The sequence below is a fragment of the Leucobacter sp. Ag1 genome (genome assembly GCF_000980875.1).
Lineage (GTDB): Bacteria > Actinomycetota > Actinomycetes > Actinomycetales > Microbacteriaceae > Leucobacter > Leucobacter iarius.
In genome coordinates this window covers 167,741-209,906 of the sequence record NZ_LAYO01000111.1, presented here as the reverse complement: position 1 = coordinate 209,906, position 42,166 = coordinate 167,741, and the positions used below count along the sequence as shown (strand labels likewise).

Below are 42,166 nucleotides of genomic sequence, written 5' to 3'. Positions count from 1 at the left end.
GGGGAGACGCCGTGCGCCGAGAACCCGACGTTCGCGCCCTCGGGCACCTCGTCGACCTCCTCGACGAAGATCGCCCCCATCTGCTCGAGCGTGCGCACCACGTGGACGTTGTGCACGATCTGCTTGCGCACGTAGACGGGAGCGCCGAATCGATCGAGCGCCTTCTCGACCGCGACCACCGCGCCTCACGCCCGGCCGTCCGTGTGTTCATCTTCCTGGTTCAGGGCAGACAGCGTGATTTAACGCGGGAACGGCGGCCTTTCAACCGTCCTTCTCGAATTCTCTGGTGAACCAGCCCACCCATCGGGTAAGCCGGATTAGACAGGTCGGGTTTATCGGAGCCTGACGGTGACCCGTACATTTCGACGTCCGTCCCTACCTCCTGATCTCCCCGGCGCACCTGAACTTCGCAAGGGTCACCGGCGCATGCCTCTGACCTCCGAACGGGAGGAGCGCAGAATCATGACAAGACAAATAAACAGACCGGAGCTTCGTGCTGCGCGGGAAGCGCAGGTTGAGGAGCTGCAGGAGACGCTGACCTCGTCGGTAGAGGCGTTGGTCACGGGCGAGGACTGGAAGCGGGCGCTCACGTTCGTGGCACAGTTCCGCAAGCGCAGCGTGAACAACGTGCTGCTGATCTTCGCTCAGCACGAGGCCGCGTTCGCTGCCGGTCTGGTCGCCGATCCGTATCCGACGTATGTGGCTGGGATGAAGCAGTGGCAGTCTCTCGGGCGTGAGGTGGTCGACGGGCAGAAGCCGTATGGCATCCTCGCGCCGTTCAAGGCGCGGTTCGCGTCGGCGACGCCGGGCAACCCGGATTCGTGGCGCAGGCTCAAGCCGCGCGAGCGGCCGAGGCCGGGCGAGTCGGTGCGGGAGCGGATGATCGGCGTCACGCCGGCCCGAGTGTTCGACATCTCCCAGACTAAGGGTGCGGAAGTGCCGCTCCCGCCGCGCCCGAAGCTCCTGGAAGGCGAGGCACCTGCCGGGCTGCGCGAGGGCCTGATCGCGCAAATCGTTGCGGCGGGATACGAGTTCCGGCCGGTGCCGCATGAGCGAGAGATTCGCGGCGCGAACGGGCTTACGCACTGGAACGAGAAGTGGGTGGCGGTGCGCACGAACATGGACGATGCCGCGCAGGTGAAGACCCTGGCGCACGAGCTCGCCCATATCCGCCTGCATGACCCCGAGGATGAGGACGCGACCCGGCATCGCGGGATCGCGGAGGTCGAGGCGGAGTCGGTGGCGCTGATGATCGGTGCCGCGCACGGCATGGACACCGCCGCCTACACGATCCCGTATGTGTCGGGGTGGGCGGCGACGGTGGACGGGAAGGATCCGGTGGCGGTCGTGAAGCACACCGCCGAGCGGGTGCGGCAGATCGCCGTCTCGATCCTCGGCCAGCTCGACACCGTGCAGCTTGGCACTGGGGAGCCTCCCGGTCTTGTCCGCGAGCCTCCTGCTCGTGCTGCGTCGAAGCAGCCGACACGCACCGGACGCACCTCCACCCCGAGGTCGCGCCCCGCACGGGCTGCAGAACCGGCGCACAAGGCAGTCGAAGCACGGGGCCTGTCATGAGCGCCGGCCAGCTCCTCGCCCCGGTCGCGGGCATGACGCTCGCGGACGCCGCCCAGCACTATGCGAGCCAGGGCGTGCCGGTGTTCCCGTGCGTGCCTGGCGAGAAGCGGCCGCTTGTCGCGCATGGCTTCTATGATGCGACCGCCGACCCCGGGCAGGTTGCGGCGTGGTGGCAGAAGTGGCCGGAGGCGAATATCGGCATCCCGACCGGTCCCGCGTCGGGGCTCGAGGTCGTCGATGTCGACGTGAAAGGCGATCCGCCGCGCGGCCCGGAGTCCTGGCAGCGCGCCACCCGCGCCGGCCTTCTCGATGGCTGGGTCGCTCACGTCGTCACTCCGTCGGGTGGGTTGCACGCCTACTATCCGGTGGCGGAGGCTGAGCAGCGGTCGTGGGCGTCCGGCACCGCGCAGCTCGATTTCCGGGGTACCGCCGGCTACATCGTCGCCCCGCCCTCCCGCACGCTCGTCGGTGGCGAAGTGGCGGCGTATCGGCTTCTCGAACTCTCGCCTGATCCCGCGAAGCCGGTGGATGCTGCCGCGTTGCGGGAGTTCCTCGACCCGCGCCCGCCGCGCGCGTCGTGGCAGTCGCGCCCGTTCCGCGGGAGCCTTGAAGAGCGCACCGCGCATATCGCGGCATGGCTGAGCGGGCGGAGCGAGGACCGGAACGTCGGCCTGTACTGGGCGTCCTGCCGCCTCGCCGAGAACGGTGCCACGCTCTCGGAGGCGTTCGATGCGCTCGGGCCGGTCGCGGAGGACATCGGCCTGCCACCGCGGGAGATCGAGCGGACGATCCGCTCCGCCTACCGCGGCCCCGCACAGCCACCCCCGGCGCAGAGCGATGCGCGGCAGTCACAGGTGCGACGTGAACCGGCGAGCCGAGGGCGGGTGCTCGCATGACTACGACGGCGGTTCGCGGAGGTGGCCGGCTTGCGGTCGTGACGGCGGTGGCGGGCACGGTGCTGATCGCGGCGGGAGCGTTCTGGTTGAGCTTCACGGCGCTCGCGGACTTGGCGCGCCGTTCGGGGATCGATGCGGGGCAGGCTTGGGCGTGGCCGTTGATCGTGGACGGGATCATCGTCGTCGCAACGGTCTCGGTCGTCGCGCTCGCGGGCACCCGGCAGGCGTGGTATCCGTGGCTGCTGCTGATCTGCGGGGCCGGCCTGTCGGTCACGGCGAACTCCATTCACGCGCTCGTCGCCGCCGATGCCGATGTGCCCGGCGTGCTCGCCGCATCGGTCGCAGCGGTGCCGCCGGTGGTGTTGCTCGCGATCACGCACCTCACCGTCATCCTCACCCGCCACCACGCCGTCCAGGCACCCCCGGACGAGAACGTGGAGATCACCGAGGAGCGGGCGCTGCCGGTGTCGTCGGCGGTGACATCGGGGACGTTCCCGCTGCCCTCGATCATCGAGGCCCGCCCGACTGCACCGGGGCCTCCCCGAGCCGTGCCGGGGGGTCGGGGTGTGGCGGAGGCATTGCGCGCGGAGGGGTGGTCGAACAAGAAGATCGCCCGGCATCTCGGCGTCCATGCCTCGACCGTCGGCCGCTGGTTCGCCCCCGATCAGCACGCCCCCGCCAGCCAGGTGCCTGAGCTGGTCGGAGACGATCTCGAACCTGAGCTTGACCCTGAATCCGATGTTGACGAGGAGGAGGAACCCTCATGAATCCCGATGACCAGGCCCCGGAGCTGGGGCCGCCGGAGTCCGCGCACTCGCGGCTGCACCCGGCACTTGCGGCGGCGATGGCCGCCGAACGCGCACGACCGGCCGAGGAAGCCTCGGCGGAACGGTCGATGCTCGCCACGCACCGCGACCCCACCCTCACCCAGCCGGACGCCACCACGACGCGCACCGAAACCCCGGATGCTGAGACCCCGGAGGCGGAGGGGTGGCGGCGCACGCAGGTGCGGTGGGTGCGCCCGACCGAGCTGATCGCCGGCGGCAGCGCACGGGCTACCGGCTGGGGCGTGGACCTGCGAGCCGAGCTGCTGCGTCGCGCCCGCGAATCCGTGCACGAGCGCCGTGCTGTCCGGGCGGAGCGTCCTGAGCAGAGCGAGCGGGTGAGACGGCTGCCTGATCTGTCGATCGGCGGGCGCCGGAGAACCCCCGCCCGCCGCGAGGTCGAGCGTGCGGGGATGGGGCTGAGGTGAGCTGCCATGTCCGCACGCATCGACTTGCTCGCGCAGGACCTTCCCGGCCCCATGCAGCCCGGGAGCACCACTCCGATAGGAGGTGCCATTACCATGACCAGCAAACACACGAAGAGAACCCCCGCGACCGCGCCCAGAACCTCGGGCGGGGCGCGGGGGTTCGAGCATCCCGAAGGACTCCGCGCCCTGCTGATCCGCCTGCACGAGCAAGGCCAGTGGGCGTGGCAGCACGACTCCGAAGTCGCGGAGCTTATGCGGCATGCCGCCGACCGCTACGCTGCGCTTGCCCGTCGGCACGGCCTCGACCCGTGGGAGGCCGCCGCTGCCGCGTTTGATGCGATGCGGACGGGGGCGGTGCGCCGAGCCGACGATCCCTGGGCGGTCGTCACCCGCGCCGTGCAGGTGACCTGCATCGCCGAGGAGCGCGCGAACGGGCTCTTGTGTTCGGTGCATCAGGCGCGCCGGCCGAAGTTCTCCGTCCACCACGACGCCGAACGGTTCTCCGACCGGGAGAACCCGCTCACCGACTACCATCCCAGCTTCCGCGCCCCCGACCCCTTCACCGACGCCACCGAAGCGGAGGCGGATGAGGCCGCCGGGCGGGTGGGTCCGGCGATCGAGGATTGCGTCGCTTTGTTCTACTTCCTCGGCTGGCCAGAAGAGGCGGCCTGTTCCGGGATCGAGTACATCGTGACCCGGCTCGCCGAGTGCCCGTCGCGTGCTTCGGCGTTCGAGTCGCTGCGCCGCGACTACCACGCCCGCGCACTCCTGGACCTCCCGGCCGGGTCGTGGCTGTCGATGCTGCGGGTCGTGCTCGGCAACCCCGACCCGATTCATGCGCACACGAGGGTCGCGCGCGGGGTGCTGCACCGGCTCGTAAACGAGGAACCCCTCCGCTCCCTCCTCACGGATGAGGCCGTGCTGTCGGAGGTGGTGCTCGCAGCGCCGGGAGGGGGTGGGTGTCGTGGCTGCGAGTAGTCCCGGGCATATCGAGCTGGAACGCGCCCTCGACTCCATCGTCGTCGGTACCCGGCATCGCACCGATCTCGGCGACATCGACGCCCTCGTGGAGTCGATCAGCCGTGTCGGCTTGTTGCAGCCGATCACGCTCACCCCGGACGGGGTGCTCGTGTGCGGGTGGCGCCGCTACCATGCGCTGCGCCGGCTCGGGTATCGCACGACGAACGTGTGGATCAGGTCGGGCCTCACGGACCGGCTCAGCCAGCTCCTCGCCGAGCAGGACGACAGCGCCATGCACAAGCCGCTGTCGCTGATCGAGGCGGAGTCGCTGTACCGGGAACTGAAAGCCGTGATGGCCGAGGACGCGGCGCGCCGGCAGGAGGCATCCCGCTTCGGCAGCACCACCCGAGAAGATGACGATGCTGCGGAAGCCGGCGATATTGCGGGAGCCTCCGGTGCCGTCGAATCGACGGCACCGCGCTCCGCCGGGGAAGCCAGGGTGCAGGCGGCACGCGTGGTGACCGGGCGCGGATCGCAGACGATGCTCGAACAGATCGGCCGTCTCAAGGACCTCGCGAACGACGACACCCGCCCCGAGCACATCCGCGCCCAAGCCGTCGAGGAGCTGGCGCGGATCGAGGCCGGCGGGAAGGTGCATGGCTCGCACCTCCGCATGAACGCGGCCCTCTCGCTCGATGAACTCGACCGCCTCGCCACCGATCCTGGCACGCCGGAGATGGTGCGGGCGCAGGCCGCGACCTCCGCGGCCGAGGTTCGGGCCGCAGGGCAGGAGGCGCGCACGGCGGAGCTTGCGCAGCTCGCCGCCGACGCGGTTGCCCGGATCACCGCAGCGAAGCGCGCCGGAAAGAACAAGGGGAAGCCCGAGGCGCGGCCGCGGCTGGCGCTGGTGATGCTGCCGCCGCGGGCGTTCCTCGCATTGTGGGCGGACCTGGACGGATGGACGACCCGGTACGACGCTGCCGAGATCGCACAGGCGCTCACTGCCGCGGAGTGGGAGCGGGTCGAGCGGGTGTTCGCCGAGACCGTCGCCTTCCTCGCGATCATCCGCGACCTCCGCACCGGCTCTGCCGGCACGGCGGATGCTGAGCCGCGGCGGGCAGGGGTGCGGGCGGGCTGACGCTCCCAGGCAACACTGCCGGGCGCGGGATGCGCACCTCCTGAGCATCGACTTCCAGGAGGCTTCGCATGGACCCGAACGCTGACCGCCCGCCCCGCAGGCTCTTCATCGCCGCCGCAGCCGGCGCGACCGTGCTCCTGCTGCTGATCGGCGTCGGCGTCTACGGCCTCCTCCGCGGCCCCGCCAGCGCAGACACCCCGCACACGCCCGCCTCGCCGACAAGCCCCGCCGAGGAGACGCGACAGCCGAGCTTCACGCCCCGCGCGGTGACTGAGACTGCGGAGGCGGAGGCGTTTGCGCGGTCGGTGGCGGAGCGGCTGTTCGGCTGGGATACCGGCCTCGAGTACGGGCCGGCCGACTACATGCAGCGCCTCGTCGATGTCGCCGACCCCGCAGAAGCCCCGGGCCTGGCCGCGGATGTGCGCGGCTACTTCCCGGAGGCGCGCGCCTGGGGTGAGCTGCGGCAGTACCAGACGAGGCAGTGGATCGAGATCGACAGCATCGTCGTGCCTTCGGATTGGGCAGCCGCGAAGGCGCAGGCCGGTGCCGGGCAGCTCCCGCCCGGCGCGATCGCCTACACGATCACCGGCACCCGCCACCGCACCGGCATGTGGGATGGGCGGGAGACCTCGGATGCGTGCCCGATCTCGTTCACGATCTTCGCCGCCTGCACCAGCGGCGATGGGTGCCGGCTGCTCCGGCTCTCCGCCGTCAACCAGCCCCTGAACTGAACTCGGGCCTCTGATGGTGAAGAAGCTGCTGATCCTCGGCCTGGTGCTCTTCTGCCTGGGCCCGTCGGTTGCGATCGTGAGCGTCGGCGCGCTCCTCGGCCCCGTGCTGTGCATCACGGGATCGCTCACGGTCGGGCCGATCCCGGATTCCCTCACCGCGACCACCGCCGACGGCACCCAGGTCACGCTCGACCGCAAGCAGCTCACCCATGCTGCGACGGTGATCACGACCGGGGCGGGCATTCCTGGCGTCGGCCAGCCCGGCGTGCGTGTCGCGCTCACGGCGGGGCTCACGGAGTCGCGGTTGCGGATGCTCGCCAACACCGGCGCCTACCCCGAGTCGGGGTCGTTCCCGAACGATGGCGACGCCTCCGATCACGACTCCCTCGGCATCTTCCAGATGCGCCCGCAAGCCGGATGGGGCACGGTCGCGGAACTGATGGACCCGGTGTATCAGTCCCGAGCGTTCTACGGTGGCCCCGACGGACCCAACTTCCCGACACCGCGCGGTCTGCTCGATATTCCCGGCTGGCAGCAGATGGACCCAGGAGCCGCGGCGCAGGCGGTCGAAGTGTCCGCGTACCCGGATAGGTACCGGAACTGGCTGCCTGTCGCCGATGCAATCCTCACCGCCCTCACCACTCCCGCCAGTAGCGGCGGAGGGAGCACGAACGGCCCAGGCCCGGTGCCGGAGACTTCGCGCATCGTGTTCCCGCTGCCGGAGGGCACCTACACCAGCACCGACTCCTTCGGATGGCGCACTGACCCCTTCACCGGGGAGCGCGAGTTCCATTCCGGCAGCGACCTCGCCGCCGCCGATGGCACCCCCATCTCGGCGATCGCCGACGGCCGCGTGACGGTCGCCGAGTTCTCCGCCGGGTGGGGCGGGCTCATCATCGTGGAGCACACCATCGGAAACGAACGGGTGGCGTCGTACTACGCGCATATGTGGCAGGACGGCATCTACGTCACCGCCGGCGAGACGGTCAGCGCGGGGCAGCACATCGGAGATGTCGGCTCGTCCGGCCGCTCCACCGGCGCGCACTTGCATATCGAGATCCGGCCGGGCGGGCAAGGACAGCCGCCCGTGGACGCGGTCGACTGGCTCGCACAGCACGGAGCCGTCGCCACCGGCCCCGGCACGCCCCGGCAGGGCGGCTGCCAGATCGGGGCCGGATCATGAACGTGTTTCCCGACTTCGGCGCGGTCACCGGCGCAGACGGGCTGACCGAAGCGATCGGGGCCATGTTCACGATCGTGCTCATCGCCGCCGTGCTGACGCTCCTGATCTCTGCGATTGCGTGGGCGATCTCCTCCTCGACCGGGAACCCCTACACCGCGCAGAAGGCCCGCATAGGGGTGTTCGTCGCGCTCGGCACGGCGGCGCTTGCTGGGGCCGCCGTCGCGTGGACGAACTTCCTGATCGCCGTCGGCGACACCCTCTGACTCCGCCCTGACCTTCCCGCGTTTCGCCGGATCGCTGGGGCGCACCTGCCTGCTGGGGACGAGTCGCGTCCCCGCATCGACAGGAGGACCACCCGTGATTGACATCAACCCGAACAGCGACGGGCTCCCCGGCATCGCGCAGCTGCGCGAGATCGTGGGCGCGGTCATGACGGCGGGATTGATCCTCGCCGTGCTGGCATTGATCGTCTCGGCGATCATCTGGGGTTTCGGTGCGAACAGCAGCAACCCGCACCTGGCATCCAGGGGAAAGACGGGCGTGCTCGTCTCCTGCGGGGCCGCGATCCTGTGCGGTGCGGCGGTCACGCTGATCAACTTCTTCTGGACTGTCGGCCAGGCCGTCAACTGACCAGGGCTGGTGAGTCACGGTGAGCATCTGCGACGCCCCGATCATTTCCACCGTCTGCACCGCCGTCGGCGAGGGCCCCGCCGGGGTCTTCTTCCGCTGGGTCGCCGACGCGATGGGGCTGGCCGTCTCGACACTGTTCCAGGGCATGTGGGAGGTGTTCTCCACCACGACCGCCGTGGACATCACCTCCGACGGGTACCTCCGGGTCTACAACATCCTCTTCGGCATCGCCGTCGTCGTGACCTTGCTTCTCTTCTGCTTCCAGCTCATCGCGGGGCTCGCCCGCCGCGACCCCTCCGCCTTGACCCGCGCCGGCATCGGGGTCGCCAAGAGCGTGCTCGGGTCGTTCGTGCTCATCACCTGCACCGCCCTGCTCCTGCAAGTGACTGATCTGCTGTCGGTCGGGATCATGCAGGCCGCCGGCGAAACCATCGAGAGCATGGGCGGCCGGCTCGCCCTCCTCATCGCTGGCCTCACCGTCGTCGGGGCTACCAGCGGGGCCGGGGCGCTGCTGATGATCTTCCTCGCCGGCCTCATGATCGCGGCGATCTTCATCCTGTGGTTCTCGCTCCTGATCCGCAAAGCCCTGCTGCTGGTCGCGATCGTGCTCGGCCCCATCGCCCTCGCCGGCCTCACCTGGGAAGCCTCCCGCGGATGGTTCAGCAAGTGGGCGACCTTCGTAGTCGCCCTGATCGCCTCGAAATTGGTCGTGACCGTCATATTCCTCGTGGCACTCACCCAGGTGGCGACCCCGCTCACCCTGGATCTCGCCGTCCTGTCGGAGCCCATCGCCGGGATAGTTCTGCTGTTCATCGCCAGTTTCGCGCCCTACATGGTCTACAAGTTCCTGGCGTTCGTAGGTTTCGACATGTATCAGGCCGCGTCGATGGAGCAGGAAGCGAAGTCGGCCCTCAACCGCCCCATCCCCATCCCGTCCAAGCCGAACGCGGGCAATGTGAAGCAGGTGCTCGACGGTGGTGGCGACGCGAAGGGCACACCGTCCGCACCCGAGTCCGCACCGGCACCTGCCCCGGCGGAAACCCCCACGGCCAGCGCACCCGCTGCGGAAGGCGCTGCCGCCGGAGGAACCGCCGAGGGCACGACCGCCGCAGCATCGAGCGGTGGTGCAGCGGTTCCAGTCGTCGGCGGAGCGCTGCTCGTCGCCGAGGTGGTCGAAGAAGCCGCAACTGCTGGCCCCGCGCTGGGCGGTGCTGTCGGCGAGGTCGCGGAAGGGCACGCGGCCGCGGCGGGCGAGAATGCAGCCCCGCCCGCGACTGCGCGGGCGCAGCAGCCGCCCGCGGTGCTCCCGCCACCGAGTTCGCGGCCATCCGATGCCGGTACGGAGGGGTGAGCGGTCATGTCCAGCACCAGCACCCCGTTCGAGCTGCAGACGATCCAGTTCTCACGGCTCACCCGCCGGGGCATCCTGCTCGGGCTGTCGCTGTCGCAGTTGATCGTGGTCGCCTGCGCGCTCCTCATCGTCGTCGTCGCGCTGTATACGAGCGGCGGTGCGGGGCTTGCCTGGTCGTCGCCAGCGTGGCTGACGCTCGCGGCGATCGCGTGGGTGCCCGTCTCGGGGCGCAAGCTTATCGAGTGGGCGCCGATCATCACCCGCTGGCTGATGCGCACCCGAACGAGGCAGACCCGCTACCGTCGCCGCATGATCCGGCCCCGCCCGGCCGGCACCCTCGCCCTCCCCGGCGACCTCGCAGCCCTGCGCGAGTGGCACGATCCCGAGACGGGGGCGGCGATGATTCACGACCCGCACGCGCAGACGTTGACGGTGGTGCTGCGGGTGCAGCATCCGGCGTTTGTGCTCCTCGACCCGGCCGAGCAGCAGCGCCGGGTCACCGGCTGGGGCCGGGTACTTGCCGCCGCGTGCCGGTCCGGCAGGATCGCCCGCATCCAGGTCATGGAGCGCACGCTGCCCGATTCGGGGTCGGGGCTTGCCGAGTGGTGGCGGCAGCACGGCACCGACGATGGCTCCTGGGCGGCCACCACCTACCGGGAGCTCATCGAGCGCGCCGGCCCCGCCGGCGAACGCCACCAGACGACCATCTCCCTCGCACTCGACCTGCGGGCCGCCACCCGGCAGATTCGCTCCGCAGGAGGAGGCATGGCAGGGGCGGCGGCGGTGCTCAGGCAGGAGATGCAGTCGCTGCAGACCGCGCTGCGCAGCGCGGAACTCGCGTTCGCGGGCTGGCTCACCCCGGGCGATGTCGCCCTGATCCTCCGCACCGCCTACGACCCCGCCGCAGGGCCCGCCCTCGAACGCCACGGAGCCCTCGGCCGCCACCTTGCCACCGCCGGCCCGGTCGCGGTGAACGAGGCGTGGGACCGGCTGCGCTCCGACAGCGCCCACCACGCGGTGCTGTGGATCAGCGAATGGCCCAGGGCGCAAACCTTCCCCGGATTCCTCGCCCCCTTGGTCCTCAACGGCGGGGTACTCCGTTCCCTGTCGCTCCACTATCTCCCGGTCAGGGCTGACCAGGCGGCGCGGGATCTCAGGAAGAAGAAGACCGAAATGATCGCAGACGCAGCCCAGCGTCGGAAGATCGGGCAAGTCGAAGACACCCAGGCCTCGGCGGAGTTCCAGGACGTGCTCCAGCAGGAGTCGGAGCTGACCGGGGGGCACGGCATCCTCCGCGTGATCGGCCTCGTCTCCGTCTCCGCACCCACCCCGGGAGAGCTCGATGCGGCGGTCGCTCAGATCGAGCAAGCCGCGATCCAGTCCTCCTGCGAAACAAGGAGGCTCGTCGGCCAGCAAGCGCAAGCGTTCACGGCGGCCGCTCTCCCGCTCTGCCGCAGCATCTGATCCTGCAAGGGAAACATCCCGGTGCACCTGGCACAGCTGGCGCACCTGGGAGAAGACCCCGTTCTCTGAAAGGAGCCGATCATGCCCACCCTCCTCGAAGATGCGCAGGATGTTTCTGCTGCGGTGCGGAACTTCGCCGCTTCGCTTCGCGACGCCGCAGAGCCCCGCGATATCTACCCGATGCTCGGGGAACTCCTCGGCACCTCCCGATCTCTCACCGCGGTCTTTGGCAGCATCTCGGCCGCACTCACGGACCATCACCCGCAAGCAGCCGACGACCAAGGCAACCCGGAAGCCGGGGCGAATGCCGTGCAGCAGACGCTTGACCGGTTACGGGAAGCGAGAAGCCTCGCCGTCCAGATGGAAGCCGCACTCGACCAGGCCCTGCAATCGGCAGGCACCATCGCCTTGCGCGCCCCAGCACCAGCCCCCGCCCCGGCCCCGGCCCCGGCACCCCAATCTCCCCGCTACGTCAACATCGTGTTTCTCCAAGGCGAGGACGCCGACCGGATCATCGAGACGATCACCCTGCACGACCCGAATGCAGCGTTCACAGAACTCGCCGGATACGACTGCGGCGACGAGACCGTAGAGGCGGCGCTCGAGAACGGGTACGTCTACGACAGGCCCCCGATCGGGCAGCTCGACCAGACCCTGACCCGCGACGTGTACACGATGGTCTACAACCCCTTCATGGGGCACGTCGGCCTCTACCGGGAACACGACGCCCTCCCCGATCCCGCACTCCTCGGCATCGAAGGTCCACCCTCGCACGCCGCACCCGCCCCGGCTGGTGCAGTGCCAGAGTGTGAGGTGTCACGGGCGGATCGTCTCGGCACCCCGCGAGTGAACCGGGCGACCTATCCGACGCGGGCGAGCCTGCGGGGGCTGGGCGCGTGACCGGCCGCCACGCCAGCCCCCACCCGTTTGATGAGGGGCAGCTGCATACCTCGGTACTCGTCGGGCCGGAAGGCGAACGTCGCGCCCAACGCCATGCGCGTCGGCAGGCCGCCGCCAGGTTGCGCGCCGAAGCCCGCACGGCCCAGGCGGCAGCGGCACGAGCCGAGCGAGAAGCAGCGAAGAAGGAGTGGCGTGCGACCAGCTATCTACCCCGAGCCGGTGAGTCCGGGGCTGCGGCACTTCGCACGCCGGGCAGGTTCAGGCTACCGAGACATCAGGACACCTCGGCGACGCTCGCCGGGCACTACCCGTTCCTCGCCGAGGGCGGCCTCGGCTCAGCCGGCACCTTCGTCGGGCAAGACCTCTACTCCGGCGGCTCCTTCGTCTACGACCCCTGGGAGCTATACCGGCAGGGCGTCATCACCGCCCCGAACATGATCCTCGCCGGCATCGTCGGCTCCGGGAAGAGCTCGCTCGCGAAGGCGCTGTACACGCGGGGGCTGCCGTTTGGGCGGCGCGTTTACGTCCCCGGGGACCCGAAAGGCGAACACACCGCCGTCGCTCGCGCCGTCGGAGGGCGAGCGATCCTCCTCGGCCCTTCTCTGCCTGCACGTTTGAACCCCCTCGATGCCGGGTACCGGGCTGCGGGGATCGCGGATGAGGACTGGAAAGCGCAGGTCGCAGCACGCCGCCGAGACCTGATCGGAGCACTATCGGAGACGGTGCTCGATCGCCGTCTCTCGCCGGTCGAGCACACCGCGATCGACGTGGCACTCGCCGACGCGGTACGCTCCGCAGAGGTGCCGATCCTGCCGATGGTCGTCGACCGCATTCTTGAGCCCTCACCCGACGACGACCCCGACGGCAGGCTCGCGGAAGATGGCCGCATGGTCGGGCACGCACTCCGCCGCCTCGTCGCAGGCGACTTGTCCGGCATGTTCGACGGGCCATCCACGGAGACCTTCGACCCGACGTTGCCGATGCTCTCCCTCGACCTCTCCCGCGTCGCCGAGAACTCCGCACTGCTCGCAGTGCTCATGACGTGCAGCTCGGCCTGGATGGAGGCCGCCCTCCAAGACCCGAACGGCGGCCGGCGTCTCGTCGTCTACGACGAGGCCTGGCGGCTCATGTCCTACCCAAGCCTGTTGGCCCGGATGGATGCGCAGTGCCGGCTGGCCCGGCATTTCGGGATCAGCAACCAGTTGATCTTTCACAAACTGACCGACTTGGAGAACGTGGGCGATAGCGGGTCGCGGATGCGCGCCCTCGCCTCCTCGCTGCTCGCGAATGCGGAAGTGCGGGTGGTGTATCGGCAGGCGAGCGACCAGCTCGAGGCGACCGCGGAAACCCTCGGCCTCACCGGCACCGAACGATCCCTCCTCCCGACCCTCGGCATCGGGCAGGGCTTGTGGAAGATCAAGGACAGGAGCTTCGTCGTGCAGCACCAGCTCCACCCGGCCGAGCTCGAGCTCTTCGACACTCGCGGCCGGATGCTCTAGAACGTGCTCATGTTCGGTCGGGATTCCTGAACAAACCACCGGATTCCCGAACGAATCGTCGCCCTGAGTGACGGTTCGTCAGCCTCAGTGAACGGTTGCGGGTCCGGGTTCGAGGGGTCAGGCATCTTTCGGCACGACCAGGACTTGGGTGGAGCGGTGCAGTACGAGCGCGGACCAGCCTTGCGGGGAGCTGCACGCGAACTCGAAGTACCCGGCCTTGCTGCCCGGATCGGTGAGCTGATACTCGATCGTCACCGGCCGTTTCCTCCCTGGCGGGATCACTCGCATCCCGACCACGAGTTCGTCGGCGAACGCATGGCCGGGCAGGCGCCGAAGCCCGTCTCCGCTGGTGAATGACTCCCGCACAATCCCGGATTCCTCCCTCGCCTCGCTCGCGGCTGTGACTTCTCAGCCTGGCTCGGGAAGACGAGAAGCAGACGAGAACTTGGCACACGGGGTGGGTCGGTGGCGTACCTGACTGTTGGCCGTCGTCATCCCTAGCGGCGGCGCTCGTTCCAGTCAGGAGTTCACTATGTCGCATACCGCTCTCGTGCCACCCGATACCGCACCGCCACCGGGCCGGGCCATCGCCCGCATGGCGGCGATCCTCACCGTGCTGTTGATGCTCTTCGGCGGCCTGTTCTTCACCCCGGCACCCGCGCAGGCGGCCACCCTCGGGGTCGGGTACGGCAACGAGGACCTGTGGCTCGGCAGCTTCTCAAGCCACGGCCGGCAGGCGTACTGCATGGACCTGGACGCGCTGCCCCCATACGGCACGACCGAGCATCCCGAGCTCAAGACCACGCTCGATGAACTCAGCGACACGCAGCTCGCCCGGCTGAACTACGTCATGGGCCGCTGGGGTGAGTCGCAAGACCCGAACATCACGAGCGCGGTGCAGCTCTATGTCTGGGATGTCGCCGACCACGGCAACTACACGAGTCGGGGCGGCGACGGGCACTTCATCACCCGCGTGCCCGCGAACGCGCAGGCCACGGTGCTCGCGAACCTCGCCGCGATGCGCGATGCGGCGGCGGCCAACGCGGTGCTGAATCCGTCGGTGTCGATGTCGATTCAGATGGACGACCAGTACCACGGGCAGCTCACCATCAGCACGAACCCCGCCACCGCGACCGGCACGGTCACCCTCACCGGCGGCACCTTCGCGAACGGTTCCGCGACGGCGACGCTCGGCGCGGGCACGCATCAGATCGTCGGCACCCCCGCTGAGGGGGCGCCCGAGTACCGGGTCGAGGCGAGGATGTCGGCTCCTGCGGTTGGGTACGGTGCCGGTGTCGACCTGTTCTACACGCCGGGTGAGCAGCGGATCCTTGGCGCCGCGTCCTTCGAGCCGTTGACGGCTTCGGCGCAGTCTCCGGTGATTCCGCTGGACTTCCAGCCGGTCATCGAAACGCAGGTGTCTTCGAAGTTCGTGCAGGCTGGCGATCCGATGCTGGACGACCTCACCGTGTCGGTGACCAAGCACTCCTGGATCGAGGTGGGCGGCCAGCCGGTTCCGGTGGTCGCGGAGGGTCGCCTCTATGGCCCGTTCGACGCGCAGCCGGCCGAAGCGAACGCACCCCCTGCCGGTGCGCCGCTCGCCGGCACGGAAGAGCTCACGCTCACCCATGCCGGTCACTACACGTCGCCGGGCACGATCATCGCGCCCGAGTCGGGGTTCTACACGTGGGTGTGGTCGATCGATAAGACCGCGCAGGGCGGCTGGGGGAAGTACCTCACCGATTCCTTCACCGACAGGTTCGGCCGGGTCGCAGAGACCAGCGTGGTGCCGTTTCAGCCGGAGGCGGTGTCGCAGGCAAATGGGCGTCTCGTGAAGCCCGGTGATGAGGTGACCGACACCATCACCGTCGCATCCACGAACGGGGTATGGCTGAAGCAGAACGGCGAACCGATCCCCGTGATCTTCGAGGGCACCGCCTACCAGGTGCCCGGCACCCTGCCCCCGGCACAAGGTACGGGGATCCCCGCGGATGCGGTGCCGCTCGGTACCGTCACAGTGACCGCGACCGGGCCGGGCACCTACACCTCGCCGAAGGTGACCCTGCCGGATGCCGGGTTCGTGACCTGGGTGTGGGAGGTGAAGAAGAGCAGCCAGTCGGAGTGGGTGCGCCCGTTCATCGCCTCGGATTGGCGCGACGACTACGGCATCAACGTCGAAACACACAGTGTCCGCTGGCCGCTCACCATCACCTCGGAAGTCCGCGAATACAACGTCCACAAGGGCGGGCGGGCGTTCGACCGGATCACTGTCAGCGGGTTCCCCGAGAACCATCCCGAGTTCGAGGGCGATGGCTACTGGCAGCCCGACGCGAAGGAGCTCACGCACACCGTCTACGGCCCCTTCGCCACCGATGCGGAACTGACCGAGGACATGGAACTGGACGATGCGCCGGTGCTGACCCGGATCACGACCCCGGCGAAGAACGGGGTCTACGACATCGGCTACACGGACGAGGATCGGGTTCAGCCGACGGAGCCCGGCTACTACGTCGTGGTGACCCGTTTCGAGGGCGACGACCGGGTGCAGCCGTTCACGTCGTCTCCGGCTGACATCTGGGAGCGGTTCTTCGTGCCCGGTCCTGAGCAGTCGCTGTCGGTGGTGACGCAGGCGCAGGCGTCGGCGTTCGTCGGCGACCCGTTCGAGGACACCGCACTCGTGCAAGGCTCCGCAATCCCCGAGGGCGCGTATCTGGTGTTCCGGGCGTATGGGCCGCAGCCCGCGGGCGAGGACCCGGTCTGCGAGGTGCCGTTCTTCACCTCGGAGCAGATCACGGTGACCGAGGCCGGGCACTACCGTTCCGGCACGACGAGCACCGATGAGGCCGGGCATGTGTACTGGGTCGAGACCTTGTACGGGAAGGACGGGAAGGTGCTCGCCGAGGGCCGCTGCGGTGCGCCGGGCGAGACGACCGTCGTGAGCGTGCGGCCGCCGGGTACCCCGGAGACGCCGGCGCCGGAGCAGCCGGAACTGCCTGAGGTGCCGCCGGAGCTCGCACTCACCGGCGGCACCGCCTTGGGTGCCTGGGCTGGCGGCGTAGCCGCCGTGCTGCTCCTGGCTGCTGGGGCGACGCTCTGGTTCGGCCGGAAGCTCGCGCTTCACCGGGAGCGCATGCAGGACGAGGGCGAGGAGGTGACGATCGAAGAACTCATGAACCAGTAACGCACCCCCAGGACGGGCGGAACCCGCAGACCCCTTCACCCCCAGGTCTGCCGGCTCCGCCCGTTCCCGTGTCGCCTCTGACGCACCTCACTCCCGTAGACGACCACACGCAAACGAGAGGAAGGGGCCGACGATGGCGACGTTTTCGGAGGACGTGCTCACCCGGATGGAGCTTGCGGCGCTCGCCGAGCCCGGCAACCCGGTCACGGGGCAGCTCGTGCGCGCGATCGGCCTGACCGAGACGCTCGCCCTGATCCGCGACCCCGGCGCGGCGATCCCCGCTGCGGTCGATCCGCTCCAAGGGGTCAGGTGGCGGCAAGCCGCCGCAGCCCGGCAGGCCGACACGCTCCGGGATCAGATCGCCGAGCTCACCGACCGTCACGAGTTCCGGGTGCTCACCCCGGGCGGGGCGGGGTGGCCGGTCGCGCTGAACGATCTCGGAGATCGGGCACCGCTCATGCTGTGGGCGCGCGGGAACCCCGAACTGCTCACCGCCTCCGTCTCCTCGCGGGTGACGATCACCGGAGCCCGAGCCGCGACCGCCTACGGCGTGCAGGTCACGCAAGAACTCGCTTCGCAACTCGCCGCCTCGCCACGCATCATCGTCTCGGGCGGCGCCTACGGCATCGACGCCGAAGCACACCGTGCCGCGCTCACCACCCGCCCCGGCTCCACGGTCGCAATGCTCGCCGGAGGCGTCGATCGCCCCTCTCCGCGTGCGAACGCGCCCCTATTCGAGCGCATTGCAGAAAGCGGCGGCCTGCTCGTCTCCGAGGCCCCGCCCGGCAGTGCGCCGACACGTGCCAGGTTCATCGCCCGCGCCCGACTCATGGCCGCACTCTCCGGAGCAACAGTGGTCCCGGAAGCGGGGTCGAGATCGGGAAGCCTCCGGATCGCGGTCACCGCATACGATCTCGGCCGCCGAGCGGGCGCCGTGCCGGGACCGATCACCTCCGCTGCGTCGGCCGGCTGCAACCTGCTGCTCGCCGAAGGCTTCGCCGAGGTCGTCATCGGCGCCGCCGATGTCGAAACAATGCTCGACCCGGCCTCGGAGGCGTTCCGGCTCCCGCCCGCCTATCAGCAGGCCGCCCTCCGCGCCGCACCCGATCACAGCCGCGCCGCACGCCGCCTCGCACTCTGACCCACCCCTCAGCCGCCCATGCCCTCGGGCGGCTGTTCCTTCATCCACTCGATAGGAGAACTGTGCCGATGTCGAAGCGTGCCCGCTCGAAGGCCGACCCAACTGCGGTAGTGATGGTGCGCATCGTCGTCGCAAGCGACGGCACCTTGTCGGTGACCGTGGACGGGGCACCGTATCTGCCGCCGGAGTTCTCGCCGCCGTGGCGGCGCTCCGCCTACCCGCACATCGTGGACGCCATCAGCCAGCACACTCGCCGCACGCTCCGTATCGATGTCATCGAGACCGACGGACGAGTCATCACCGACTACCGCACCCCGCCCAAACCCAGACCTGTGAGTCCCGAGCCCGCCGCGGCTCCGGTCATCACGGCCACGCAGTCGGCAGCACCGCCCGCGCCCATGCAGGTGGTGCCGCGGTTCGCGCAGCTCGCTGGCAGCGGCTTCGTGCCCGGTGAGGATGTCGCGGTCGCGGTCATCATCTCCCACACCGAGACCGCACCCGACGGGATCGCCCGCGCCTTCATCGACTCCCGGTATCTTGCGGCGTGCCCTCCGGGTGAGGCGATCCTCGTGGGTCGCATCTCCGGCACCCTCGTACTCGGGCGGCCCGAGTGAACGGCCAGCTCCGCCCGACCGGGTCGATGGGCGACGAGCTCACGAACGCCGCGCTCGTCTCCCTCGCGGCACTCGGCGTGGCCGCAGTGCTGCTTCGCATTGCGGGCAGCATTGCCGCGTTCCTCACCGGCACCCCGCAACCAGAGGCGGGGATCGGAGCCGGGGCGGCTGTGCTCCTGAATCCTGGCGATCCCGCCGCCGCACTCGACGCGCCAGGCCTCAACATGATCGTCTACTGGATCGTAGCGGGGCTCCTCATCGCAGGCTGCGCGGCCGGGGGCTGGTGGGTGTGGTCGGCGATCCGGCACCACACCCGACAGCAGGCGCTCGACCCAGACCGGATCGTAGGTGTCGCGACTCGCCGCGAGGTCGCACGCGCCGGCTCCATCAAGGCGCTCCTCGCAAGAGCCGGGAACCTGCGCCCCTCTCTCGAACATCCCGAACCTGCGGAGATCGGCTACCGGATCGGCAGCTCGCGGGGCGTCGAGGTGTGGGCGTCGGTCGAGGACTCGCTGCTGCTCATCGGGCCGCCCCGCTCCGGCAAGGGCGTGCACATCGTGATCAATTCCATCCTCGACGCGCCCGGCGCGGTCATCACGACGAGCACCCGCCCCGACAACGTGACCGCCACGATCACAGCCCGGCAACGTGTCGGTCCGGTCGCGGTGTTCGACCCGCAGCACCTCGCCGACGGCATCCCGGCAGGCCTGCGCTGGTCACCCGTGCGCGGCTGCACTGACCCGCTGACCGCGATGATCCGCGCCGCAGGTCTTGCCTTCGCGACGGGGCTCGGGAAGGGCGGGGTCGAGGGCGGTGACTTCTGGGAAGCGAAGACCAGGGTCGCGCTGCAATGCCTCCTCCACGCCGCAGCCCTCGACGGGAGGCAGCCTGCCGATCTGTTCCGGTGGACGCTCGACCCCGCCGCGGCTGGGGATGCCGTGTCGATCCTCGCCGCACACCCGCGCGCGGCCGGCGGCTGGGCGGAAGCGCTGCAGGCGATGCTCGAATCCGACCCACGCACGATGGACTCGATCTGGCAGGGCGTCTCCCTCGCCCTCGCCGCGCTCGCCGACCCGCGCGTGCTCGACTCCGTAAGCCCCAGCCCCGACGAAGTCTTCGACCCCGAGACGTTCCTCACGCAGAAGGGCACCCTCTACCTGCTCGCGACCGCCGCCGGAGCGAACAACAGCGCGCCCTTGGTTGCGGCGCTCATCGAGGACGTGGTCGAGGCTGCCCGCCGCCTCGCCGCTCGCAGCCCGGGCGCACGGCTCGACCCGCCCCTGCTGCTCGCGCTCGATGAGGTGGCGAACCTGTCGCCGTTGCCGTCCTTGCCGACGCTCATGGCCGAGGGTGGGGGGTCGGGGATCACGACCATGCCCGTTCTGCAATCGCTCGCGCAGGCGCGGGAGAAGTGGTCGGAGAATGCGGCGTCGGCGATCTGGGATGCCGCGATCGTGAAGATCATCCTCGGCGGAGCCTCGAACTCGAAAGACCTCCAAGACCTGAGCACCCTGATCGGGGAACGCGACGAGATCACCGACTCCACCACCGTCGGCGATCACGGCTCACGCTCCGCGCAACGCTCGATCCGCCGGGTGCCCGTCATGCCGCCCGACGTGATCCGCCGCTTCCCATTCGGGACCGGCCTCGTCCTGCTGCGCTCCGCACCTCCGATCGTCGCGCGTCTCCGCCGATGGACCGAACGCGCTGACGCGAAGCAGCTCACCGCTGACCGGGCAGCAGTCGAAGCCCAGCTCCACCACCGTAAGACCCCAGGCTCGGCGGGAGCACCTGCCGAGTAGAGCCGCGAGACACGCGGCCGTCTGGCAGAAGGAGCGATCCGTGTCCTTTCCTATCAAGGCGTCGTTCTCGGGATTCATCGCAACAGAACCGCGCCCGTCGAAGACGAAGAGCGGGGTACCGCGCATGTTCGCTCGCGCAGGCAAGCCGCGCTACCGGAAAGAAGAGGACGGTTCCTTCACCGAGCTCGATCCGACCTTCCATGACCTCGTCGCGTTCGGTGAGAACCCGGTGCGGGCGCTGTCGAAGTTCAGTAAGGGTGACAACTTCGTCGCCGAAGGCCACCTTCACCGTCGAACCGTCGTTCGAGAAGGCCAGACGTTCGAGATCGAGCAGTTCATCATGTCGAAGATCGGGCACGATTCCGCACGCACGAGTTACAGCGTCGACCGCAGCCAGCGCGCCAATCGCACGGCAGAGCGCGGCACGGCAAGGCAGGTGACGTCGGCTGGAAAGGAGCCCGCGTTCGCACGAGCCATCGGAGCGTGAGGAATCCTGATGACCGAGCAAGATACGTCCGCGGATGGAACGGACTTCACACCCGAGGAACTGGACGACGACTACGACGGTACAGACCCGCTTGAGTCAATGTCGCTGCCCGTCGTGCCGAAGCCGATCAACTGGCACATCCTCCGCTCTCACGAGGCCGAGGAGGAGTGGATGGACCTCAACCAGTGGGTGAACCAGCTTCGCGAAACCTACGGGCTGCCGGCATCGGTGGTTCCACCGTTCTGGTACCGGCACCCTGAGCTCGTCTGGGAGCTCTCGGCCTTGCACACTCATTGGCTGTGCAGCTTCGACCCTGAGCAAGACGGTTCCGGGCCTATCGCCTGGCACACCGACTTCGCTGCCGCACGCGATCGTCTCCGTGAATGGGTCGCGACCTGCGGTACCCGGCTCGACCGCGACCGCCCGACACGGCAGACCACTTGGCCGGGAGAGACGGCGCAAGGGCCGATCGAAGACGAAGTGATCGCGGATCGGGAAGCAGACTTCATCGAGTTCGTCGCTGCCGATGCCGAGCGACGACTCCGCATCGAGGATGAAACGCTCGCCGCCGCAGTCAATCGGAAGCGGGCGCGGTGATGGTTAGGAACTACCGGCGCAAGACGGATCATCGCAAGTACGAGGATCGCGCGTTCTCCGTTCGTGCTGTGCACCGTGACCCGGTGGACCTGCACTTGCTCGCGCAAGTCCTCATCCGTCATACCTTCCAGCAGGACGGTGAGAGCAGAGCGGCACGGCGAGCGATTGAGGTGCCAGAGACGTATCGCCGTCAAACCCAGCTCACCGATTCCGTGGCCTGATCTGGCCTTGGACGGTAGAATCGCTGTTGTACCCGCCTCGCGGCAACGTGGGGCGCTGTAGTCCTATCCCCGCCAAATGGCGGGCAATGTCTCAACGCTGCTGAGCGTTTCTCGGCTTCGCCTCACTTCCCGACTCCGGGTAGCTTTTCTCCTTCAGTGCCCTGCTGCATCTTCTGGTGCAGTTGCCGCGCGGTTCTATCCCGCGTGAGAGAAGCACCCCATGTCCGGCATTTCCGGTACCCCAGGCTCGGCGTTCGTTCCCAGCCGCCCAGAACCAGCCCCAGGGCTCGCACTGGCGGTTTCCTACCTTCGCGTCTCAACGAAGGAGCAGGCGGAGAAGGGAGGTACTGACGAGGGGTTCTCCATCCCCGCGCAACGTGAGGCGAATCTACGGAAGGCCGACCAGCTCTCCGCGACCATCGTTGAAGAGTTCGTGGATGCCGGGGAGTCGGCGCGGAAGGCCGACCGGCCCGAGCTGATGCGGATGATCCAGTACGTCAAGACGCACAAGATCACCTATTGCATTGTTCACAAGGTCGATCGGCTCGCGAGGAACCGTGCCGACGACGTGACGATCCATATGGCGTTGCAGGAGGCCGGCGTGATGCTTGTCTCGGCAACGGAGAACATTGATGAGACGCCGTCCGGGATGCTTCTGCATGGCATCATGTCCACGATCGCGGAGTTCTATTCCCGAAACCTCGCCACCGAGGTCGTGAAGGGTATGAGCCAGAAGGCCGCGAACGGCGGCACCGTCGGTAAGGCTCCGATGGGGTACCTCAACATCCTCACCCGCGACGAGCTCGGCCGTGAGATGCGCACCGTCGAAATCGACCCCATGCGCGCGCCGCTGGTCGAGTGGGCGTTCAAGGCGTATGCGTCCGGCAGCTGGACGCTCTCGCAGCTCCACGAAGAACTCGAGAACCGTGGCCTCGTCACCGTGCCCTCACCACGTCGGCCGGCGAAGCCGCCCGTGCTGTCGGCGATCCATCGGATGCTGACCAACCCGTACTACAAGGGCGATGTGATCTATCGCGGCGTGCAGTACAAGGGCGCGCATGAACCGCTCGTTCCCGCCGAAGTCTGGTACCAGGTGCAGTCGGTGCTCATCGCGAACCGGAACTCCGGCGAAGCGACCCAGACGCACAGCCACTACCTGAAAGGCACGATCTACTGCGGGGAATGCGGATCACGCCTCATCGTGAACAACGCGAAGAACCGCTACAACGACGTGTACCCCTACTTCGTGTGCGCAGGCCGGCACTCGAAGCGCACCGACTGCACGAGACAGGCGATCCTCATCGAAGACGTGGAACGAATGATCGAGGACTACTACGAGCGAGTGCAGATCACCCCTGCGCACCGCGATACCCTCGCCGGGATGCTGCACCACGAACTCGACCTCATGATGGCCGGTGAAGCACACGAGCTCGACCAGCTCACAAAAAACCGGGATCGGATCATCGCGCACCAGGACAAGCTCTTGCAGGCGTTCTACGCCGACGCGATCACCCTTGCGCAACTCAAGCGCGAGCAGCAGTCTCTCAGCAGTGAGCTGTACCAGGTCGAGCAGCGTCTGAACTCGCACCACGGCGAGTACAGCGAAGCCCGAGAGAACCTGGACGACTCGCTCGATCTCTTGGAGAACTGCGCAGAAATCTACCGGCGCTGCGACGACGCGAACCGGCGTCTGTGCAACCAGGCGTTCTTCACCAAGATTTTCATTGACGAGGACAACACCCTGCACGTCGAGAACGAGCGACCCTACGAAGTGCTCCTCGATCCCGAGGTCAGCGCGAACGCCCTGAACTGGGCTGCCGGGGCGGGCGAGGCTCGAACAGTGCCCTTTGTTGAGATGGGGCAAAGTTCGAACCTCGCCACTTGGGTGCCCCAGAGAGGAATCGAATCGATACCCCCTGAACAGCAGGGGTGAGGCGGCTGTCTCTACGCCGCCGTTTGGCCCTTATTGCCCCCGGTCGCCCCCTGCTGCCCTCGCTCGACTGTGGGCAAAATGTGGGCACGTCGGGCAGCATCCATCGCGTCGCCCACGAGGTCGAGATCGTCGTCGAACAGATCGGCGTAGACGTCGAGCGTCATCGCGGCGGTGGCATGCCCGAGCATGCGCTGCACGACCTTGACGTTGGCTCCCGAGCTCACCGCGAGAGAGGCCGCGGTGTGCCTCAGATCGTGAGGGGTGATCGTGGGGAAGGTGGAGTCCACCTTCTGACAACGCTTCACCGCGCCCTCGAACCAGCTCCGCTTCGAAGAAGGGGCCTTGAGGTAGTCGGCGCCGTCTCCGAGTAGCGGCTTCTCGAGTGCTCGCCCGTCCGCTGCATCCGCGAGCGCGGTGACCAAGAACGCTGGCACCGGCACGGTGCGCATTCTGTGCGTCTTCGGGGGGCCGAGCTTGATCTTTCCCCCCACGGTCACGGCGTTCTGTGCAACGCGCAGCCGGCGGCGGCCGACGTTGAGGTCCATCACGCGGAAACCAGTGGCCTCACCCCACCTGACTCCGGTGTACGCGAGTACGTTGACGAGGTCGCCGTGCCGACCGGATTCGCGCACCAGGTGGGCGACCTGCGAATGCGTGAGGTAGGGGTGCGGCTTCACTCCCTTCTTTGGCAGCACGACGCCTCGGGCCGGGTTCGAAGGGATCATCCTGTCACGCGCGGCAGCGTCGAGAAGCGCGACGAGGACTCCGTGCGCACGCTGCACCGTCGTGGCAGATTTCGGCTTCCGGATCCACTCGCCTTCCTTCTTCCCGGGGATCCCCGAGGTGAGGCCGGCGACCCACTGCTGCACGCTCGTGAAGTCGACGGAGGATACCTGCCACGACCCCCATGCTGGCTGGACGTGAGTGCGCCAAGACGATCGCAGGGCGGCGGCGGTCGACGGCTTCCGCAGCTCGACCCCCACGATCCATTTCTCGGCGACGAAGTCGATCGTCAGGCGCCCCGCCCGCGGGTCGATGAACTGGCCCGCGGCTTTGGAGACGGTGATCGTCGCTGCCCAGAGCTCGGCCTCCTTCTTCGTCTTGAAGCCGCGTTTGTCGGTCTGGGTCTTGTCTGGCTTCCGATACCGCACGCGATATCGCTTCCCGGCCGCGGTCTGGTACGCGGTGATCGTGGCCATGTCGGCCTCCTTCGTCAGGGTATGCGGCAGCTCACCCGGGGTGCCGGGCGCTGAGGTGTTGGGGATCGGGCTAGGCGACTTCCAGGCAGGCGCGCCACTGCCCCGCGCCCATTCGGGCTCCGATATAGACGCGGTCACCGACCCGAGTGAGCGTGTCCTCGTAAGCGATGACGATCCGCTTCAGCACGCCGAGCTCCTGGGCGATCCAGTCGAGCTCGCGTCCGTACTTCGCCGCGGCGGCGGCGTAGAGGGTCGGGTCGATGAGGAAGTGTGCTGCCCACGCATCCGCTCGCCTTTCCTGGCGTGCGTCTACGTGCGGCAAGATGCTGGGCACGTCACGGAAGGTCGCATGTCCGAGCTCATGCCCGAAGGCCGAGATCGTCTTCGGAAGTGCCATGCCGTCGAGCACGTCGATGTGCCGGCGGGCGTCGTAGTAGCGCCCCGGGTGGTGGGGGCTCAGGTCGTCCACGAAGGCCCAGGTCACGCCGATGTGCTCGGCATACTCGATCAGTCGTTCCACCAGGTCTTCCTCTCTATTCGTCCATCAGTTCGCCGGTCTCGTCGGTGTAGGGGTGAGAGACGAGGTCGTAGTCGCTTTGGTGCCGCGGATCCGCATCTTCGGTCACGCCACCGACATTCGGGGCCGGGCGGTAGACGGGCACACCCTGCACGTCGTGCTGCTCGAGAGCGGCGCCGAGCGCGTCCACATAGACCTGCGGATCGACGTCGCTCGGTGCTGCGCCTGGCCGGATGTGCTTCAACGCATCGAGGCCAAGCCCAGCAACCGCGGGCCGACCACCGCCAAGTTGCTCGAGCCACGAGATGTAGTCCCCCATGACGTCGACACGAGATCGGAGCTCGTTCAGGAGTTGAACCGTGCTGAACGACTCCAGGTCATGCGGCGCGACCGGGGTGCCCAGCTCCTCAAGGTCGCCTGTCGAGAGGTATCCCGCCGCGATGAGACCCGTGAGCGCGTTCGAGCTGTAGAGGCGCGCGATCTCGACGACCTGAGCAGGCTTCGGATGCCCCGTGCCTGCCCGCCAGCGAGTGAAGGTCGACTGCGAGACGCCGAGCTTTGCAGCCGTGTTCGCATCGTTGTCTGCACCTCTGACTGATTCAAGGTAGGCGATCCATCTGTTCGGTTCCACGGATGTAAACCTACAACAAGCCTTGCAGGTCTGCAAGGAGTTTTCGAGAATCGAAGCGCAGAATCGTGCGGAAGTTGGGGAATCAAGCAAGCCTCATGTCGGGAAGTGGCTTGCAGAAATGGAAGTCCGGGTCTAGCGTTTCTGGACATGGAAGCCACTACCAAGAATCGAAGCCGAGGCCGTGCCTCTCTGCTGCTCGACACCGCCAAGCTCTACGAGCTGCGCCGCGCAAACGGCATCGCGACGGACGCGGAGTTCGCTCGACGCATCGGCGTCGACCCCGCCTCGCTCTACCGCTATACGACCAAGGGCGCACGCCCATCGAACGAGGTCCTCGCCCGCATCAAGGCAGCCTTCCCGCTCGTCGCGCTCGACGACCTGGTGAAGCTCGAGATCACGGTGCCCTGATGTCCGCTGTCGTCTCGACTCTCCGCCCCACGAAGCCCGCACCCGCCGCGCCGGTGTACCTCTCCCCCGCCGAGGTGTGCGACATCATCCCCGGCATGACCGAGAAGATCCTCGAGAACCTCCGCGGCGCCGGTCGCGGGCCGCGGTACTCGAAGCCGTCACAGAAGACGGTCGTCTACGAGCGCGGCGACGTGCTCGCCTACCTCACCGCTACACGCGTCGAGACCCGGCACTAGCCGAAGCTCTCCGCGCTCTCGCCCCGGTCGACCTGACCGGAGGGCGATTCAGTGCACCCAATTTCGGCCCGAGATGCGCTCGCAGATCGGTTTCGGGCCACTGCCGGAAGGCGCCGCCGCGAGGCAGGCACCGCTCCTTGACAACTCCACAGTGATTCAGATTTCAGGCCTGGGGCCTGTGTCGGCAGAGGCCGCGAGCTCACCCGCCAGCGCACGCATCGTCGTGTGCCGCGTGACCAGCAGCGGATGCTCCCCGACCGACAGAACCCCAGACCGATTCACCAGTTGGCCTCGCGATCGCGGGGAACCGGAGGCGTTGGGGTGATGACGCGTGGCCGCTCGTGGTGGGGCGGAACCGGCACGGGGTGAAGTGCGGCCCGCGCGTGCGCTCGCAGATCGGCGTGCGGGCACGAGACATACCGCTCTCACGGAAGGAAACCCACCCATGGATCTCATCATCCCCATCTTCGTCGGCTTCGTCAGTTTCGCCGCGGGCGGCGTGCTGGTGCTGCACGCCAACCGGCGCGACCGAATCAGTACCGCTCGACTCGCAGAGGCCACGGCCGCCCGAGCGGAGGCATCGAGCATCCTCGCGGAGGCCGAGACGATCGCCCAGGAAGCACTCACGAGCGAGATGCTGGTCCTCCTCGACCGCCTCGACATGCCGACGCCGGGCTGCAAATGCGAGGTCTGCGTAGCGCGCCGAGCAGCGGCGAGCGGGAAGTGACCGCGCATGGACCGCTGGGACCTCGCGTGGCGGGTCCTGTGCCTGCTCGCCTTCGTCTCGGCCGTGGTGGCGCTCGTGGCCTCGGATCTCCGAGTGCTGGAGCTGCTGCCGTGGTGGGCTCTCGTCGCGATCTTCGCGCCGCTCGCCGTGTTCGCTATCTGCGTCGCGGTGGCTGGCTGCTCGACATCGTCCGAGCCGTCTGCGCGGCGGTGATCCGATGAGCACGGAGATCACCGTGGACGACGCGGCGCACGCGCTCTGGTCGGTCGGCGATGGGCGCGGGCGGCAGCCGGGCAGCTTCACCTCGGCGCTGCTGACCGCGATCGGCCATGCCGACCTCGGGAACCGGGCGCGCCTGTTCGAGGCGTTCCCGGGCCTGTTGCAGGCCGTGATGCTCGCGCAGTCCGTGAACGGGCGCGAAGAGCTCGCTCGACTCCTGGCCGCCTGATGTTCGAGCCCCGCGTCGCGTTCGTCGTCGGCGGCGAACCGATCCCGAAGGGACGACCTCGGGCGAAGGCCGGACAGCGGGCCTTCACCCCGAAGCGCACGGCTGACGCCGAGAAGCGGGTCGCGGCTGCGTTCCGGGCAACGTATCCGGGCTTCGCGCCGCTGACCGGCCGGCTGATGGTCGTCGCCACGTTCTACCGCTCCACCCGGCATCGGGTGGACACCGACAACCTCACGAAGCTCCCGACGGACGCCCTGAACGGGCTGGCATACGTCGATGACGAGCAGATCGAGGAGATCCACGCCAAGCGCATCTACGGCGCTGGCGACCGCGCTCGAACGATCATCCGGATCTTCGAGCGACCAGACCCCGCCGCCAGCGAGGCGACGGAACCCGAGAAGGAATGAGAAGGAAATGGTACTCAAGTACGCAGCAAAGCGGCCGGGCGATGACCTCGACGGTTTGCAGGATCTCGAGGAGCACTTCGTCGAGGTGAGCCCCGAGGACGTCTACGCGGTCGTCCTGATCGGCGCGCACACGATCGTCGAGGACGGCAACGACGGGAGCCGGCAGGCGTCGGTGCGGATCAAGCGCATCGAGCCGGTCTCGGGCGCGGATGCCGAGACCGTGCGGAAGCTGCTCGACAGCCACTACGCGAAGCGGACCGGCAACACGCAGCTCGAACTCGAGGAGCCCGGCACAGCCGAAGCCTCCGAGCTGCCCGTCGACGGCTGGGGCGGTGAGGAGTGATGGCGGCCAAGACCACGGGCGGATTCCGCAAGCGCAAGTACGGCCGCAACCACGCCTACTACCTCGACGATCGCAAGCTCGACGGCGTGACGACGCTCCTCGGGAACGGGCTCCCGAAGCCCGCGCTCGTGAACTGGGCGGGCAACGCGACCGCCGAGTACGCCGTCGACAACTGGGAGGAACTCGGCGAGCTGTCCCTGTCGAAGCGGCTCGACACCCTCAAGAAGTCGCGCTACGCGATCTCCGACGAGGCGAAGCACCGCGGCACCGAGGTGCACGACCTCGCCGAGAAACTCGCCCTCGGGCAGGAGGTCGAAGTGCCGGACGCGATCGCGGGGCATGTCTCCTCGGCGCTGCGGTTCCTCGAGGAGTTCAAGGTCGAGACGCTACTCACGGAGGCGTCGGTCTACCACGAGACCGCGCTCTACGCGGGCACGTTCGACCTGCTGCTCAAGTCCGGTCTTCCGGAGCATGCCGGGAAGGTCGTGCTCGCCGACTGGAAGACGAACCGGACCGGGATCTACCCGGAGACCGCGTTGCAGCTCACGGCGTACGCGAAGGCGACGCGCTACCTCGACCGGGACAAGGTCGAGCACGCCATGGCCGATCTCGGGATCACGGATCTCTGGGCGATCTGGATCCGCTCTGACGGGTACGAGGTGTACCCGATGGAGTTCTCCGACGCGACGTGGAAGGCGTTCGGGCACATCGTGCAGGTCGCGCGCGGCGCGGCGAACCGTGACGTCGCCGACACCTGGAAGGGTGCCGCGCTGCGCCCGTCGGAGGTGACCCGATGAGCACCGAGATCGAACAGGCCGGGCAGTCGATCACCGAGCAGGAGGTCGTGCTCGCCGAGGAACACGGGTCCGATGACCTGCTGCGGTTCGCTCGCGATCTGCAACTCGCGTACAACTTCAGCCGGTCGCTCGTGACGACCCCGTTCGTCCCGCAGCAGTACCAGGGGAACCCGGGTCATGCGGCGGCGGCGATCATGACGGCGCGCGGCGTCGGGATCCTGGATCCGATGACCGCGCTCCGCTCGCTCGACGTCATCCAGGGGACGCCCGCGTTCCGTGCGAACACCCTGCGGGCGCTCGTGCAGCGCGACGGGCACGAGATTTGGGTCGTCGAGGCGAGCTCGCAGCGGGTCGTGATGCAGGGGCGGCGCCGCGGCGACGACCGCGTCCAGGAGTCGATGTGGGACATGGACCGCGCGCGAGCGATGGGTCTGACGAACAAGGACAACTGGAAGAAGCAGCCGCAGGCGATGCTCACCGCTCGAGCGACGTCGGAGCTCGCCCGCCTGATCGCGGCGGACACGATCGCGGGCCTCTACTCGGTGGAGGAGCTCACGGACGGCGCGCAGCCGGCCGAGGCAGCCGAAGCCGCGCCCGCGAAACCGGCGGCGAAGCGGACGATGCGGCGCAAGCCTCCGGCCCCGGCGGTGCCCGCTGCACCGGCACCGCCCGCGCCGAGCGCGGAGCCGGAGCCGGTCGCACCGGATCCGGCGCCGGAGGCCGCCGCGGATCCGGAGTCCGAGGCCGTGGAGCCCGTGCCCGATGAGCCCTCCGCGGAATCAACCGAGACCGCTGAGGCGTTCAAGGGCGACCCGATGAAGCCGACCCCGGAAGAGGCGGCGGAGTGGGGCATGTTGCCGGAGGGATTCGGTAGCTGATGACCGAGTTCACGGCCGAGCAGGTCGAGGGGTGGGTGGCGTCGATGCGGCAGGAGCTCGCGATCGTGCCGCCCGCCCCGGGCGGGGTCCGTACCCCTGACGAGATCCTCTTCGCGCTCGAGCAGGTCGACAGCGTCGCCGCGCAGGCGATCCGTGTCGTGAAGGAGGCGGACAAGGTGCGCGGCGACACCGCCGAGGCGCTGGTGCTCGCCCGGGCGCGGGCCCGGGGCACTGTGCAGGGCAAGACCGAGGCGGAGCGGAGCGCGGCGCTGGATCTCGCAGTCGCCGAGGAGCGCGTCGCGAACACCGCGGCGCAGATCGCCTACCGGTACGCGAAGGATCTCGCGGATCTGGTGGACAGCAGGAAGAGCAGCTTGCAGACGCAGGCGAAGTTGGTGCTCGCGAGCTTCCAGCTCGCGGGCCTCTCGAGGAGGAACTAGGACATGGAGCAACCCCAGACGACGAAGTACGACGCCCAGCGGGGATACCGAGAGGACGAGCTCGCCACCGTGATGCGGGCTCACCAGAGCGGCATCACCGCTGAGGAGTTGGTCGCCGGTGCCGAGCGCGTGCGCACGTTCATGGAGCAGAAGGGCCGCCCGGACTGGGCCGACGTCGCGCAGTTCGCCGACATCACCGCCGAGCGGGACCGGGCCCGCGCCACCGCCGTCCGACTCGAGCAGGAGGTCGCCGCGCACGACGGGGCGCAGGAACTCGCGATGAAGGGCGCACTCCTCCAGGTCCTCCACGAGGCCACGAACTTCGGGAAGCAGGACCTCGCCGCCGTCCGCACCGCGGTCGGTGACGCCGCCAAGAAGTTCGGGATCACGCTGTGAGCCGCCCGAAGAAGCTCGGCGTCCGCGATGTCGTGCGCGTCGACGCCGACCCGAAGCCTTGGCGCATCGACGCACACGACCCGAAGACCGGCACCTTCACCCTCGAGGCGCTGCACTCCACAACGCGCGTCGTCTGGGACGGGGTGCACGAGAGCCGCTGCACACGCTCGGCGGTGTTCGGATGAGGGTCCAGGCCGCGACCTGGGCCGACACGAAGGACCGCGACAACGACCAGTGCGCGCGCTGCTCCACCCGCTACTCGCTGACGCACCAGCACCGCCGCGCGGTCGGCATGGGCGGCTCGCCGACGCCACCGTCGATCGTCGACTCGCTGACCCTCTGCTTCGACTGCAACGGCCGCTGCGAGCGCGACCTGCAAACGATCGCCCTCGCCTACGGGTGGAAGGTACGCCGCTGGGTCGGAGACCCCGGCCGCGTGCCCGTCTTCTACCCCCACCTGCACGGCTGGGCACGCCTCACGAAGGGCGGCGAGGCGCTCCGGATCCACGCGACCGAAGCGGCGCAGATGATGCGCGAGGTCTACGGCCCCGAGTGGGACCAATGGTGCGCCGAGGCCGGCGTGCGAACACCAGAGAGGAAATGAACGAGATGTGGTTCAAGGTCGACGACAGCCTGGCGACGCACCCCAAGGTGCTCGAGGTGGGCAATGCCGCGATGGGCCTGTGGGTGCGCGCCGGTGCATGGTGCGCGCAGCAGCTCACCGACGGCTTCGTCTCGGCCGCTGCCGCCGCGATGCTCGGCACACCGGCTGAGGCGGAGGCGCTCGCCGCCGCCGGCCTGTGGGCGCGGGTGGAGGGCGGGTTCGAGTTCCACCAGTGGGAGGAGAGGCAGCCGTCACGCGCCGATGCCGAGCAGCGGCGCGAGGCAGACCGGGTGAGGAAGGAGCGGTGGCGTGCAGCCAAGGCGGCGAAGCGCGAAACGTCACAGCGTGACGACAACGTGACAGGCGCGGGACAGCATGCGGGACCAACGCGTCTCGAAGACGTCACCGAGACGCCCGCGTCCGCTCTTCCCGTACCCGTACCCGTACCCGTACCTACTAGTAAGTCATCGTCGGAGAACGATGACGCGTCCCGTGCCGACGTCGAACACCTCCTCGACCTCCTCGACGAGGAGCTCACGAAGAACGGCGTGAAGAAGCTCCCCGCCCGGAACAAGAAGAACCGCGACGCGATCCGGCTGATGCTCGACCGCGACGAGATCCCCGCAGACCAGATCGCGGGCGCGATCCGCTGGTGCCAGGCCGACGAGTTCTGGCGGGGCAACATCCTGTCCGCTTCGAAGCTCCGCGAGAAGTACGAAACGCTCCGGCAGCAGGCCGCGCGGGGCCGTCGCGCGCCGGCGGTCCACCAGAACATCGACCTCGCGCTCCGCTACGCCGAGGAGGAACAGCAGAAGGAGATCGAGGGGTGAAGAAGTCAGAGGTCGCGGGCCTGCTCGCGGCAGCCTCCGCATACGACCACCGTCGGGTCGCCGAGGCACACGTCGAGGCGTGGCATGGGCTGCTCGCCGACGTCGCCAAGGACGACGCCTTCGAGGCGATGAGGCGGCACTTCGCGTCGTCGGACCGCTACCTCATGCCGGTGCACATCATCGAGGGCGCGGCGGCGATCCGGCAGGAGCGTGCATGGACGCCGCCGGAGCTCACCGCTGCCGAGCGCACGATCTGCGCGGCCGCGGGGATCCCGGCTGAGGAGTTCGTCGAACGCCGCGACGACGCCGACTGGGTCGCGCACCTGAAGTCGAAGTGGCTGGGGATCGAACCGTGAGCGCCACGGTGACCCCGGACTTCGACGAGCGGGTGCTCGAGCAGCTCGACTTCGCGCCCCGCTGCGAAGTGCTCATCGAACGGAGCCGCTGTGAGAACTCGGCGGCGTTCATCCTGCGCTGCCGGACCTGCGGTGGAGGTGGCGGCCTGATCTGCGAGACGTGCCTCGCGGAAGCCCGGGCGGGCGAAGCAGCCGGGGCCGCGAGACGGCTACGCTGCCGCGCCTGCGGGGCGAGCTTCATCGGACTGGACGAAGGAATCGAGGTGATCCCGCTGTGACCGAATACGAGGACGATGACCCCTGGGGGTCGAGGCCGGCCGCGCCGGTCGGCGGCGAGCGCGTCGCGCCGCACGAGCCCGTCGCTGAGCAGTCCGTGCTCGGCGCCGCGATGCTCTCGAAGCGCGCACTCGCGGAAGTCACCGGCGTGCTGAACGGCGTCGACTTCTACGAGCCGAAGCACGAGACGATCTTCGACGCGATCCTCGAACTCGCCGGGGCCGGGCGAGCGGTGGACGCGATCACCGTCGGCGACCAGCTCACGAGCACCGGACGAATCTCGGAGGTGCCTGACGGGGCGGTCTACCTGCACACGCTGACGTCGATCGTGCCGTCGGCCGCGAACGCCCTCTACTACGCGGAGATCGTGCGCGACCGGGCCGCGCAGCGACGCATGATCGAGTTCGGAGAGAAGGTCGCGACCGCCGGTTACAAGGCGGAGGGCGACCCCGCCGAGCAGATCGAGATCCTCCGCACCGAGATGGAGGGACTGCTCGGGGAGCAAGGAACGAGCATCGCACCGATCTCGCACCGGTGGGAGGCGTTCACCGCGGCCCTCGATGAGGCCCCCGAGTATGTGCCGACGCCGTGGACCGAGATCAACGACATGATCGGCGGGTTCTCGCCCGGTGGGCTCTACATCGTTGGCGCACGACCGGGCGGCGGTAAGTCGAACGCCGGCCTCCAGATCGCTGCGGCGCTCGCCGCATCCGGGCCGGTCGCGTACTCGGCGCTCGAGATGAGCACGGACCAGATGCTCGAACGTCTGGTCGCTCAGGTTGGACAGATCCCGCTCTCGTCGTTGAAGCGGCACGACCTCTCCGCTGGGGAGGCTGCGCAGCTCGGGCTCGCTCATCGACGGATCGACGGGCTGCCGTTGTTCATCGACGAGCGGTCCGGCGTGACCGTGCAGCAGGTGAAGGCATACGCGCGCTCGGTCGCCCGGAAGGGACCGATCGCGGGCGTGGTCGTCGACTACTTGCAGTTGATCTCGTCGCACGACTCGCGCATGAAGGTGCACGAGATGGTGGGCGAGATCGCCCGCCAGTTGAAGGTGCTCGCCGGCGAGCTGCGCTGCCCGGTGATCGCGCTCGCGCAGCTCAACCGCGACTCCGTGCAGGTGAAGGGTCCGAAGGCGCAGCAGACGCAACGGCCGCCCACGCTCGCCGACCTCGCGAAGTCGGACGACATCGGCATGCACGCCGACGTCGTGCTGATGCTGCAACGAAAGCTCGAGTCCGACGGGGAACCCGGTGACGTGCTCGAGATGTACGTCGTGAAGAACCGCCATGGGCGGTCTGGACGCAGGTCGCTGCGGTGGGAGGGCAAGTTCGCCCGCATCACATCGCAGCCGATCGGCATGTTCTGAGGAAGGAACAGAGGAATGGCTATTCAGGAACAGCTCACCGTCGATGTCGCGGCGGTGGCCGTCGACGACGACTACCGCGTGGAGCTCACCCAACTCCGGAAGGTCTGGTCGTACTCACCTGAGCAGGCTCGCGATCTCGCGAACGAGCTCGTCAACGCCGCGGACAACGCCGAGGCCCAGCTCAACGCGCAGGTGGCCGAGATGGGTGCGCGGATGACTGCGGCGACGATCCGCACCGACCTCGGCGAGGTGGTCTTTTGAGCCGCCGGCAGGTGCGCTGCATCCAGGGCAGGTGCACCGAGATCGCGCGCGCCCGAGGCATGTGCTGGTCGCACTACTCGAAAGCACGCAGGGAGGGCACCCTCCCACCCATCACCCCGAAGGCGGCGCCGGTCCAGGCGCCGCCTTCCCCGTCTCTCGGGGAGACCAGGCACCGGCCGAAGCAGCCGTGCGGCCGCTGCGGCATCGACATGCCGGAAGGCGAACGCATCCTGCAGCTCTGCCGCGACTGCCTTTCCGTCATCCCCAGATCGGAGCGACTCGCATGGGCATCATGACCCCCGCATTCGAGCATGGCCCCGTGACCGTGTACCGCGGCGACTGCCGCGAGGTCATGGCCGGACTGCCGGACAACTCGGTCGACGCGATCGTCACGGATCCGCCCTACGAGCTCGGTTTCATGGGCAAGGGCTGGGACTCGTCGGGGATCGCGTACGACCCGGAGGTGTGGGCGCAGGCGTTCCGCGTGTTGAAGCCGGGCGGGCACGCGCTCGTGTTCGGCGGCACCCGCACCTGGCATCGCGTCGCGGTCGCGATCGAGGACGCCGGGTTCGAGATCCGAGACAACATCGCATGGCTGTACGGGCAGGGCTTTCCGAAGTCGCTCGACGTCGCGAAGGCGATCGACAAGATGCGGGTGGAGGACGTCGAGCCGACGCGCGTAATCTGCCGGGCGATCCGTGTGGCGATGGATGCCGACGGTCTGCGATCGCGGGATCTCGTGCAGTACTTCGACGGCTGCCACCCTCGCCTGATCGACCATTGGGCGGCGCGCGACACGGACTCGCAGCCGTCGCTGCCTACGACTGAGCAGTGGGCGACGCTGCAGCGCGTCATCCCGTCGCTGGGGGCCGGGCTCGACGCCGAGGTGCAGCGCCTGAACACACGCAAGGGCACCGCGGGCGATGCTTGGGCTGAGCGCGAGGTGACCGGCACCGTCGAGGCGTGGGAGAACCGCACGAACTTCGCGATGACGACCCGCGACGGGATCGCCCGCGATGCCGCCCGCGAGGGGACCGCCGCCGCGGAGTGGGAGGGCTGGGGCACCGCGTTCAAGCCTGCGCACGAGCCCGTGATCGTGGCTCGGAAGCCGCTCGAGCGCGGCCTGTCGGTCGCGCAGAACGTCTTAAAGTGGGGCACGGGGGCGTTGAACATCGACGCCGGCCGGATCGGCTCGGAAAGCACGATCCGTGCCCGTACGGGTCAGGACTTCGGGATCCTGAATGACGACGGCTGGACCCCGACTGCTGGAAAGAATGGCAGCGAGTCGGGCCGTTTCCCGGCGAACGTGATTCTGGACGAGTCGCAGGCGGCCGAGCTTGACCGGCAGACGGGCACCCTCACCTCGGGGAAGCTCGCCGCGCACCATGCCCGCGCGCCGAAGGACGCCGGGATCCTTGGCTCGTACGGCAGCGCGGAGGGCGAACGCGGCTTCGGCGACTCGGGCGGTGGGTCGCGGTTCTTCTACGTCGCGAAGGCCGGCCGCGACGAGCGCCCCGTGGTCGACGGCCACCAGCACACGACCGTGAAGCCACTGGCGTTGATCCGCTACCTGCTCCCGATCGTCTCGCGACCGGGCGGCCGAGTGCTCGACATGTTCGCGGGCTCGGGAACGACGGGCGAGGCGTGCGTGATCGAGGGCTTCGAGTGCGTGTTGATCGAGCTCGATGAGGACGGCACGCACATTCCTCTGATCGAGAAGCGGCTCGGGAAGCCGCACCAGCAGACCCTGTTTGGAGCATTCGAATGAGCATCCAGTTCCTCGACTTCTTCGCCGGATTCGGCGGCGCATCCTCCGGCCTCGTCGAAGCCGGCTTCGAACTCGTCACCGCCTACAACCACTGGGACAAGGCGATCGCTGTGCACTCCGCGAACCACCGCGACGCTGACCACGTGCAGGGCGACCTCTCCGGCTACGACATGCGCCGCCTCCCGTGGGCGCCGATGCTCTGGGCCTCGCCCGAGTGCACCTGGCACTCGCCCGCCGGCGGCCGGAAACGCGCGAAGGCGACCGGCCCGACGCTGTTCGGCGACGACCCGCTGCCCGCCGACGCCGGCGTGCGCTCCCGGGCGACGATGTTCGACCCGATCCGCGCCACCGAGGCGCGCAGCTTCGACGTCATCGTGATCGAGAACGTCGTCGAGGTCGCCTCCTGGCCGCTATTCGAGTCGTGGCTTCGCATGTGGGAGGCGCTCGACTACCGATGGAAGGTCGTCAACGTCAACGCCGCGCACGTGTACGGGCCGACGAACCCGGCCGCGGGGCAGTGGCGAGATCGCATCTACATCGTGCTCACGAAGAAGGGCATGCGGGAGCCGCGCCTCGAGCCGTCTCCGCCGGCGTTCTGCGCGCAGTGCGACGCGATCGTGTCGACGCGGCAGCACTGGAAGAAGGCGGCGCCCGCCGGCGCCCCGCGGTTCGGGAAGTACGGCACCCAGTACGTCTACGTCTGCGACGCCGGCCGACACGCGCTGCAGGTCGTCGAGCCGTTCGTGCTCCCCGCCGCGGCCGTCATCGACTGGTCGGATCTCGGGATCCGGATCGCGGACCGCGGAAAGCACGGGCTCAAGCCGCTCGCCGCGGCGACGATGCGGCGGATCGAGATGGGCCTGCGCATGTTCGCCCGCCCGCCGATCGTGGCCGGCGCCGGGCAGACCTGGGACGCCGCGAACCCGCGGCATCCGCGCTTCGGCGAGCTTGACGGCTACTACCGGGCGTGGGACTCGGCTGCGCCGCTGAACGCGCGCCAGGCTGGCGGATCCGGTGACGGCTTCGCGATCCCGCCGCACATGATCGCGGTGAACCACGACGGCGACGGCCGTGCGCGGATGCTCGACAGCGGGCCGCTCCCGACGCGCAGCACGAAGATCGGAGACGGGCTCGTGTTCCCGCCGTACGTCACCCACCACTACGGCGATGGCGGCGGGCGCAGCGGCGACCGTCGAGTGAGCTCGGTCGAGAATGCGCTCGGGTCGATGACGACGACCATCTCGCAGGGCATCGCCGTCCCGCCGTTCCTCGCCGAGTTCTACGGCACGGGGACCGCGGCGCCCATCGGCGCGCCGGTCGGCGCGATGTCGACCGCTCCGCACCACGGGCTCGCGGTCCCGCCCGAGGCGTTCATCTCGAAGCACCACGGCGGTCTCGACTATGCCCGCATCGAGCACATGAACAAGAGCACGGGGGAGCCGTTGCCGGCGATGGTGACCTCACCGAACGTGTCGCTCGTCGTCCCGGAGCGGAAGCGCCCGGCCGAGGTCTACGACGGCGAGCTGCCGTTCGACATCGACGAGGTGCGGTTCCGGATGCTCGGCCCGACTGAGCACCTGCGCGCGCAGCGATTCGCGGAGGGCTACGACACGTCGGCCGCGAACAAGAGCGAGACGACGAAGGGCGCCGGCAACGCGGTCGCGGTGAACGTCGCGCACTGGATCGGCGACGAGATATCGGCGGTGCTCGCATGACCGCCGAGGAGATCCGCCGCGCTGTCCAGAGCCTGCGCAACGTCGGCGGCGTCTACGAATACGTCGCCGCCTGCGTTGAGCACGACAACCGGCCGCGGCTCTCGGTCGCTGTTGAGGCCGCCTCGGGCGCGCGGCTCCTGCCGGACACGGACCCGAGCGAGACGAGGCGCCAGTGGACGTCGTGGATCGCCTACCAGGCTGCGGACCCGGACCAGCGGGCGAAGTTCCCGATCTTCGCCAGTGTCGCTGCCGAGATCCGGATCGAGGCCGCCCCGTGACGGCCCGCCGAGCGTCCGCTGTCCGGCTGCTGCTTGTCGTGCTCGTGCTCGCCTGCCTCGTGCTCGCGTACGTCGCGGGCGCGCTGCTGTCTCCGCGCACCGTCGACCGGGTCGAGATCGTCCCGGCGTCCGGCCCCGCGATCCCGGCCGTCACGACGACCCCGTACTGCGGCGGCTGGGAGATCCAGCCGCCGCCCCAACCCCTGTACGTCGGCGCGACCGTCGACGCCTGAACGAAGGAGAACCCCATGACCACCGATCCCTCCCGCCGAGCCGGGCGTCGCGCCGTGAAGCGCGCGCTCGCCGCCGCCGCGATCGCCGCCTCGCTCGTGCTGACCGGGTGCGGCTTCGAAGACCCCGGCACGGAACTGCCCGCGTCCGGGCTGAAGCAGCGCACGGCCACCCTCGAGGACGGCCGGAAAGTCGTCTGCCTGACCTGGAAACGCGCGAACGCGGGTGGAATGTCGTGCGACTGGGCTGGAGCGAAGCGATGACCGCGCGGAAGGTGATCACCGCCCCCGAGCAGGAGGCCGACCTCCCGTACGGCACTGTCGTGCTGCTCGCCGACGGCTACGCGGCGCAGCTGTCCCACTGGTCACCGGGCCGGCGCTGGCATCGCGTCGACTCCACGTACATGACCGCGTTCAACGAGACCGTACTGCCCGCCCTGGTGCTCTACGAGCCCGACGACTCCGCGAACGCAGCCGAGCGTCAGCGAGAGTGGCAGGGAGAAACTCGATGAGCTTCGGTCAGACGCGGGTGCGTTCCCGGATCTCGTCCGAGTGCTTCCGCAGCGCGGAAAGGACCGCGCCCCGGATGATGGCCCACAGGATCCAGAGCCAGATGATCGTGAAGAAAAGCCAGACGGCGATCGTGAGGACCCAGGCGAGGGTCGTGTCCGGCATGAGGGGATTGTTCATGGCGCCAGGATATCGGCCCGAAAGACCGCGATATGGAGGTTCCGATGCAGGCTGAGCAGTCCCGCACGGAGTGGCTCGAGTGGCACCTCGCGCAAGTCCCGTTCCAGGTCCTCCACATGCGCGAGCTCGCCGAGCACACCGTGCGCGCGCAGGACACGTCCGCGGTCGTCGTCGACGGATCCGGGGAGAAGGCCCGGCTCCCGTTCAACGCCTCCGCCGCGGACGACGCCGACCTCCTCTACGCCACCCTCGTGCTCTTCGCTCAGGAGGTGCAGGAACGCACCGGAAACCCCGCCCCACGCCCCGTACGCGCACGACAATGGCGCGGACGGGACGAAGTGCAGGGGCTCCCGTCCTGTCGCCCTGACGAGGCGTTCGCGCTCTCCACCGAGATCGTGCGCTACCTCACCGCATCCGCCCACCAGATCGCGCGCGACGGCGGACTGCACGACGCCCCCGAGCAGCTCGTCGACACCATCCGCAAGATGCGAGGACGCTACCCGCGCGCCGAGCCCGAGTTCAAGGCGTACCGGCCCCGGCCCTGCACCACCTGCGGCGAGCGCACCGTGCTCCCGCTATGGGGCGCCGACGGCCTTGCCGGCGCCCGCTGCGACACCTGCGGGCAGACATGGCAGCCACCCGACCGCGCCGAGGCAACGTGACCCCACTCACGTACCGCGAGGCAGCCTCCCGCGTCCGCCGCTCGATCCGCACGATCAAGCGGTGGAGGCGGGAGGGCATGCCGATGACCTTCGACCAGCAGGGGCGCCGCATCGTCGAGGAGCGCGTCCTACTCGCCGAGCTCCGGCGCCGGCTCCACGCCGACCCCGTCCACCAGCAGCGGATCCGCGCCATGACTGGCGACACGCCGCAAGACACCCTGCTTGACCAGCTCTCGGTGTCACCCCCTACATTGAGAGTCGAGTAAGTGGGCCAGGCAGCGAAAGCACCTGGCCCTTTCTCATTCCTTCCGAAGTCGAGCGCGGGGCCCCACGTTGCGCGCAGGCCCCGCGCTCGACTGCACTATCGTGAACGCCATGTACGGCGCACGTCTCGAGCGATGGAGCAAGGTCACCGAGTGGCCGCTCACCATCGCCGCCCTCGCGTTCTTCGTCGCGTACGCCGTGCAGATCATCGTCAGCCCGGACGGGCCGCTCGGCAGCGCCGCCGAGGCCGTCATCTGGGTGACGTGGGCCGTGTTCCTCATCGACTACCTCGCACGCCTCGCACTCGCCGAGCACCGGTGGCGCTGGTTCTACCGGCACCTGCTCGACCTCGCGATCGTCGCGCTCCCCATGTTGCGCCCGCTGCGCCTCATGCGGTTCCTCACCGTCATAGCGCTCGTGCAGCGCGGCGCCGGAAGCATCCTCCGCGGCCGCGTCATCATCTACACGATCGGTGCCGCCGCCCTCACAATCCTGATCGCCGCCCTCGCGGTCCTCGACGCCGAGCACGGCGAGGGCAACATCGACACCTTCGGCGACGCCCTCTGGTGGGCGTTCGTCACGATGACGACCGTCGGCTACGGCGACTTCTACCCCGTCACCCTCACCGGCCGCATCGTCGCCGCCGGCCTCATGGTCGGCGGCATCGCCCTGATCGGCGCCGTCACCGCGACCCTCGCATCCTGGATCGTCGAGAAGGTATCCGACGAAGCATCGAAGAGCGCGGCCGCGACCGCCGACCAAGTCGAACAGCTCCGCTCCGAGCTCGCCGAGGTGAAGGCCCTCCTCGAGGAGCAGCGCAAGCCATAGCAGGAGGAGGTCGCATGTCCTCCGACCTCATCCACTCCGGCGCCTATCAGTCGATGCGCACGGCCCTCAAGGCGGCGTGGCGTCGCGTCAACGCGCCCTGCTGGTTCTGCGGGCAAGCCACGATCGACTGGGACGGCGAGAAGAACGAGCCCGACAGCTTCGAGCTGCAGCACATCATCAGCCGCAAAGACGCGAAGCGGATGGGCCGCCCCGACCTCATCATCGACCCCACCAACGCTGCTCCCGCGCACTGCCGTTGCAACCGCAGCGCAGGCGCGCGCGCACCACGCCCCGGCATCGGGGAAACCACAGAGGAGTTCTGACCATGAGCCGACGCATCACCCCCAAAGACGGCCCACTCGCGGGCAAGACGTACCTCGTCCCCGAAGGCATCGACCACATCGACGCCGAAGGCGGACGCTACCGCCTCGCCAAGACCACCGCGAAGTGGATCCCCACGAAGGCTGCGAGCACCGACGTCGCGAAGACCGACGAGCCCAAGGCCGACTGATGAACGAGACGCCTCACCTCGCGAAGAGCTACAAGATCAGCGGACGTTACCTCGCGATCGACGGCGTGGCCTTCCCGTTCCTCATCCACGAGGACGGACCCCGCATCGAGCCAGCCTTCGACGGCATGCTCACCACGCTCTGGGTCCCGATCATCATCGACAAGCCGTGCCCGAACCTCGGCGCACCCGAGGGTGCCACTCCGATACAGATCGAAGAGATCGAGGCACCGAACGGCGAGCGCTGGTCGATCGAGCACCATGACCACAAGCCCGTGCAGCATCGCGACGGGCTGCCTCCGTGGTGCAACGCATGCGGGTTCACTACCGACTGGACGCACCACACCCAGCTTCGCCGCCAGGGGTAGGGGCGTCTCAATCTCTGGCACCTGAGATCACGATCAAGTTCGCCGGCAGTGATTTCCCCTATCGGGGGTGAGTTCGTCCGCGGATGCCGTGTCCGCGTCCGCAGGATCGGGGGTGCATCGTGGCGATGACACCCGAGGAGCGACGCGCGAAAGACGCTGAACGGAAGCGGATCGCAC

General features: G+C 68.7%; 57 protein-coding genes and 1 pseudogene (1 of these 58 only partly in view). 52 read left to right on the top strand and 6 right to left on the bottom strand.

The window, feature by feature from the left end; genetic code table 11:
* Window positions 1-182, bottom strand: a pseudogene (locus XM48_RS16715) (4-hydroxy-3-methylbut-2-enyl diphosphate reductase); the annotation flags it as partial.
* Window positions 183-426: 244 nt separating this feature from the next.
* Here XM48_RS16715 and XM48_RS16710 point away from each other — a divergent pair.
* From XM48_RS16710 to XM48_RS16645, 14 genes are all read left to right on the top strand, one after another.
* A complete protein-coding gene (locus tag XM48_RS16710) occupies window positions 427-1,575 on the top strand; it encodes an ImmA/IrrE family metallo-endopeptidase (protein ID WP_231580928.1) in 1,149 nt (382 codons plus the stop codon).
* Window positions 1,572-2,471: a bifunctional DNA primase/polymerase gene (locus XM48_RS16705; protein ID WP_046456942.1), complete on the top strand. Its 900-nt coding sequence runs from the start codon at window positions 1,572-1,574 to the stop codon at window positions 2,469-2,471. Before XM48_RS16710 ends, XM48_RS16705 begins: the two co-directional genes overlap by 4 nt.
* Window positions 2,468-3,238, top strand: coding sequence for a DUF2637 domain-containing protein (locus XM48_RS16700; RefSeq protein WP_046456941.1), 771 nt, complete (start codon window positions 2,468-2,470; stop codon window positions 3,236-3,238). Before XM48_RS16705 ends, XM48_RS16700 begins: the two co-directional genes overlap by 4 nt.
* Window positions 3,235-3,723, top strand: coding sequence for a hypothetical protein (locus XM48_RS17220; protein ID WP_052961598.1), 489 nt, complete (start codon window positions 3,235-3,237; stop codon window positions 3,721-3,723). Before XM48_RS16700 ends, XM48_RS17220 begins: the two co-directional genes overlap by 4 nt.
* Before the next feature lie 24 nt (window positions 3,724-3,747).
* On the top strand, window positions 3,748-4,701 hold the full coding sequence (locus XM48_RS16690; RefSeq protein WP_231580927.1) for a hypothetical protein: 954 nt from the start codon (window positions 3,748-3,750) through the stop codon (window positions 4,699-4,701).
* Entirely contained in the window at window positions 4,679-5,821 is a 1,143-nt protein-coding gene (locus XM48_RS16685) for a ParB/RepB/Spo0J family partition protein (protein ID WP_231580926.1), read from the top strand. Before XM48_RS16690 ends, XM48_RS16685 begins: the two co-directional genes overlap by 23 nt.
* 68 nt (window positions 5,822-5,889) lie before the next feature.
* Window positions 5,890-6,552 carry a hypothetical protein gene (locus XM48_RS16680; RefSeq protein WP_046456940.1) on the top strand — a complete coding sequence of 221 codons (663 nt, stop codon included), beginning with the start codon at window positions 5,890-5,892 and terminating at the stop codon, window positions 6,550-6,552.
* 13 nt (window positions 6,553-6,565) lie between these two features.
* Window positions 6,566-7,735 carry a M23 family metallopeptidase gene (locus XM48_RS16675; RefSeq protein ID WP_046456939.1) on the top strand — a complete coding sequence of 390 codons (1,170 nt, stop codon included), beginning with the start codon at window positions 6,566-6,568 and terminating at the stop codon, window positions 7,733-7,735.
* Window positions 7,732-7,998 (top strand): DUF6112 family protein, encoded by a 267-nt coding sequence (locus XM48_RS16670; RefSeq protein WP_046456938.1) that lies wholly within the window; start codon window positions 7,732-7,734, stop codon window positions 7,996-7,998. Before XM48_RS16675 ends, XM48_RS16670 begins: the two co-directional genes overlap by 4 nt.
* A 94-nt stretch (window positions 7,999-8,092) precedes the next feature.
* Entirely contained in the window at window positions 8,093-8,365 is a 273-nt protein-coding gene (locus tag XM48_RS16665) for a DUF6112 family protein (RefSeq protein ID WP_017882781.1), read from the top strand.
* A 19-nt stretch (window positions 8,366-8,384) separates the two neighbouring features.
* Window positions 8,385-9,716 (top strand): conjugal transfer protein TrbL, encoded by a 1,332-nt coding sequence (locus XM48_RS16660; RefSeq protein WP_046456937.1) that lies wholly within the window; start codon window positions 8,385-8,387, stop codon window positions 9,714-9,716.
* Window positions 9,717-9,722: 6 nt separating this feature from the next.
* Window positions 9,723-11,180 carry an SCO6880 family protein gene (locus XM48_RS16655; RefSeq protein ID WP_046456936.1) on the top strand — a complete coding sequence of 486 codons (1,458 nt, stop codon included), beginning with the start codon at window positions 9,723-9,725 and terminating at the stop codon, window positions 11,178-11,180.
* A gap of 81 nt (window positions 11,181-11,261) precedes the next feature.
* Window positions 11,262-12,080, top strand: coding sequence for a hypothetical protein (locus XM48_RS16650; protein ID WP_046456935.1), 819 nt, complete (start codon window positions 11,262-11,264; stop codon window positions 12,078-12,080).
* The gene (locus XM48_RS16645) at window positions 12,077-13,579 is read left to right on the top strand and encodes an ATP-binding protein (protein WP_046456934.1); all 1,503 of its coding nucleotides are present in this window, start codon (window positions 12,077-12,079) and stop codon (window positions 13,577-13,579) included. Before XM48_RS16650 ends, XM48_RS16645 begins: the two co-directional genes overlap by 4 nt.
* Before the next feature lie 117 nt (window positions 13,580-13,696).
* Here the strand turns inward: XM48_RS16645 and XM48_RS18055 are convergent, their stop codons facing one another.
* Complete coding sequence (locus XM48_RS18055) at window positions 13,697-13,834, bottom strand: hypothetical protein (RefSeq protein ID WP_156175105.1); 138 nt, start codon at window positions 13,832-13,834, stop codon at window positions 13,697-13,699.
* A 277-nt stretch (window positions 13,835-14,111) separates the two neighbouring features.
* Here XM48_RS18055 and XM48_RS16640 point away from each other — a divergent pair, with 277 nt between their 5' ends.
* The 7 genes from XM48_RS16640 (at window position 14,112) to XM48_RS16605 (ending at window position 23,555) form a co-directional block, all read left to right on the top strand.
* A complete protein-coding gene (locus tag XM48_RS16640) occupies window positions 14,112-16,760 on the top strand; it encodes a hypothetical protein (RefSeq protein ID WP_084821250.1) in 2,649 nt (882 codons plus the stop codon).
* A gap of 133 nt (window positions 16,761-16,893) precedes the next feature.
* Entirely contained in the window at window positions 16,894-17,901 is a 1,008-nt protein-coding gene (locus XM48_RS16635) for a DNA-processing protein DprA (protein WP_052961596.1), read from the top strand.
* Between the two features lie 68 nt (window positions 17,902-17,969).
* Window positions 17,970-18,515: a hypothetical protein gene (locus tag XM48_RS16630; RefSeq protein ID WP_046456991.1), complete on the top strand. Its 546-nt coding sequence runs from the start codon at window positions 17,970-17,972 to the stop codon at window positions 18,513-18,515.
* Window positions 18,516-18,541: 26 nt separating this feature from the next.
* Window positions 18,542-20,317 (top strand): type IV secretory system conjugative DNA transfer family protein, encoded by a 1,776-nt coding sequence (locus XM48_RS16625; RefSeq protein WP_046456932.1) that lies wholly within the window; start codon window positions 18,542-18,544, stop codon window positions 20,315-20,317.
* Between the two features lie 124 nt (window positions 20,318-20,441).
* Entirely contained in the window at window positions 20,442-20,804 is a 363-nt protein-coding gene (locus XM48_RS16620; RefSeq protein WP_084821249.1) for a hypothetical protein, read from the top strand.
* Between the two features lie 9 nt (window positions 20,805-20,813).
* Window positions 20,814-21,401, top strand: a complete 588-nt coding sequence (locus XM48_RS16615; protein WP_046456930.1) for a hypothetical protein — start codon at window positions 20,814-20,816, stop codon at window positions 21,399-21,401.
* Between the two features lie 441 nt (window positions 21,402-21,842).
* Complete coding sequence (locus tag XM48_RS16605) at window positions 21,843-23,555, top strand: recombinase family protein (RefSeq protein WP_046456929.1); 1,713 nt, start codon at window positions 21,843-21,845, stop codon at window positions 23,553-23,555.
* 11 nt (window positions 23,556-23,566) lie between these two features.
* On the opposite strand, the gene XM48_RS16600 is transcribed toward XM48_RS16605, so the two are convergent.
* The 3 genes from XM48_RS16600 to XM48_RS16590 all read right to left on the bottom strand — a co-directional run bounded on the left by XM48_RS16600 (window position 23,567) and on the right by XM48_RS16590 (window position 25,902).
* On the bottom strand, window positions 23,567-24,754 hold the full coding sequence (locus XM48_RS16600; protein WP_046456928.1) for a site-specific integrase: 1,188 nt from the start codon (window positions 24,752-24,754) through the stop codon (window positions 23,567-23,569).
* Between the two features lie 70 nt (window positions 24,755-24,824).
* Window positions 24,825-25,274: an ImmA/IrrE family metallo-endopeptidase gene (locus XM48_RS16595; protein WP_052961595.1), complete on the bottom strand. Its 450-nt coding sequence runs from the start codon at window positions 25,272-25,274 to the stop codon at window positions 24,825-24,827.
* Between the two features lie 13 nt (window positions 25,275-25,287).
* A complete protein-coding gene (locus XM48_RS16590) occupies window positions 25,288-25,902 on the bottom strand; it encodes a helix-turn-helix transcriptional regulator (RefSeq protein ID WP_046456927.1) in 615 nt (204 codons plus the stop codon).
* Between the two features lie 147 nt (window positions 25,903-26,049).
* Here XM48_RS16590 and XM48_RS16585 point away from each other — a divergent pair, with 147 nt between their 5' ends.
* From XM48_RS16585 to XM48_RS16460, 24 genes are all read left to right on the top strand, one after another.
* Window positions 26,050-26,310, top strand: a complete 261-nt coding sequence (locus tag XM48_RS16585; protein WP_046456926.1) for a helix-turn-helix transcriptional regulator — start codon at window positions 26,050-26,052, stop codon at window positions 26,308-26,310.
* Window positions 26,310-26,546 carry a hypothetical protein gene (locus XM48_RS16580; RefSeq protein ID WP_046456925.1) on the top strand — a complete coding sequence of 79 codons (237 nt, stop codon included), beginning with the start codon at window positions 26,310-26,312 and terminating at the stop codon, window positions 26,544-26,546. Before XM48_RS16585 ends, XM48_RS16580 begins: the two co-directional genes overlap by 1 nt.
* A gap of 445 nt (window positions 26,547-26,991) precedes the next feature.
* Window positions 26,992-27,273, top strand: a complete 282-nt coding sequence (locus XM48_RS16575) for a hypothetical protein (RefSeq protein WP_046456924.1) — start codon at window positions 26,992-26,994, stop codon at window positions 27,271-27,273.
* A 6-nt stretch (window positions 27,274-27,279) separates the two neighbouring features.
* The gene (locus XM48_RS16570; protein ID WP_046456923.1) at window positions 27,280-27,486 is read left to right on the top strand and encodes a hypothetical protein; all 207 of its coding nucleotides are present in this window, start codon (window positions 27,280-27,282) and stop codon (window positions 27,484-27,486) included.
* A 4-nt stretch (window positions 27,487-27,490) separates the two neighbouring features.
* Window positions 27,491-27,721: a hypothetical protein gene (locus XM48_RS16565; RefSeq protein WP_046456922.1), complete on the top strand. Its 231-nt coding sequence runs from the start codon at window positions 27,491-27,493 to the stop codon at window positions 27,719-27,721.
* Window positions 27,721-28,128 carry a RusA family crossover junction endodeoxyribonuclease gene (locus XM48_RS16560; RefSeq protein ID WP_052961594.1) on the top strand — a complete coding sequence of 136 codons (408 nt, stop codon included), beginning with the start codon at window positions 27,721-27,723 and terminating at the stop codon, window positions 28,126-28,128. The genes XM48_RS16565 and XM48_RS16560 overlap by 1 nt, the downstream gene beginning before the upstream one ends.
* A 7-nt stretch (window positions 28,129-28,135) precedes the next feature.
* Window positions 28,136-28,471, top strand: a complete 336-nt coding sequence (locus XM48_RS16555; protein ID WP_046456921.1) for a hypothetical protein — start codon at window positions 28,136-28,138, stop codon at window positions 28,469-28,471.
* On the top strand, window positions 28,471-29,268 hold the full coding sequence (locus XM48_RS16550; RefSeq protein ID WP_046456920.1) for a hypothetical protein: 798 nt from the start codon (window positions 28,471-28,473) through the stop codon (window positions 29,266-29,268). The genes XM48_RS16555 and XM48_RS16550 overlap by 1 nt, the downstream gene beginning before the upstream one ends.
* Complete coding sequence (locus tag XM48_RS16545) at window positions 29,265-30,146, top strand: hypothetical protein (protein WP_046456919.1); 882 nt, start codon at window positions 29,265-29,267, stop codon at window positions 30,144-30,146. The genes XM48_RS16550 and XM48_RS16545 overlap by 4 nt, the downstream gene beginning before the upstream one ends.
* Window positions 30,146-30,586 (top strand): hypothetical protein, encoded by a 441-nt coding sequence (locus XM48_RS16540; RefSeq protein ID WP_046456918.1) that lies wholly within the window; start codon window positions 30,146-30,148, stop codon window positions 30,584-30,586. Before XM48_RS16545 ends, XM48_RS16540 begins: the two co-directional genes overlap by 1 nt.
* Window positions 30,587-30,589: 3 nt before the next feature.
* Entirely contained in the window at window positions 30,590-30,982 is a 393-nt protein-coding gene (locus XM48_RS16535; protein WP_046456917.1) for a hypothetical protein, read from the top strand.
* Complete coding sequence (locus tag XM48_RS16530; RefSeq protein ID WP_046456916.1) at window positions 30,979-31,167, top strand: hypothetical protein; 189 nt, start codon at window positions 30,979-30,981, stop codon at window positions 31,165-31,167. Before XM48_RS16535 ends, XM48_RS16530 begins: the two co-directional genes overlap by 4 nt.
* The gene (locus tag XM48_RS16525; protein WP_046456915.1) at window positions 31,164-31,586 is read left to right on the top strand and encodes a hypothetical protein; all 423 of its coding nucleotides are present in this window, start codon (window positions 31,164-31,166) and stop codon (window positions 31,584-31,586) included. Before XM48_RS16530 ends, XM48_RS16525 begins: the two co-directional genes overlap by 4 nt.
* Complete coding sequence (locus tag XM48_RS17215; protein WP_052961593.1) at window positions 31,583-32,416, top strand: hypothetical protein; 834 nt, start codon at window positions 31,583-31,585, stop codon at window positions 32,414-32,416. The genes XM48_RS16525 and XM48_RS17215 overlap by 4 nt, the downstream gene beginning before the upstream one ends.
* On the top strand, window positions 32,413-32,772 hold the full coding sequence (locus tag XM48_RS17210) for a hypothetical protein (protein WP_052961592.1): 360 nt from the start codon (window positions 32,413-32,415) through the stop codon (window positions 32,770-32,772). Before XM48_RS17215 ends, XM48_RS17210 begins: the two co-directional genes overlap by 4 nt.
* Window positions 32,769-33,050, top strand: a complete 282-nt coding sequence (locus XM48_RS16505; RefSeq protein WP_046456914.1) for a hypothetical protein — start codon at window positions 32,769-32,771, stop codon at window positions 33,048-33,050. The genes XM48_RS17210 and XM48_RS16505 overlap by 4 nt, the downstream gene beginning before the upstream one ends.
* Window positions 33,047-34,417, top strand: coding sequence for a DnaB-like helicase C-terminal domain-containing protein (locus XM48_RS16500; RefSeq protein WP_046456913.1), 1,371 nt, complete (start codon window positions 33,047-33,049; stop codon window positions 34,415-34,417). The genes XM48_RS16505 and XM48_RS16500 overlap by 4 nt, the downstream gene beginning before the upstream one ends.
* A 15-nt stretch (window positions 34,418-34,432) precedes the next feature.
* Window positions 34,433-34,678 (top strand): hypothetical protein, encoded by a 246-nt coding sequence (locus tag XM48_RS16495; RefSeq protein ID WP_046456912.1) that lies wholly within the window; start codon window positions 34,433-34,435, stop codon window positions 34,676-34,678.
* 292 nt (window positions 34,679-34,970) lie between these two features.
* A complete protein-coding gene (locus XM48_RS18575; protein ID WP_156175104.1) occupies window positions 34,971-36,446 on the top strand; it encodes a DNA methyltransferase in 1,476 nt (491 codons plus the stop codon).
* Window positions 36,443-38,161, top strand: coding sequence for a DNA cytosine methyltransferase (locus tag XM48_RS16480; RefSeq protein ID WP_046456910.1), 1,719 nt, complete (start codon window positions 36,443-36,445; stop codon window positions 38,159-38,161). The genes XM48_RS18575 and XM48_RS16480 overlap by 4 nt, the downstream gene beginning before the upstream one ends.
* A complete protein-coding gene (locus XM48_RS16475; protein ID WP_046456909.1) occupies window positions 38,158-38,439 on the top strand; it encodes a hypothetical protein in 282 nt (93 codons plus the stop codon). Before XM48_RS16480 ends, XM48_RS16475 begins: the two co-directional genes overlap by 4 nt.
* Window positions 38,436-38,672 (top strand): hypothetical protein, encoded by a 237-nt coding sequence (locus XM48_RS16470; RefSeq protein WP_046456908.1) that lies wholly within the window; start codon window positions 38,436-38,438, stop codon window positions 38,670-38,672. Before XM48_RS16475 ends, XM48_RS16470 begins: the two co-directional genes overlap by 4 nt.
* A 15-nt stretch (window positions 38,673-38,687) precedes the next feature.
* Window positions 38,688-38,933: a hypothetical protein gene (locus tag XM48_RS16465; RefSeq protein WP_046456907.1), complete on the top strand. Its 246-nt coding sequence runs from the start codon at window positions 38,688-38,690 to the stop codon at window positions 38,931-38,933.
* Complete coding sequence (locus XM48_RS16460; RefSeq protein WP_046456906.1) at window positions 38,930-39,181, top strand: hypothetical protein; 252 nt, start codon at window positions 38,930-38,932, stop codon at window positions 39,179-39,181. The genes XM48_RS16465 and XM48_RS16460 overlap by 4 nt, the downstream gene beginning before the upstream one ends.
* A 7-nt stretch (window positions 39,182-39,188) precedes the next feature.
* Here XM48_RS16460 and XM48_RS18050 read toward each other — a convergent pair whose 3' ends face one another.
* Complete coding sequence (locus XM48_RS18050; RefSeq protein ID WP_156175031.1) at window positions 39,189-39,359, bottom strand: hypothetical protein; 171 nt, start codon at window positions 39,357-39,359, stop codon at window positions 39,189-39,191.
* Between the two features lie 44 nt (window positions 39,360-39,403).
* Here XM48_RS18050 and XM48_RS16455 point away from each other — a divergent pair, with 44 nt between their 5' ends.
* The 7 genes from XM48_RS16455 to XM48_RS16425 all read left to right on the top strand — a co-directional run.
* Window positions 39,404-40,021 carry a hypothetical protein gene (locus tag XM48_RS16455; RefSeq protein WP_156175103.1) on the top strand — a complete coding sequence of 206 codons (618 nt, stop codon included), beginning with the start codon at window positions 39,404-39,406 and terminating at the stop codon, window positions 40,019-40,021.
* Window positions 40,018-40,287, top strand: coding sequence for a hypothetical protein (locus XM48_RS16450; protein ID WP_231580925.1), 270 nt, complete (start codon window positions 40,018-40,020; stop codon window positions 40,285-40,287). The genes XM48_RS16455 and XM48_RS16450 overlap by 4 nt, the downstream gene beginning before the upstream one ends.
* 109 nt (window positions 40,288-40,396) lie before the next feature.
* Window positions 40,397-41,113 carry a potassium channel family protein gene (locus XM48_RS16445; protein ID WP_046456983.1) on the top strand — a complete coding sequence of 239 codons (717 nt, stop codon included), beginning with the start codon at window positions 40,397-40,399 and terminating at the stop codon, window positions 41,111-41,113.
* Window positions 41,114-41,127: 14 nt separating this feature from the next.
* Window positions 41,128-41,436, top strand: coding sequence for a hypothetical protein (locus tag XM48_RS16440; protein ID WP_052961591.1), 309 nt, complete (start codon window positions 41,128-41,130; stop codon window positions 41,434-41,436).
* 2 nt (window positions 41,437-41,438) lie between these two features.
* Window positions 41,439-41,624, top strand: coding sequence for a hypothetical protein (locus XM48_RS16435; protein WP_046456903.1), 186 nt, complete (start codon window positions 41,439-41,441; stop codon window positions 41,622-41,624).
* The gene (locus XM48_RS16430) at window positions 41,624-41,989 is read left to right on the top strand and encodes a hypothetical protein (protein WP_046456902.1); all 366 of its coding nucleotides are present in this window, start codon (window positions 41,624-41,626) and stop codon (window positions 41,987-41,989) included. Before XM48_RS16435 ends, XM48_RS16430 begins: the two co-directional genes overlap by 1 nt.
* A gap of 119 nt (window positions 41,990-42,108) precedes the next feature.
* Window positions 42,109-42,166, top strand: the 5' end (the start) of a protein-coding gene (locus XM48_RS16425; RefSeq protein WP_046456901.1) for a hypothetical protein. The gene runs 404 nt beyond the window's last position; the window shows 58 of its 462 coding nt (coding positions 1-58); it begins with the start codon at window positions 42,109-42,111; its stop codon lies beyond the right edge, outside the window.

Coding starts and splice junctions, on each gene's coding strand:
- XM48_RS16710 (WP_231580928.1), top strand. CDS start 427: ATGCCTCTGACCTCCGAACGGGAGGAGCGCAGAATCATGACAAGACAA.
- XM48_RS16705 (WP_046456942.1), top strand. CDS start 1,572: ATGAGCGCCGGCCAGCTCCTCGCCCCGGTCGCGGGCATGACGCTCGCG.
- XM48_RS16700 (WP_046456941.1), top strand. CDS start 2,468: ATGACTACGACGGCGGTTCGCGGAGGTGGCCGGCTTGCGGTCGTGACG.
- XM48_RS17220 (WP_052961598.1), top strand. CDS start 3,235: ATGAATCCCGATGACCAGGCCCCGGAGCTGGGGCCGCCGGAGTCCGCG.
- XM48_RS16680 (WP_046456940.1), top strand. CDS start 5,890: ATGGACCCGAACGCTGACCGCCCGCCCCGCAGGCTCTTCATCGCCGCC.
- XM48_RS16675 (WP_046456939.1), top strand. CDS start 6,566: ATGGTGAAGAAGCTGCTGATCCTCGGCCTGGTGCTCTTCTGCCTGGGC.
- XM48_RS16670 (WP_046456938.1), top strand. CDS start 7,732: ATGAACGTGTTTCCCGACTTCGGCGCGGTCACCGGCGCAGACGGGCTG.
- XM48_RS16655 (WP_046456936.1), top strand. CDS start 9,723: ATGTCCAGCACCAGCACCCCGTTCGAGCTGCAGACGATCCAGTTCTCA.
- XM48_RS16650 (WP_046456935.1), top strand. CDS start 11,262: ATGCCCACCCTCCTCGAAGATGCGCAGGATGTTTCTGCTGCGGTGCGG.
- XM48_RS16640 (WP_084821250.1), top strand. CDS start 14,112: ATGTCGCATACCGCTCTCGTGCCACCCGATACCGCACCGCCACCGGGC.
- XM48_RS16635 (WP_052961596.1), top strand. CDS start 16,894: ATGGCGACGTTTTCGGAGGACGTGCTCACCCGGATGGAGCTTGCGGCG.
- XM48_RS16630 (WP_046456991.1), top strand. CDS start 17,970: ATGTCGAAGCGTGCCCGCTCGAAGGCCGACCCAACTGCGGTAGTGATG.
- XM48_RS16625 (WP_046456932.1), top strand. CDS start 18,542: ATGGGCGACGAGCTCACGAACGCCGCGCTCGTCTCCCTCGCGGCACTC.
- XM48_RS16620 (WP_084821249.1), top strand. CDS start 20,442: ATGTTCGCTCGCGCAGGCAAGCCGCGCTACCGGAAAGAAGAGGACGGT.
- XM48_RS16615 (WP_046456930.1), top strand. CDS start 20,814: ATGACCGAGCAAGATACGTCCGCGGATGGAACGGACTTCACACCCGAG.
- XM48_RS16605 (WP_046456929.1), top strand. CDS start 21,843: ATGTCCGGCATTTCCGGTACCCCAGGCTCGGCGTTCGTTCCCAGCCGC.
- XM48_RS16600 (WP_046456928.1), bottom strand. CDS start 24,754: ATGGCCACGATCACCGCGTACCAGACCGCGGCCGGGAAGCGATATCGC.
- XM48_RS16585 (WP_046456926.1), top strand. CDS start 26,050: ATGGAAGCCACTACCAAGAATCGAAGCCGAGGCCGTGCCTCTCTGCTG.
- XM48_RS16580 (WP_046456925.1), top strand. CDS start 26,310: ATGTCCGCTGTCGTCTCGACTCTCCGCCCCACGAAGCCCGCACCCGCC.
- XM48_RS16575 (WP_046456924.1), top strand. CDS start 26,992: ATGGATCTCATCATCCCCATCTTCGTCGGCTTCGTCAGTTTCGCCGCG.
- XM48_RS16570 (WP_046456923.1), top strand. CDS start 27,280: ATGGACCGCTGGGACCTCGCGTGGCGGGTCCTGTGCCTGCTCGCCTTC.
- XM48_RS16565 (WP_046456922.1), top strand. CDS start 27,491: ATGAGCACGGAGATCACCGTGGACGACGCGGCGCACGCGCTCTGGTCG.
- XM48_RS16560 (WP_052961594.1), top strand. CDS start 27,721: ATGTTCGAGCCCCGCGTCGCGTTCGTCGTCGGCGGCGAACCGATCCCG.
- XM48_RS16555 (WP_046456921.1), top strand. CDS start 28,136: ATGGTACTCAAGTACGCAGCAAAGCGGCCGGGCGATGACCTCGACGGT.
- XM48_RS16550 (WP_046456920.1), top strand. CDS start 28,471: ATGGCGGCCAAGACCACGGGCGGATTCCGCAAGCGCAAGTACGGCCGC.
- XM48_RS16545 (WP_046456919.1), top strand. CDS start 29,265: ATGAGCACCGAGATCGAACAGGCCGGGCAGTCGATCACCGAGCAGGAG.
- XM48_RS16540 (WP_046456918.1), top strand. CDS start 30,146: ATGACCGAGTTCACGGCCGAGCAGGTCGAGGGGTGGGTGGCGTCGATG.
- XM48_RS16535 (WP_046456917.1), top strand. CDS start 30,590: ATGGAGCAACCCCAGACGACGAAGTACGACGCCCAGCGGGGATACCGA.
- XM48_RS16525 (WP_046456915.1), top strand. CDS start 31,164: ATGAGGGTCCAGGCCGCGACCTGGGCCGACACGAAGGACCGCGACAAC.
- XM48_RS17215 (WP_052961593.1), top strand. CDS start 31,583: ATGAACGAGATGTGGTTCAAGGTCGACGACAGCCTGGCGACGCACCCC.
- XM48_RS16495 (WP_046456912.1), top strand. CDS start 34,433: ATGGCTATTCAGGAACAGCTCACCGTCGATGTCGCGGCGGTGGCCGTC.
- XM48_RS18575 (WP_156175104.1), top strand. CDS start 34,971: ATGACCCCCGCATTCGAGCATGGCCCCGTGACCGTGTACCGCGGCGAC.
- XM48_RS16480 (WP_046456910.1), top strand. CDS start 36,443: ATGAGCATCCAGTTCCTCGACTTCTTCGCCGGATTCGGCGGCGCATCC.
- XM48_RS16475 (WP_046456909.1), top strand. CDS start 38,158: ATGACCGCCGAGGAGATCCGCCGCGCTGTCCAGAGCCTGCGCAACGTC.
- XM48_RS16465 (WP_046456907.1), top strand. CDS start 38,688: ATGACCACCGATCCCTCCCGCCGAGCCGGGCGTCGCGCCGTGAAGCGC.
- XM48_RS16460 (WP_046456906.1), top strand. CDS start 38,930: ATGACCGCGCGGAAGGTGATCACCGCCCCCGAGCAGGAGGCCGACCTC.
- XM48_RS18050 (WP_156175031.1), bottom strand. CDS start 39,359: ATGAACAATCCCCTCATGCCGGACACGACCCTCGCCTGGGTCCTCACG.
- XM48_RS16455 (WP_156175103.1), top strand. CDS start 39,404: ATGCAGGCTGAGCAGTCCCGCACGGAGTGGCTCGAGTGGCACCTCGCG.
- XM48_RS16445 (WP_046456983.1), top strand. CDS start 40,397: ATGTACGGCGCACGTCTCGAGCGATGGAGCAAGGTCACCGAGTGGCCG.
- XM48_RS16440 (WP_052961591.1), top strand. CDS start 41,128: ATGTCCTCCGACCTCATCCACTCCGGCGCCTATCAGTCGATGCGCACG.
- XM48_RS16435 (WP_046456903.1), top strand. CDS start 41,439: ATGAGCCGACGCATCACCCCCAAAGACGGCCCACTCGCGGGCAAGACG.
- XM48_RS16430 (WP_046456902.1), top strand. CDS start 41,624: ATGAACGAGACGCCTCACCTCGCGAAGAGCTACAAGATCAGCGGACGT.